This window comes from Halochromatium sp. NSM3, assembly GCF_059621085.1.
The window spans coordinates 56,769-100,978 of sequence record NZ_JCAQIA010000009.1 but is presented as its reverse complement, the minus strand read 5'-3'; the positions used below and the strand labels follow the sequence as shown (position 1 = coordinate 100,978).

At 64.2% G+C, this 44,210-nt stretch carries 40 protein-coding genes and 1 pseudogene (1 of these 41 only partly in view); 12 read left to right on the top strand and 29 right to left on the bottom strand.

The annotated features are described in order from the left end of the window. Positions 1 to 475, top strand: a pseudogene (locus AC54T3_RS06040) (hypothetical protein); the annotation flags it as partial. Between the two features lie 125 nt (positions 476 to 600). Here the strand turns inward: AC54T3_RS06040 and thiE are convergent. The 4 genes from thiE to AC54T3_RS06020 form a co-directional block, all read right to left on the bottom strand. Further along, a complete protein-coding gene (thiE, locus tag AC54T3_RS06035; RefSeq protein ID WP_496623201.1) occupies positions 601 to 1,260 on the bottom strand; it encodes a thiamine phosphate synthase in 660 nt (219 codons plus the stop codon). A gap of 123 nt (positions 1,261 to 1,383) precedes the next feature. Next, positions 1,384 to 2,853, bottom strand: a complete 1,470-nt coding sequence (gene hemN / locus AC54T3_RS06030) for an oxygen-independent coproporphyrinogen III oxidase (RefSeq protein ID WP_496623199.1) — start codon at positions 2,851 to 2,853, stop codon at positions 1,384 to 1,386. 122 nt (positions 2,854 to 2,975) lie between these two features. After that, a complete protein-coding gene (gene prmB, locus AC54T3_RS06025; protein WP_496623197.1) occupies positions 2,976 to 3,905 on the bottom strand; it encodes a 50S ribosomal protein L3 N(5)-glutamine methyltransferase in 930 nt (309 codons plus the stop codon). A 184-nt stretch (positions 3,906 to 4,089) separates the two neighbouring features. Beyond that, entirely contained in the window at positions 4,090 to 4,569 is a 480-nt protein-coding gene (locus tag AC54T3_RS06020; protein WP_496623195.1) for an Rrf2 family transcriptional regulator, read from the bottom strand. Positions 4,570 to 4,699: 130 nt separating this feature from the next. Between AC54T3_RS06020 and AC54T3_RS06015 the strand changes: the two genes are divergently transcribed. From AC54T3_RS06015 to AC54T3_RS06005, 3 genes are all read left to right on the top strand, one after another. Further along, the gene (locus tag AC54T3_RS06015; protein ID WP_496623194.1) at positions 4,700 to 5,320 is read left to right on the top strand and encodes a class I SAM-dependent methyltransferase; all 621 of its coding nucleotides are present in this window, start codon (positions 4,700 to 4,702) and stop codon (positions 5,318 to 5,320) included. 57 nt (positions 5,321 to 5,377) lie between these two features. Beyond that, positions 5,378 to 5,746, top strand: coding sequence for a thioredoxin (trxA, locus tag AC54T3_RS06010; RefSeq protein ID WP_496623192.1), 369 nt, complete (start codon positions 5,378 to 5,380; stop codon positions 5,744 to 5,746). Positions 5,747 to 5,868: 122 nt separating this feature from the next. Beyond that, positions 5,869 to 6,375 carry a DUF1249 domain-containing protein gene (locus AC54T3_RS06005; RefSeq protein WP_496623190.1) on the top strand — a complete coding sequence of 169 codons (507 nt, stop codon included), beginning with the start codon at positions 5,869 to 5,871 and terminating at the stop codon, positions 6,373 to 6,375. Positions 6,376 to 6,453: 78 nt separating this feature from the next. On the opposite strand, the gene AC54T3_RS06000 is transcribed toward AC54T3_RS06005, so the two are convergent. From AC54T3_RS06000 to AC54T3_RS05990, 3 genes are all read right to left on the bottom strand, one after another. Further along, positions 6,454 to 8,232 (bottom strand): RyR domain-containing protein, encoded by a 1,779-nt coding sequence (locus AC54T3_RS06000; protein WP_496623188.1) that lies wholly within the window; start codon positions 8,230 to 8,232, stop codon positions 6,454 to 6,456. 20 nt (positions 8,233 to 8,252) lie between these two features. Then, complete coding sequence (locus AC54T3_RS05995; RefSeq protein WP_496623187.1) at positions 8,253 to 9,197, bottom strand: gamma-glutamylcyclotransferase; 945 nt, start codon at positions 9,195 to 9,197, stop codon at positions 8,253 to 8,255. A gap of 66 nt (positions 9,198 to 9,263) precedes the next feature. Next, positions 9,264 to 10,232 carry an acetyltransferase gene (locus AC54T3_RS05990; RefSeq protein ID WP_496623185.1) on the bottom strand — a complete coding sequence of 323 codons (969 nt, stop codon included), beginning with the start codon at positions 10,230 to 10,232 and terminating at the stop codon, positions 9,264 to 9,266. Between the two features lie 283 nt (positions 10,233 to 10,515). On the opposite strand from AC54T3_RS05990, the gene AC54T3_RS05985 reads away from it, so the two are divergent. Together AC54T3_RS05985 and AC54T3_RS05980 are read left to right on the top strand one after the other, a co-directional pair. Further along, a complete protein-coding gene (locus tag AC54T3_RS05985; RefSeq protein ID WP_496623183.1) occupies positions 10,516 to 11,760 on the top strand; it encodes a S1 RNA-binding domain-containing protein in 1,245 nt (414 codons plus the stop codon). A 127-nt stretch (positions 11,761 to 11,887) separates the two neighbouring features. Next, positions 11,888 to 12,871 carry an aldolase catalytic domain-containing protein gene (locus AC54T3_RS05980; protein ID WP_496623181.1) on the top strand — a complete coding sequence of 328 codons (984 nt, stop codon included), beginning with the start codon at positions 11,888 to 11,890 and terminating at the stop codon, positions 12,869 to 12,871. Between the two features lie 2 nt (positions 12,872 to 12,873). Here the strand turns inward: AC54T3_RS05980 and trhP are convergent, their stop codons facing one another. Then, the gene (gene trhP, locus AC54T3_RS05975) at positions 12,874 to 14,199 is read right to left on the bottom strand and encodes a prephenate-dependent tRNA uridine(34) hydroxylase TrhP (protein ID WP_496623180.1); all 1,326 of its coding nucleotides are present in this window, start codon (positions 14,197 to 14,199) and stop codon (positions 12,874 to 12,876) included. Then, the gene (locus tag AC54T3_RS05970; protein WP_496623178.1) at positions 14,196 to 15,356 is read right to left on the bottom strand and encodes a ChaN family lipoprotein; all 1,161 of its coding nucleotides are present in this window, start codon (positions 15,354 to 15,356) and stop codon (positions 14,196 to 14,198) included. Before AC54T3_RS05970 ends, trhP begins: the two co-directional genes overlap by 4 nt. Positions 15,357 to 15,445: 89 nt before the next feature. Here AC54T3_RS05970 and AC54T3_RS05965 point away from each other — a divergent pair, with 89 nt between their 5' ends. The 3 genes from AC54T3_RS05965 to AC54T3_RS05955 all read left to right on the top strand — a co-directional run bounded on the left by AC54T3_RS05965 (position 15,446) and on the right by AC54T3_RS05955 (position 19,455). Beyond that, positions 15,446 to 17,674 carry a M1 family metallopeptidase gene (locus tag AC54T3_RS05965; RefSeq protein WP_496623176.1) on the top strand — a complete coding sequence of 743 codons (2,229 nt, stop codon included), beginning with the start codon at positions 15,446 to 15,448 and terminating at the stop codon, positions 17,672 to 17,674. 74 nt (positions 17,675 to 17,748) lie between these two features. Beyond that, positions 17,749 to 19,206 (top strand): NAD(P)/FAD-dependent oxidoreductase, encoded by a 1,458-nt coding sequence (locus AC54T3_RS05960; RefSeq protein WP_496623174.1) that lies wholly within the window; start codon positions 17,749 to 17,751, stop codon positions 19,204 to 19,206. A 51-nt stretch (positions 19,207 to 19,257) separates the two neighbouring features. Continuing rightward, positions 19,258 to 19,455, top strand: coding sequence for a hypothetical protein (locus AC54T3_RS05955; protein WP_496623173.1), 198 nt, complete (start codon positions 19,258 to 19,260; stop codon positions 19,453 to 19,455). A 69-nt stretch (positions 19,456 to 19,524) separates the two neighbouring features. On the opposite strand, the gene AC54T3_RS05950 is transcribed toward AC54T3_RS05955, so the two are convergent. The 10 genes from AC54T3_RS05950 to AC54T3_RS05905 form a co-directional block, all read right to left on the bottom strand. Further along, positions 19,525 to 21,039, bottom strand: a complete 1,515-nt coding sequence (locus AC54T3_RS05950; RefSeq protein ID WP_496623171.1) for a zinc ribbon domain-containing protein — start codon at positions 21,037 to 21,039, stop codon at positions 19,525 to 19,527. After that, positions 21,020 to 21,679 (bottom strand): IS607 family transposase, encoded by a 660-nt coding sequence (locus AC54T3_RS05945; RefSeq protein WP_496623170.1) that lies wholly within the window; start codon positions 21,677 to 21,679, stop codon positions 21,020 to 21,022. The genes AC54T3_RS05950 and AC54T3_RS05945 overlap by 20 nt, the downstream gene beginning before the upstream one ends. Positions 21,680 to 21,792: 113 nt before the next feature. Further along, complete coding sequence (gene soeC, locus AC54T3_RS05940) at positions 21,793 to 22,773, bottom strand: sulfite dehydrogenase subunit SoeC (protein ID WP_496623168.1); 981 nt, start codon at positions 22,771 to 22,773, stop codon at positions 21,793 to 21,795. A gap of 42 nt (positions 22,774 to 22,815) precedes the next feature. Continuing rightward, positions 22,816 to 23,538, bottom strand: a complete 723-nt coding sequence (soeB, locus tag AC54T3_RS05935; RefSeq protein WP_496623166.1) for a sulfite dehydrogenase subunit SoeB — start codon at positions 23,536 to 23,538, stop codon at positions 22,816 to 22,818. Positions 23,539 to 23,680: 142 nt separating this feature from the next. Further along, entirely contained in the window at positions 23,681 to 26,587 is a 2,907-nt protein-coding gene (gene soeA / locus AC54T3_RS05930; protein ID WP_496623164.1) for a sulfite dehydrogenase subunit SoeA, read from the bottom strand. Positions 26,588 to 26,936: 349 nt separating this feature from the next. Further along, positions 26,937 to 27,305, bottom strand: a complete 369-nt coding sequence (locus AC54T3_RS05925) for a type I restriction-modification system subunit M N-terminal domain-containing protein (protein ID WP_496623163.1) — start codon at positions 27,303 to 27,305, stop codon at positions 26,937 to 26,939. A gap of 135 nt (positions 27,306 to 27,440) precedes the next feature. After that, positions 27,441 to 29,078: a vWA domain-containing protein gene (locus AC54T3_RS05920; protein ID WP_496623161.1), complete on the bottom strand. Its 1,638-nt coding sequence runs from the start codon at positions 29,076 to 29,078 to the stop codon at positions 27,441 to 27,443. Between the two features lie 21 nt (positions 29,079 to 29,099). Beyond that, complete coding sequence (locus AC54T3_RS05915) at positions 29,100 to 30,191, bottom strand: AAA family ATPase (protein WP_496623159.1); 1,092 nt, start codon at positions 30,189 to 30,191, stop codon at positions 29,100 to 29,102. Continuing rightward, positions 30,188 to 31,312 carry a hypothetical protein gene (locus AC54T3_RS05910; RefSeq protein WP_496623157.1) on the bottom strand — a complete coding sequence of 375 codons (1,125 nt, stop codon included), beginning with the start codon at positions 31,310 to 31,312 and terminating at the stop codon, positions 30,188 to 30,190. The genes AC54T3_RS05915 and AC54T3_RS05910 overlap by 4 nt, the downstream gene beginning before the upstream one ends. 175 nt (positions 31,313 to 31,487) lie before the next feature. Continuing rightward, on the bottom strand, positions 31,488 to 32,510 hold the full coding sequence (locus tag AC54T3_RS05905; protein WP_496623155.1) for a trypsin-like serine protease: 1,023 nt from the start codon (positions 32,508 to 32,510) through the stop codon (positions 31,488 to 31,490). Positions 32,511 to 32,530: 20 nt separating this feature from the next. Here AC54T3_RS05905 and AC54T3_RS05900 point away from each other — a divergent pair, with 20 nt between their 5' ends. Genes AC54T3_RS05900 through AC54T3_RS05890 form a run of 3 tightly spaced genes read left to right on the top strand, consistent with a single transcriptional unit; the run spans position 32,531 to position 36,617 of the window. Next, a complete protein-coding gene (locus tag AC54T3_RS05900; protein WP_496623153.1) occupies positions 32,531 to 32,992 on the top strand; it encodes a hypothetical protein in 462 nt (153 codons plus the stop codon). Positions 32,993 to 32,994: 2 nt separating this feature from the next. Beyond that, on the top strand, positions 32,995 to 34,182 hold the full coding sequence (locus AC54T3_RS05895) for a hypothetical protein (protein ID WP_496623151.1): 1,188 nt from the start codon (positions 32,995 to 32,997) through the stop codon (positions 34,180 to 34,182). A gap of 14 nt (positions 34,183 to 34,196) precedes the next feature. Further along, positions 34,197 to 36,617 carry a bifunctional diguanylate cyclase/phosphodiesterase gene (locus tag AC54T3_RS05890; protein WP_496623149.1) on the top strand — a complete coding sequence of 807 codons (2,421 nt, stop codon included), beginning with the start codon at positions 34,197 to 34,199 and terminating at the stop codon, positions 36,615 to 36,617. Positions 36,618 to 36,631: 14 nt separating this feature from the next. On the opposite strand, the gene AC54T3_RS05885 is transcribed toward AC54T3_RS05890, so the two are convergent. The 10 genes from AC54T3_RS05885 to AC54T3_RS05840 all read right to left on the bottom strand — a co-directional run. Beyond that, a complete protein-coding gene (locus tag AC54T3_RS05885; RefSeq protein ID WP_496623148.1) occupies positions 36,632 to 36,895 on the bottom strand; it encodes an FAD assembly factor SdhE in 264 nt (87 codons plus the stop codon). Beyond that, a complete protein-coding gene (locus tag AC54T3_RS05880; RefSeq protein ID WP_496623212.1) occupies positions 36,892 to 37,611 on the bottom strand; it encodes a succinate dehydrogenase iron-sulfur subunit in 720 nt (239 codons plus the stop codon). Before AC54T3_RS05880 ends, AC54T3_RS05885 begins: the two co-directional genes overlap by 4 nt. Before the next feature lie 81 nt (positions 37,612 to 37,692). Next, positions 37,693 to 39,468 carry a succinate dehydrogenase flavoprotein subunit gene (gene sdhA, locus AC54T3_RS05875; protein ID WP_496623146.1) on the bottom strand — a complete coding sequence of 592 codons (1,776 nt, stop codon included), beginning with the start codon at positions 39,466 to 39,468 and terminating at the stop codon, positions 37,693 to 37,695. Between the two features lie 5 nt (positions 39,469 to 39,473). Next, on the bottom strand, positions 39,474 to 39,815 hold the full coding sequence (gene sdhD, locus AC54T3_RS05870) for a succinate dehydrogenase, hydrophobic membrane anchor protein (RefSeq protein WP_496623145.1): 342 nt from the start codon (positions 39,813 to 39,815) through the stop codon (positions 39,474 to 39,476). Continuing rightward, the gene (gene sdhC, locus AC54T3_RS05865) at positions 39,812 to 40,186 is read right to left on the bottom strand and encodes a succinate dehydrogenase, cytochrome b556 subunit (RefSeq protein ID WP_496623143.1); all 375 of its coding nucleotides are present in this window, start codon (positions 40,184 to 40,186) and stop codon (positions 39,812 to 39,814) included. Before sdhC ends, sdhD begins: the two co-directional genes overlap by 4 nt. 117 nt (positions 40,187 to 40,303) lie before the next feature. Next, the gene (locus AC54T3_RS05860; protein WP_496623141.1) at positions 40,304 to 40,813 is read right to left on the bottom strand and encodes a universal stress protein; all 510 of its coding nucleotides are present in this window, start codon (positions 40,811 to 40,813) and stop codon (positions 40,304 to 40,306) included. Between the two features lies 1 nt (position 40,814). Then, positions 40,815 to 42,215: a TRAP transporter large permease gene (locus AC54T3_RS05855; RefSeq protein ID WP_496623140.1), complete on the bottom strand. Its 1,401-nt coding sequence runs from the start codon at positions 42,213 to 42,215 to the stop codon at positions 40,815 to 40,817. Next, positions 42,212 to 42,772: a TRAP transporter small permease gene (locus tag AC54T3_RS05850; protein ID WP_496623138.1), complete on the bottom strand. Its 561-nt coding sequence runs from the start codon at positions 42,770 to 42,772 to the stop codon at positions 42,212 to 42,214. The genes AC54T3_RS05855 and AC54T3_RS05850 overlap by 4 nt, the downstream gene beginning before the upstream one ends. Positions 42,773 to 42,902: 130 nt before the next feature. Continuing rightward, positions 42,903 to 43,877: a TRAP transporter substrate-binding protein gene (locus tag AC54T3_RS05845; protein ID WP_496623210.1), complete on the bottom strand. Its 975-nt coding sequence runs from the start codon at positions 43,875 to 43,877 to the stop codon at positions 42,903 to 42,905. A gap of 93 nt (positions 43,878 to 43,970) precedes the next feature. Then, positions 43,971 to 44,210, bottom strand: the end of a protein-coding gene (locus tag AC54T3_RS05840; protein ID WP_496623137.1) for a glycosyltransferase. The gene runs 870 nt beyond the window's last position; the window shows 240 of its 1,110 coding nt (coding positions 871–1,110); its start codon lies beyond the right edge, outside the window; the stop codon is at positions 43,971 to 43,973.

Sequence of the window (44,210 nt, the reverse complement as noted above, 5' to 3'; positions counted from 1 at the left end):
CCGGATGTTTGACGGTGTCCTGCAACGCTTTGCCGAGCGCGCGCCCGCGCGCGTGATGGTGCGCGGACTGCTTGAGCGCCTGCTCAACGCCGAGCGGCTCGACGCCTGGTTCGAGTCCACGCGCGAGGAGCAGTACACGCGCCAGATTCTGTTCTCCTCGCTGGTCGGGCTGCTGCTGCAGATCGTCTGTCGGGTGCAGGCCAACGTGCATGCGGCCTATCGGGAGTCGCGCATCGCCGCCTCGGTCGTGGCGGTCTATGACAAGCTCCAGGGCGTCGAGTTGTCGACCTCCCAAGGACTGGTGCGCCTGATCGCGCGCGACGCTGCGCAGCTGATCGACGAACTCGGCGGTGCCCGGGCCGAGCGCCTGCCCGGGTATCGGATTCGTTATCTCGATGGCAACTGTCTGGCCGCCATCGCCCGGTGTCAGGCGGCCTTCGTTCAGAGGGTGCTTCCTGCTTCGATTCGGCGCTGACAACTGCGGGGCATCGCGGATCGGGGGGAATCATCAGCCGTATTTTCGCCGCTGGCTGCGGTTCTCTCTGGACTTTCTCCACAAAGACCAACGAGACTCGGCCCGCCGCTTGAGCTTCGCAGCCGTTAAAGCGAGTTAGCATCAGCATCGGCGCTGCCGAGACGCGCAATCGTAAAAGCCTCGGCGATCTCGCGGGTCGCTTGCTCGGGGTCCGATGCGGCGCAAATCGCCGAGACTACCGCCATACCGGCCCCGCCAGCGGACCAGACCGACGCCGCATGCTCGACACTCAGGCCGCCAATGGCGACCACTGGCAATGGACTTATCGCGCAGATCGCCGCCAGCCCATCAAAACCAAGCGGCGCTGAATGATCGGGCTTGGTCGCCGTCGCAAACACCGGCCCAACGCCAAGGTAGTCGACCAGGCTCAGCTCCGGCGCCTCCAGCTGCTCGCGGGTCTGCGCCGAGAGCCCCAAGATGGCCTCGGCGCCAAGACACTCGCGCGCCTCGGCAACGCTCGCATCGGATTGACCCAAATGTAGGCCGTCGGCGTCGATCGCCGCCGCCACCTCAAGCCGGTCGTTGACGATCAGCGGGACGCTGGTTCCGGTCAACAGGCCTTTCAGCGCCCTGCCCTGCTCGATCAGCTCAGCATCGGTGGCCTGCTTATCGCGCAACTGCACTGCGGTCACGCCGCCGCGCAAGGCCGCCGCAACGGTCTCGACGAGGCCGATACGCGCGCAGAGCGCGGCATCAGTGATCAGGTAGACGGAGAAATCGAGCATTCCAGGCTCCGTATGTGCACAAGCAGAGGCCACTATCCCCCCTCACTGTTGATCATGGACAGTGGGCACACACCGAAGGGCTCGCCACGCGCGCGGCGAGCCCTCGCTACTCAAGGTCGCCGTTCAGATCACCTTCGAGAAACCGCCCTGCCCCTGCTTCGCTTCCATATAGGCGTCGAAGGCCATGCAGATGTTGCGGATCAGCAGCCGGCCCTTGGGCAGCACGCGGATACCGCTGCTGTCGATCTCGAGCAGCCCGTCGGCCTGCATGCCCTCGAGCTTGACCAGATCGCGGCCGAAGTAGTCTTGGAAGTTGAGGTCCCAGGCGCGCTCGACCTCGCTGAAATCGAGTTTGAAGAGACAGATCAGGCGGGTGATCACATCGCGCCGGATCTCGTCATCGCGGGTCAGTTCGATGCCGCGGAACACCGGCAGCTGGCCGGCGTCGATGTCGCTGTAGTATTCGTCCAGCTCGCGCCGGTTCTGGCCATAGGTTGCGCCGACCTTGCCGATCGAGGTCACACCGACCCCGATCAGATCACAATCGGCATGGGTCGAATAGCCCTGGAAGTTGCGATACAGGGTGCCGTTGCGCTGCGCCAGCGCCAGCTCGTCGTCGGGGCGGGCGAAATGGTCCATGCCGATGTAGAGCCAGCCGGCGTCGGTCAGGCGCTCAATGGTCGCCTGCAGGATCTCGAGCTTAACCTGCGGCGGTGGCAGTTCGGCCTCGTCGATGCGCCGCTGCGGCATGAAGCGGCGCGGCAGATGCGCATAGTTGAAGACCGACAGGCGCTCGGGGCCGACGGCGATGATCTTGTCGAGGGTATCCAGGAAGCTCTCGGCGGTCTGATGCGGCAGCCCGTAGATCAGATCGATGCTGATCGAGCGGAAGCCCTCGCTGCGCGCGGCCTCGAGCACGGCGAAGGTTTCGTCCTGACTCTGCACCCGGTTCACCGCCTGCTGCACGCGCGGATCGAAATCCTGCACGCCGAGACTCATGCGATTGAAGCCGATCTCGCGCAGCAGCGCGATGGTATCGCCCTTGGCCTCGCGCGGATCGATCTCGATCGAGTACTCGCCGACCTCGTCGTCGGCGAGCTTGAAGTGCTTGCGCGTCTCGGCCATCAGCTCGCGCATCTGCGCCGCGCTGATGAAGGTTGGCGTGCCGCCGCCCCAGTGCAATTGCTCGACCACGCGGTCGTCGTCGAACAACGCCGATTGCATCGCCAGCTCTTTGTAGACGCGATCCAGATAGGGCTGCACCATGGTGCGGTCCTTGGTCGCGATCTTATTGCAGGCGCAGTAGAAGCAGACCGTGTCGCAGAATGGGATGTGGAAGTAGAGCGACAACGGCCGGCCGCTGGCGTTGGTCTCTTGGCAGACCTGCTTGTAGCGGTTCTCATCAAAGGCCGGATCGAACTCGAGCGCGGTCGGATAGGAGGTGTAGCGCGGACCGCTCTGGTCGTAGCGTTGGATCAGCTCCAGATCGAACACCGTGCGTTGATCGGCAGCGCCCTCGCTGGCCAGCGGGCGCGTGGCGGTTTCGTTTTGGGCACCGGCCTCAGAGGGGATGGTACGGGTCTTGTCAAGCATCGTTATCGTCTACCTCGAGGCGCCGACGGCGGGCCTCGTTGCGTTGTGTGATCAGGTGGTCTCGGTCTTTGCCTGCGCCCTGGTTGCCGTCATCCGCGCGCTGTCGCGGCCCTGCGTGGCGCTCAGGTGCCCGCCACCGACTTGGCGAAGGCCGGGTGTGCATCCACGAGTTCTTGGCGGTGCATCAAGAAGACGCCATCACCGCCGTGCTCGAACTCGAGCCAGGTCCAGTGCAGCTCCGGGAAGCGATCCTGCAGGGTTTCGGCGGCGCTGCCAACCTCGACGATCAACAGGCCATCGTCACTGAGGAAGTCTGGCGCATCGCGCAGGATACGCAAGACCAGATCGAGCCCCGATTCGCCAGCGGCGAAAGCGAGCTGCGGCTCGTGGCGGTATTCGGCGGGCAGGGATTCCAGCTCGGCGGCGGCGACATAGGGCGGGTTGGAGACGATGACATCGTAGACCGCCTCGTCGTCGATGGCGGCGAACAGGTCCGATTCGATGATCCGCACCCGCTCCTCCAGCCCATGCCGCGAACGATTGCGCATCGCCACGCGCAGCGCGGCCGGCGAGATGTCAGCGAGATCGACATCAGCATCGGGCAGATGCATGGCTGCGGCGATGCCGATACAGCCGCTCCCGGTGCAGAGGTCGAGCACTCGGCTAACCTTGGCTGGATCGATCCAGGGCGCGAAGCCATCGCTGATCAGCTCGGCCAGCGGTGAGCGGGGAATCATGACCTGATCGGAGACGTTCATCTCCAGTCCGGCAAACCAGGTGCGACCGGTCAGGTAAGCCGCTGGCCGTCGCTCATCAATGCGCCGCGCGAGGAGTGCGGTGACCGCCTCGCGCTCCGTCCGCGTGACCCGGCATTGGCTATAGTCGGCGGTCAGTGCCGGCGGCATTCCGAGCGCATGCGCCACCAGCCAGGCCGCCTCGTCGAAGGCGTTGTCGGTGCCATGCCCGAAATGCAGCCCGGCCTCGATGAAGCGGCAGGCGCCCCAGCGTACCAAGTCTTGAATCGTCAGAAGCTCGTCGGTTTCAGCCTGCATGGTGACAGGGGCTCTCGCTGATGCCTTAGGCCACTTTGAAGGGGGCTGTTTGGCGGCACGCCAGACGTAAAGTGGACCGAATCGCAAAGGATAGCATCAGAGAGCGTCTGGCTGCCGAGATGAACGACGCTCGACCTGATCCAGGCCAAACTCGGTCAAGCTGGCAGACCAAGGCGCGAGAACGCTAGGCCGCGCGTTGTTTTCCCTCCTCCGGCAGGGGACGACGAGGCGCGACACGCTCGTCCTGGCGCGGTGTCTTTCGTTGCCCGCGCTCGACCAGATCGGCGAGCGAGATCTCGCTCAGGAAGGTGAAGATCTCATCGCTGAGCTGATCCCAGAGACTGTGCGTGAGGCAGCGCTCGCCCCCGCGACAGTTCTCGCGCCCGCCGCAGCGGGTGAATTCGACCCATTCGTCGACCGCGCAGATGATGTCGGCGATCGAGATCTCGTCGGTTCCTTTGCCGAGATAGTAGCCGCCACCCGGCCCCCGAATCCCGCGCACCAACTGTTTGGCGCGCAAGGCAGCGAACAACTGCTCGAGATAGGATAACGAAATGCCCTGGTTAACCGAGATGTCGGCCAGCGTCACCGGTCCTCTGCCCGAGTTCAGGGCAAGATCGAGCATGGCAGTGACAGCATAGCGGCCTTTGGTGGAGAGTCTCATGGTGTTGATGCCTTAGGTTATCGCGGCCAATTCCCAGCTCCTTACTTGGTTTTTATGGGGTCGATTGTCAAGGAAAATCGTCGAACAATTTTTTTATCCTTGGCGCCCAAACCCACCCGAGAACGCTCAGATGCCGCGTGTTGATACCGAGAGCTTCTATCGTCACGCCTTGGCGCGCTACGGCGAGAACGCCGAAGGCGTGCATTGGCGCTCCATCGAGAGTCAGCAGATCCGCTTTGCCGTCCTGCGCGATCTGCTGCCGCCCGATCTCTCCCGGCTCTCGCTGGTGGATGTCGGCTGCGGGCTCGGCGATCTGCACGCCTTCCTGGCCAAGCGCGACGATCTACCGCGCCAGTACATCGGCCTCGATGCCGTGCAGGCGATGGTCGAGCGCGCCCGCGCCCGCACCGGTTGCGCGATCCTGCACTGCGATGTGCTCAGCGACCCGCTGCCCGCCGCCGACTGGTATCTAGCGAGCGGCGCCATGGCCCTGCTCACGCACGAGGAGACCGGCCTGTTCATCGAGCGCTGTCTCGGCGCCGCCCGCTCTGGCCTGGTCTTCAACCTGCTCAGGGGGAGTCATGCGTCGATGACCTTCAACTACCTGATGCCGGAGACCATCGAGGCCTGGGCCGCCGAGAGGAACCTGAGCCTGCGCATCGTCGACGGCTATCTGTCGGGGGATTTCAGCGTCGCGATGACGCACCCACAGCACGAAAGTCCAGGCGCCGAGGGTGGGAACCAGCGGTAGGCCGGAGGATTCTGTTAGACTCCTCGCCACATTTATTCAGCGAAAAAGGAGCCGCTCATGGCCGTCGTCGAACTCAACGAGCAGACCTTCGAGCAGACCATCACCGACAACCCCTTCGTCATCGTCGACTTTTGGGCGACCTGGTGCGGTCCCTGCCGCTCGTTCGCACCGGTGTACGAGAAGGTCTCGAACGACCACGAGGACATCGTCTTCGCCAAGGTCAACACCGAGGAGGCGCAGGGCATCGCGGCCCATTTCCAGATCCGCTCGATCCCGACGCTGATGATCTTCCGCGATCAGGTGATCATCTTCTCGCAGCCCGGCGCACTGCCCGAGGGGTCGTTCCGCGAGCTGATCACCAAGGCCAAGGAGCTGGATATGGACCAGGTCCGCGCCGATATCGCCAAGCAAGAAGGCAGCGCCTGAAACCAGGCGTGAACCGCCCTGGCACATCTGCCTTGGGCACGTCCGCCCATGGCGCCATCCGCCTGGCACAACCACATGGCGCCGCCACGCAAGGCCCTCGTCAACCTCGGAACGCACCCTCGATGCAGGCACCCTCGTTGGTCTTCTCTCGCCTCGACCTGCTGGCGGCGGCGCCCGACGTCGGCGGCCTGATGGCGCTGTGCGAGGAAAACTATGGCGCCCTGATGCGGCTTGCGCCGGCGCTACCACGGTTGCGCGGCCCCCTGCGATCGAAGCCGGACGGGCGCGCCGAGCTGTTGCTGGCGGTGGTCGATCAGTCGCGCTATACTAGCACGCTGCGCCTGACCCACCTGCTCCACGCCGATGGCTCCACTGGGCACCAGCCCTCGGAGCCGGATGCGCTATTGCGCGCCTATCACGACGCCGAGCAGGTCGAGGTGCTGAGCCTGCGTCAAACCGTGCTCCCGGTCCTGAGCCACTACGAGCGTCCCGCGCTAGCGGCCAAATGGCGCGCCAATCTGTTTGTCTCCAAGTGGCTCGGCTACTGCCTGCGCGAGGGGCACGGCTTTCCCGCCAGCGCCAGCCTGACAGCCGTTGGCGGACAACGCGAGTTGCTTACCAGTCCCTAGCCGGCTGCCAAGCGGGCGGCAAAGCGGGCGACCTCCGAGCCAGCGCCTGATCGGCCTGATCGGTGGCGCGCTCGAGCGCTAATACTCGAAGGTCCAACGCAGCCCATGCGCTGGATCGATCCGGAGCCATTTTCGCTCCGGCAGGGCCGCCTCGGTCGGCCGCGCGTCGGCTTCGGCACCGAGGTCGACCAGGATCTCGGCGCGCGTTTCCAACCAGTGTTCGAGGGCGTTGGGCTCCGAGAGCGTGATGCGCCGCTCGGCCTTGGTGAGCAAGGCCAGCGCCTGTCGGCGCGCCCGCGCCTCGAGACCGCCCAGCAGCACCGGCAATGGCTGCCGCAGTAAGACGAAGAAGCTAGCGCCGAACTCATCGGTCGCAAGCTCGGTAAACCGCCTCGCGGCTGGATCATCGAGGGTAGCGCCAACCACGAGCGCGCGATCCGGATAACGCGCAGCCAGTCGTCTCAACGCCTGCCGGAACAACCGATCCAACTCTGGAGGCGGGCGCGCCGAGCGCCGCGAGGCAGGCACCCCCGACACCAGCCCAACCAGCAACATCCTCAAAACCCCGAGCCCGGAGCGTGCCAGCAAGGTCGGCACCAGGCGCACGGCAAAGCGATCCAGATCCTTCATCAGCCCCGAGAGCTGCTGATAAGGAATCAGTTGCGGATGATGCTTGCGAGCATTGTCGCGCGTGGGCGCATGGGACCAGCCATCGAGCCAACGGTCGGCGGCCCAACGCGCATGCTCGATGACCGCGAGCCGCTCGACCTCCATCGGCGCGAACGCGAACGACTCCACCTGATCCTCGGGCACGGCGCGGCAATCCGTGACCGCCAGCTTCGCCCAGAGATGGTCGGCTTGATGGCGATTCGCATCCCGATAGGAAGCCGCCAGCAGCGGCCAAGGCTGCCCCGCCGGTTCGGTCGAGGGATCGCGCCCTTGCGCCTCGGTGGTATCGCGGTAGTGATCATGGATCACCCGCGCCAGCTCGTCGCCGCGACCCTCGAGGAGCACGGCGCGATCCAACGCCAACTGCCGCTGCTCGATCGGGATCAACTGGCCGTCCCAGTCCTCCAGCTCGCCGTCGGCGCGCAGATCGCCGATCTCGACCAGGACCGGCGGCGAGCAACGTTGCGCCTCGGCAAGGTGCAGGATCAGCGCCCGTGCTTGGCTCAGGGCATCCGCCGCCGGCGCGCCGCAGACCACCGCCATGGTGACCGGTGGCGCTGCCGCCAGATCAGGTGCTTGGAGCGACTGGAAACTCAGCTCGGCAATCTGGTGCGCCTGAGGATAGGCGCGAGCGAAACGCTGTTCCCAGGCCGCAGGTTTGTCGCCGAGCATCGTCAAGCACGCGCGCGCATCACCATAACTGCTGACTCGTAACGCATGCACCAGCAGGGCATCGGAGAAACGACTCTCGCCCTGAATCAGCAGATGAACCCGCTGGCCAAAACGCGGGTCGGCGCCCCAGTGCAGTGGCCAGCGCGCGAGCAGTCGTCGCGCTGCCTGCCGCAGGATTGGGACCAGCTCGAGTCGAACCCAGGACGGCTGCTGGGCCGCCGCCTCGGCCAGAGCCCTGGCATCCAGTCGCGCCTCGTCATCGAGCATCAGCACCCGCAAGGGATGCCGGCGGTCGATCTGTGCGAGGCGAGGCGACACCCCAGCCAAGAGTGCATGCGGATCAGCCGCATCGGCGAGGATCAGCACATCGGCCTGTCGAAGTTGCCGGGCATCAACCGCCTTCGGCTCCAGCCACAGCAGCCGCTCCGGCCCCGCTTGCAGCGCCCGCTCACAGGCCTCGGCAACCACCCCTTGGCCAAGTAACAGGATCCGACGCCGTCGTCGCAAACCGATCATGCTGCTGGATATCGACGACGTCAGTCGCTTTGATGCAGCAGGTTACCCGCCTCGTCGAGCACCGAGACAACCAGCGGGATCCCCTGCCTAACACTGGCCGAAACCACGCAGAAATCCTCGAACAGTGTCTTGCAGCGCTCAAAACGCTTGGATTCGACCAGGACCGGCGCAAGGATCATGCGCGCCTCCATGCGTCCGATGCGCAAGCGTTTCTTCTCGTTGCGCACCATCACGCAGGTCACTTCGGTGCGCAGGCCCCGCTCCGGCGGCTCCTCCTTGCCGATGCAGTAGAGCAAGCTGGCCGAGAGGCAGTTACCAACCGCAGCTGCGAGTAGACGCGAGGCATTGGGGCCATTGGTCTCGCCCAGTGGTGGCGGCTCGTCCATCAGCAGATCGGCGGCGCATTTCCAATCAAACGCGACATTGATCGCATACCCCTCGCGTTGCTCGAGCTGGATGGTAAAGCGGCCTTCTTCCGTCGCCTGCGAAGCACGGGTGTCGGTAGTCATCGATGTCTCCGTCGCCATGAGTCGGGACCGTATTTGCTGTCGACGGCCCGGGTTCTTCGAATCACGCTGCCCGCGCACCGCAGCCGCGCGCAGAGGGGTAGCGGCCCGCGAGACCGCCCGCCAATCCCCACTTGGGATTGGTCGCCGATCACGCGCCGAGCCGCGATACAGGTAGGCCCAAGCAGGGCCAAAACGGGTCGCGAGCAGGCGCCGATCGTAGAGTCGAGGATAGTCTTCGAGCCGATCGAGCGCCCCGAGCCCAGCGTTATCGACCCGATACAGTTCGCCCGAGACAGCCGTGTGTCCGCCGTGGATGAGCCCCGGATAGGCGCCGAGCCGCACCAGCGTGAAGCGCGGCTCGGTGCGATGCTCGCCGACGAAGTCGGCGTCCTCGAGCAACCCGTGATTGACCTCGCCGCGTAACAAGGTGCCATAGACAAAGACCAGATGCCGCATACCAAATCTCGACCGACGCCGCCTCCGTGTTCCAGACTCCGAGTTCAGGTCCGGGCTCCGACAAGTTCAGGGCTCGCAAAAGGCCGCGAGAAAGGCCTCGACGAAGCGCGAGTAGTCGCTATCTTCCAACTGGTTGATACCGGCCGCAGCCTGACGCCCGCCGCCCGTCTCGAACTGTCGGCAGAGCGCATCGGCCCCTTGCGGATGCGCGATCGGCGCGCGCACGCTGACCAGGAAACCGCCCTGCTCGCGCTGCGTCAGCAACGCATGCGCCCTCTCCGGGGCCTGCTGCGCCAAGGCATTGGCATAGACGCCGCCGACCCGACGCGCCCAGGCCGCCGCCGGCAGTAACAGCAGCAGATGGGTCGCGCTGCGATGCTCCGGGGTCAGTGCGCGGGCGCGCGCCATATCGTCGGCATAGCCGGCGCGCAGCGCGGCAAAGGACTCATCGCGACGCGCGAACTCGAGCGGGTCGGCGTAAGGCCGCAAGCGCGCGAACAGGGTCGCGGGCGGAAAATACAGATCGGCCAACGTGGCCCCATACCCATTGTAATTGAGCAGAATGCCGAGTTCGCGCAGCAGGTCGAGTTCCTCTTGCGCCAGCCCAAGCGGTTCCGCCGCGCGCACCGCAGAACCATCAAAATTGTCGCCGAAGGTCCCGACCACGGCCCAGGCGCGCTGCCGGCCAGCAAGCAACTCATCGACTAGGAGGCTGGTGCCCCGATCCGCAGTGGTGTCGATATGGGTGGCGAGATTGGGGTGAGAGGGGATCTCACCAGGATAATGATGATCGACGTAGCGCACACTGACACCACGCTCCAGCAACGCGAGCAAGTGATCGCGATTCTTGTCCAGCGAGACATCGAGCACCGTCACCCGATCACCCTCGATCGCTGGCACCTGCTGGACGAGCGCGATATCCCGCTTGGTACCGGAGATCAAGACCGCTCCCTCGGCGTCCGGCTCACTCAAATGGAGCTGCTGGAGTGCACAGAGGCCGTCGGCATCGCCATTGAAGACATCGTAGCGGGTCATCGGTTGCAGTCTCCTGAGTCATGCGTCGTCGCTTCGGTCCGGGCGATTAGCTTAACGCGGGCATGACCACCGAGCCCAGCCATTGGGTGCAGCCATTAGCCCCAGGTCGGGTTGCACGCCCGAAAAATGCGTCAGGTCAGTAGAAAAGTCGCCTCACACTGGCCCCCGACGTTGCCAGCCGAGTAGAATCCCTACTGATTGTGTTGTCCGCGCCCAGTGGCTCACAGCCTGCAACCGTTTATCGCCCCCATTTTCGACCGGCCCGCAGACAGGCCCCCCATCGATGACCGACGACAACGATTTCGAGGCCCTGCTCAAGGAGCTGGAAAAGACCGAGCAGGCGCTGGCCGTACGCCCCAAGGTGGGTGACCGGGTTCAAGGCACCATCATCGAGATTGGCGAGGAGCATGCGTTCGTCGATATCGGTAGCAAGGCCGAGGCCACCATGGAACTCAGCAACCTGCGCGACGCCGATGGCCAGATCAGCAAGGCGGTGGGTGACAGTATCGAGGCTGCGGTTACCGGTGTCGATCCCGACAGCGGCGCCTTGGTGCTCGGCAGCCGCCACGCCCGCCATGCTCAGGGTGCCGATCAGCTGCAAGCGGCGTTTCAGGCCGGCACCCCGGTCGAAGGCCAGATCACCGGTACCACCAAGGGCGGACTCGAGGTGCAGATCGCCGGCCAGCGCGCCTTCTGCCCGGCCTCACAGGCCGATCTGCGTTTCATCGAGGATCTCTCCAGCCTGGTTGGTGAGCGCGCCTCGTTTCGCATCACCAAATTCGAGGGCGGGCGGCGGCTGAACCTGGTGGTCTCGCGGCGCGCCATCCTTGCGGAAGCGCAGGCCGAGCGCGCCGCCGAACTCCGCGCCAAGCTCGAGCCCGGCGCGGTGCTGCCAGGCACGGTCGTCGGCCTGCAGGAGTTCGGCGCCTTCGTCGACCTCGGTGGCGTCGAGGGCATGATCCACATCAGCGAACTCGCGCTCGGCCGCGTGCGGCATCCAGAAGAGGTGCTGAGCATCGGCCAGGAGATCGAGGTCGCGGTGCTGCGCATCGAGCAGACCAACAACCCCAAGCGGCCGGAGCGCATCGCGCTCTCGATGCGCGCCCTGGCCAAGAGTCCCTGGTCCGACGCCGCGCAGCGCTACCGGCCCGGCACCCAGGTGCGCGGGCGCATCGAGCGCCTCGAGCCCTTCGGCGCCTTCGTCGAACTCGAGCCTGGGCTCACCGGCCTGGTGCACGTCAGCGAACTCGGCGCGGGCAGACGGGTCGAGCATCCCAAGGACGTGGTGCAGGTCGACCAGCAGGTCGATGCCGTGGTCGTGCAGGTGGATAGCGAACGCCGTCGCATCGGACTCTCGCTGGCGCCCGAGCGTCTGCAAGAGGCCGAGGCCAGCTCGATGCGGCATGAGGCGTCAGCGCCCTCGGAGGAACGCCGCCGCGCGCAGGACAAGACCAAGGACGAGGATGCCGGCGTCGGCACCCTGGGCGAACTGCTCAAGGCCCAGCTCGGACAGGATGATGCCCGCTGAGCCTCCACTGAGCCTCGCTTGAGCCCAATTGCCCCTCCCTCGGATGCGGGTGATCGTCGACACTATCTATCGCCGCGCGCCGCGCGCCGGCGGAATCCAAGGCTGAGATCAGCCCGGAGAAACAGCCATGACAGACAAGGCCCCGTGGATCACCTACAGGCCAGCACTCAAGGTCTTGGACTGCACGGTCCGCGATGGCGGCCTGGTCAATGGCCATCGCTTCGATGACGCCTTCGTCAGTGCCTGTTACCGGGCCTGTATCGCGGCCGGTGTCGACTACATGGAGATCGGCTACAAGAACTCGCCGCAGACCTTTCCACGCGAAAAGTTCGGCCCCTGGCGCCATTGCGACGAGAGCGACTTACAGCGCGTGGTCGGCGACCACGACCCCGCCGCCACCGGGCTCAAGCTCGCGGCCATGGCCGATGCCGGCAAGAGCGACTGGGAGACCCAGCTCGTGCCGGCCGCTGACAGTCCGCTGAGCATGATCCGGGTCGCCTTCTACGCGCACCAGGTCTCGGAGGCGGTGGACATGATCCGCCACGCCGCCGAGCTGGGCTACGAGACCACCGCCAACCTGATGGCAGTCTCCAACATCACCGAGGAAGAGATCGACACCGTCCTCGAGGCCATCGCCGCAACCCCGGCCAGCACCATGGTGATCGTCGATAGTTTCGGTCACCTCTATCGCGAGCAGATCGACCGGCTCTACCACAAGTACGCCGATGCGCTCGCCGGGACCGGCAAGGAGATCGGCATCCACGCCCACAATAATCTGCAGCTCGCGTTCGCCAACACCATTGAGGCGATCATCCTCGGCTGCAATCGCGTCGATGCCACCATCTTCGGCTTCGGGCGCGGCGCCGGGAACTGCCACACCGAGATGCTGCTCGGCTTTTTGCGCAATCCGAAGTTCGAGGTGCGCCCGATCCTCGAGGTGATCCAAGAACACATCCTGCCGCTGCGCGGCGAGATCGAATGGGGGCCGATGATCCCCTACAACCTCACCGGCCAGCTCAATCTGCACCCGCGCGCGGCGATCGAGTGGCGCGAGGGTCCGACCCCGGACGACTTCCTCGCCTTCTACGACAAGGTTGTCTCCGAGTTCTGAACTCAAAGCACCTTCGCGAGCAACGCCTCCGCCGCAAGCAGGTGATCCGGCAGCGGGATGCGCACTATCCAGCCATCGCCGGGGGCCACCTCAAGAGGTCGGCCATCGGTCGCGCTCAGCTGTTCGAGTCGAAAGCGCCACAGGCCCGCCGGGGTGATCCATTCCAGCTCATCGCCAGGCGCGAAGCGATTACGCACCCGCACCTCGGCCAGACCGCTTGCGGTATCGACCCGCGCTAACTCACCGACGAATTGCCGACGCTCGCTGATCGAGCTGCCGGCTGTGTAGTTTTGCAGCTCCGAGGGTGCATGTCGGCGTAGGAAACCCTCGGTGTAGCCACGATTGGCCAAGCCGTCGAGTTCTTCGAGCAGGCCGCGATCGAAACCACGCCCGGCGGCGGCATCATCGATCGCCCGGCGATAGACCGAGGTCGCGCGCGCCGTGTAGTAGTGCGACTTGGTACGGCCTTCGATCTTGAGCGAATCGACGCCGATGGCACTGAGACGCGCGACATGCTCGACCGCGCGCAGATCACGCGAGTTCATCACATAGCTGCCATGCTCGTCCTCGAACATGGCCATGTATTCGCCGGGCCGCTCGGCCTCTTCCAGCAGCCAGACCTGATCGGCCTCCGGATGGCGCTCGGGCGACGCCACCGGCTGCCCCATCCGATAGGACCAGCGGCAGGCATTGGTGCAGCTGCCCTGATTGGCATCGCGATGGTTCAGATAGCCCGAGAGCAGGCAACGGCCGGAGTAGGCGATGCAGAGCGCACCGTGCACGAAGACCTCGAGTTCCATCTCCGGGCAAGCCTCGCGGATCTCGGCGATCTCATCGAGCGAGAGTTCGCGCGATAGGATCACCCGCCGCAGCCCCTGCTGCTGCCAGAAGCGCACCGCTGCGGCATTGGTGGTATTGGCCTGCACCGAGAGATGGATGGCGACTTCGGGCCACCGCTCACGCACCAGCAGGATCAGCCCCGGATCGGACATGATCAGTGCATCCGGCCCGAGTGCGATGACCGGCTCCAGATCGGCCAGGAAGGTGCCCAGCTTGGCACCGTGCGGCATCAGGTTCGCGGCTAGATAGAACCGCTTGCCGGCGGCGCGCACTGCAGCAATCCCTTCGGACAAGGCGGCGAGCGAGCCGAACTCGTTATTGCGCACTCGCAGGCTGTAGCGTGGGATGCCGGCATAGACGGCGTCGGCGCCATAGGCAAGCGCGTAGCGCAGGTTGCGCAAAGTCCCCGCCGGGGCGAGTAGCTCCGGTGCCCGGCTCGGAGTCAAAGCCAGCGTGGAACCACCCGATCGATCGTGCGCGGACATCATTGCAAAATGATCTCGAAGCGAAGCGGCTTGGCACCGCCGACGAGCGGATCGCGCAGCACGGCGACCGGCATCTGTTGGCCGGGCCGGCTGTCCATCAGCGCAATGCGGATATCGGCATAGGCGTCGATCGGGACATCACCGATCTCGATGATGCGATCCCCCGCCTTGAGGCCGGCCTCACGCGCCCCGCTCTGCTGCGCGAAGCCCTGGACGGCAACGCCCTCGCCCTCCAAGTCGGTATCCAACATCACCCCCATGAGCCCGGTCTGCGGCAGATCGACCGGACGCGGATAGAGCAGGTAATCGGCCATCGCCGGATCGAACGGACGCTGCCGGCCGCTCATCACCACCGACATCGACACCGGCAGGCGCCGCTCGACCCGGTTCGGGATGCCGCGACCGTACTCGACATGACCGGTACCGGTAAGCACGATCAGCTGCGACTCCGGATTGTCCCGCAACCAGCGCACGGCGCGTTCGGCCATGCCCTCGTCCCAGAGCAATTGCACCTCGAGGAAATGATTGAACGAGGCGTCATCGCCCTTCGGATGCAGCTCGAAAACCCGCTTCAGGTGGGCCAGATACTCGGTATCCTCGCGATCGATCTCCGTTGGGATCAGCTCAGCCTCCTCGGCAGCGAGGGAGGCAATACCACCATCGCCGACCTGATCGGTGATCTCGCGCGGCAGGTTGAGCGCGATCAGCGGGATACCCTGCTCGCGCGCATAGCGTAGGATCGGGCGATAGAGTCGGTAATCGAAGCGCCAGCGCTCGAAGTACTCGGTCTCGCGTAGCAGTTGCGTCTCGCTGAGATCGCCCGCAATGTAGGCATCGAGCTGGTCCTGGAACGGTTGTTGGAAGCTCTCCATGCCGATCGCGATCGGGTGGCCGCGCTCGTGCAGACCGCGAATGATCGCAAGCTGATTCAGGTGATCCTCGTAGCGGTCATGCGTCTCGCCGATGAATACCACCCGGTCATCGGCAAGCTGCTCGATGAGGTCATCGAGTTCACCGAGACTGGAGACATCGAGCACCTTGGTCTGCGGATCGGTGTCGTCAGCGGTGGCGACCGACACGCTGCTGATCGCTAACATCAGCACCAGGGCCTTCGGCAGGGAGGTCGGGATTCGAGAGAATAGAGGCGATCGCAGCGTCATTGTCATCTCTTGGGTTGGGCCTGAGGTTCGAGCCGTTCGCACTCGACGCGCTGGGCAACATCGATTCATCTTCTCAAGTAACAGCGACCATGCAAGATTCCAACAGGTTCCGATGGCTGGCAGGCGTCTCGCTCGGCGCCCTCTTGGGCCTCGAGCTGCTCGCGCTGAGAGTGCCCCCGCTTGCGGCGGCCGAGACGAGCGCCTCCACGCCGGTCATCGGACATGCGATCGAGATCACGCTCGATCCGAACACGGGCACCCTGAGCGCCACTGACCACCTGAGCCTCCCGCCCGAGGCGCCAGCGACACTTTTCGTGCAACTGCATCAGGCACTCGAACTCGACATCATCGCTGGCGACGCCCAACTGGAGCCGGTGGCAAGACGTGGCCATCTGCGTCAGTATCGACTCGAGCCCGACCTCGAGCCCGGCAACGCGCAGGAGATCAGGCTGCGCTATCAAGGCCGCATCCGCCACGATCTCGATGCCGTGCGCGAAGGCATGGGCCGAGAGCGGCAGCAGTCGCTCGGCACCATCAGCCCGGAGGGCGTCTTCCTGAGCGGTTACAGCGGCTGGTATCCGCGCGTGCTGGGGACGCTCGAGACCCTCTCGCTCACGGTGAGTCTACCCGCCGATTGGCTCGCGGTCTCGCAGGGCGAAGGTCCCAGCATTGAACACGATGATGAGCGCGTGCGGGTCGGCTGGCGCGAAACGGCACCGCAGGACGGGCTCTATCTGATCGCGGCCCCGTTTGAACTGTATCGCGAGCCCACCGAGGTCGCCGAGGCCCAGGCCTTCCTGCGCCGCGCCGACGATGCGCTTGCCGCGCGCTACCTGGAAGCCACCGCGACCTATCTCGAGCGCTATAGCCGGCTGATCGGTGACTATCCCTATGCCAAGTTCGCGCTCGTTGAGAACTTCTGGGAGACCGGCTATGGCATGCCCTCGTTCACCCTTCTCGGCCCCCGGGTGCTGCGGCTGCCGTTCATCCTGCATTCGTCCTATCCACACGAGATCCTGCACAACTGGTGGGGCAACGGCGTCTATGTCGACCATGCGCAGGGCAACTGGAGCGAGGGGCTGACGGCCTATCTGGCCGATCATCTGAATCAGGCGCTTGCCGGCAAGGGCAGTGACTATCGCCGTGACCAGCTCAAGGCCTATGCGGACTCTGTCCGCAACCACCAGGATCAGCCATTGGGCGCCTTCCACGGCCGCCACGGCGCCGCCTCGCAGGCGATCGGCTACGGCAAGGCGTTGATGCTCTTCCACATGCTGCGCATCCAGCTTGGTGATCAGACCTTTGTGCGGGGCCTTCAGCGCTTCTACCGCGATAACCGCTTCTCCGAGGCCGGCTGGGACGCGATCGAGGCCGCCTTCGAGGCCGAAGCCGAAGCCGATCTCAGCGCCTTCTTCGAGGCCTGGACGACGCGCCCCGGCGCCCCCAGCCTGGCGCTCAAAGCGGTCACCGTGGAGCCGCTCGAAGACGGCCGCTGGCGCCTGAGCGGTCGGCTCGAGCAGACCCAAGCCGCCGCCCCCTTCCCGCTGCCGGTGTCGATCGCGCTGCTCGATGAGACCGGCGCCGCCAGCGAGCTACTGGTGACGATGGACGCGCGCGAGGCGACGTTCTCGACGATGCTGGATGCGCGTCCAGCCCGGATCGCCGTCGACCCGCGCTTCGACAGCTTCCGCACGCTGGCCGAGGGCGAGGCGACCACCACCCTGAGCAACCTGTTTGGTGCCGAGCGTGGGCTGATCCTGGTGCCGAGCGAGGCACCGCCCGAGCTACGCGCCGCCTATCGTCAGCTGGCCGAGGCCTGGCAGCGCGGTCAGGCGGGCTGGTCCATCGCGCTCGACACCGAGCGCGATGACTTACCTTCGGATCGGGCAATTTGGCTGCTGGGCTGGAGCAACCGATGGCTCCCCACGCTGGCCGCGATCGGAGCCGAGCAAGGCTCGTTCGCGCTCGATCCCGCACGGCGCCACATCAGGCTGCTCGATACCGATCACGCGGATCGGATACCGGTGATCAGCACAGGTCGCGGCTCGCGGCCCTTGGGCTGGATCGGCGCCGACAGCGCCGAGGCGGTCATCGGCCTGGCGCGCAAGCTCCCCCACTACGGCAAGTACGGCTATCTGCTCTTCGAGGGATCAGCGCCGACCAACGTCGGCAAAGGCCAATGGCCAGCGGGCGAATCCAGCCTGACGCGCTGGCTCTCCGAGGCGAGGCCGCCACTGGCCTATCCAACCCGCCCCAGCGTGCTCGAAGCCACGCCTGAGCGCCCTGCCGCGAGCAGCGCGGCGCCATCCAATCCTTGACCTAGACCGCTTTCACGAGCCGATTCGCGCTGCTAGGCTCGAATCGAAAAAACCAACCACTGGAGGTTACATCAATGTCACGCATCGTCATCCTTGGCGCGGGCATCTCAGGCCATACCACCGCACGCTGGCTTGGCAAATGGGTCGGCCAGGAGCATGAGATCGTCGTCGTCTCGCCGAACGACACATGGAACTGGATCCCATCGAACATCTGGGTCGGCGTCGGTGAAATGACCGAGAGCCAGGTCACCTTCCCGCTCGCACCGGTCTACGACAAGCTCGGCGTCGTCTTCAAGCAAGCCAAGGCCCTCTCGATCCACCCCGAGGGCGGCGATGCCGCCGATCAGCCCTATGTGACCCTCGAATACACCGAGGCCGCGCGCGCCGGTCAGAGCGAGACCCTCACTTACGATTATCTGGTCAACGCGACCGGCCCCAAGCTCAACTTCGGCGCCACGCCAGGGCTCGGTCCAGACGAGGGCTACACCACCTCGGTCTGCACCCCGGGCCATGCGCTGCATGCCAATGAAGAGCTACAGGCCAACATCGCGGCGATGAAACGCGGCGAGACCCGCACCTTCGTCATCGGCACCGGCCACGGCATGTGCACCTGTCAGGGCGCCGCTTTTGAATACATCTATAACATCGAGCACATGTTCCGGAAGGAGAAGATCCGCGACAAGGCGCGCATGATCTGGATTAGCAACGAGTACGAACTCGGCGACTTCGGCATGGGCGGCGTGCATATCAAGCGCGGCGGCTACATCACCAACGGCAAGGTATTCGCCGAGTCACTGATGGTCGAGCGCGGCATGGAGTGGATCGTGCGTGCTGCGGTCAAGCGCATCGAGCCCGGCAAGATCCACTACGAAATCCTCGACGGCAGCGAGCACACGCTGGAGTTCGACTTCGCGATGCTCATCCCACCCTTCGCCGGCCAACCGATGAAGGCCTATGGCAAGGACGGCGGCGACATCACCAGCGAGCTGTTCGCGCCCAATGGCTTCATGAAGGTCGATGGCGACTACACCCCGAAGCCCTACGAGGAATGGCACAAGGACGATTGGCCAAAGACCTATCAGAACCCGCGCCACAAGAATCTGTTTGCGATCGGCATCGCCTTCGCGCCACCACATTTGATCAGTAAGCCGATGAAGAGCGCGAACGATACCCCGATCAACCCAGCACCACCGCGCACCGGCATGCCCTCGGCGACCATGGGCAAGGCGGTCGCCGAGAGCATTCGCGACATGCTCGGCGGCGCCCCGGAACCCACTCATACCGCCTCGATGGCCGAAACCGGCGCTGCGTGCGTGGCCTCGACCGGCATGGATCTCTTCAAGGGCTCGGCCGCCACCATGACCGTGTTCCCGGTGGTGCCCGACTACGAGACCTATCCCGAGTACGGTCGCGACATGAACCTGACCTTCGGCGAGATCGGCCTCGCCGGACATTGGATGAAGTACATCCTGCATCATGTCTTCATCTATCAGGCGAAGATGAAACCGGGCTGGTCGCTACTGCCGCACTAAGCGCCCTTCCCGGTCCGATATGCCCATCACCATCAACAGCGAGACATCCTGATGAGCAACGAAGCAACCACGAGCGCGGCTTCCGCCTCGGTCAAGCCGAAGAACAAAGAGCCCTATCAGCAGGCCTATTACCCGCCGGTCCCGACGGGCTTCACGCGCTATATGCGCACCAGCCTGCTGTGGCAGTTTTGGCGATTCATCGTCATCAACTTGAAGATGTTCAAATTGATGTTCAGCTCGCACCACTAACCCCTCATTCAGGTCTGCGCTAATCTGCACAGACCTGCGCTTTTTTCGCTCTTGGAGTGACCGTCGAGTTCATGTGGCTTGCGCCTGCTCGTGCGGTATCTCAAGTCCTGCCGCGAGGGGTCCGCTAGGCCCGTGCGTGAGCGCTGGCCCTTCGCTTTCCTGACGGCGATGGAACCGCTCCTCCAGGATCGCCTTGACGCGCTGATAAGGCGTGTACAGCGTGATCTCGTGATCATCGACCCTGGCGAGCAGATTCGTTGCGGCCACCCGGTCTGCATGAGCCGCGAAGCCACAATGGCTGCACTGGAACCGGTCTCGATGGCGGTTGTGCGCATGCACGAAACCGCACCTCGGACACGTTTGACTCGTGTAGGCCGGGTTGACCTGCTGATGACCGGAACATCCGGCCAACACCTTGAATGCGGTGCGCTCTTGCAGAACGCCCCGAACCCATGCGGACAAGCGTCGATTCCAGCGTTTGCCTGCCCCGTAACGGAACGATGCGCTCAGATTCTCGGACACCAGGACATCGGTGTTCTGGGTCACCTCATGGAGCGCGGTGTTGATCTGATGCGCGATCGTCTGCTGTTGGCGTTCGCGCTGCGCGTGCTGTTTCTTGTGGCCCAGGTTGTAGCGGCGAATGCGGCGGGCCTTCGTGCGCTTGCCCTGCGCCTGATACTTCTCGGCCAGCGCTCGGAGCTTGCCGCGTTTGCGGCCCTTGTCATCGCGCTGGTCGGTGGCCGCGCTCATGCGCTCGCCAAATCCCTCGCCATAGTGGCGCCCCTGGTTGTCCACGAACACCTCGGTGTACCCGAAATCCACGGCGAGCCTCTCGCCCGTGGTCGGCTCCGGGCGCTTGACCTGTGCCGTGTAATGCAACTCCAGGTGGTCATCGATCAGGACCACACGCACGTTGGGCATGGCGCGCCTGCGCAGGCCGTCCTTGTCGAGCCGACAGCTGGGGCGACTCAGCTCCGTGAAGCCCTTGAGCGGAATCCAGAGCTTCTGGCCGCAGAGCGCTTTGCTCAGCCACAGCACTTGCTTGCCGTTCACGAGCGCGATCCCGTAGCTGCACTTGTCGAGCGCGAATGAGCGCGCGAGCTTCCCACAAGGTAAGGCGCCCTGTTTGCGCGTGATGATGCGCTTGAGGTAGTAGCGTGCCTGATGGCGTTGCGCCTCGTTCAGCGCCTTGTCGCTGACGTCTTGGTCGGCGAGTAGCGCGGCGAGTGCCCGATACTCATTCAGGATGGTATAGGCGTAGCGCTTCTGCTCGTCGCTAAGGTGGGTGTTCCTCGTGATCAGCCGCCGCACATCGACAAACAGCGCGGACCAATACCGGTCCATTGTCTCGGCGGCGTCTTTGAGCGCCATGGCCCAGACGGTTGAGGGCAGCACGCTCTCATGCTGGTCTTTGCGTGCCTGGTCGCGGACCTTCTCGGGCGCGGCCAGCAAGGTGATGTCCGCCTGGAATACCTCAAGCCAGTGCTGCTTCTCGGCGGCATAGTCGGCTGCAACGCGCTGCAGGATCGCGCGCTTGCCGGTGTTCAGCGCCAACGAGAGGCGCTTAATCGCCCGTGCGGCCATCGCGCACCTCATACAGGCCGTGCTCCTCGGCGAGCGCATCACCCGCGTCTTGGAGCTGCTTGAGCAGTTGCGTGTTCTTGGGGCTGCGGCTGCCGTAGAGCCGGGCCGAGAACACCGTGATCAACTCCAACAGGTCCTGCGCCAGTTCCTCTTCAAAGCGCGCCTCTTGGCCCTTGTTGATGATCACGATCTCGATGTTCTGAATCTCGCAGAGCGCGAAGACCAGCTCCGCTCCGAAACGCAGCAGCCGGTCTTTGTGCAGGAGCACCAGGCGTCGGATTTGGCGCTTGAGGATCATCTCCAGCAAGCGTTGCAGCCCCTTTTTCTGATCGTTCATCCCGGAGCCCAAGTCCGAGATGATCTCGAAGCGCCACCCCTTGGCGTTGCAGTACGCCTCCAACAGCTCGGCTTGGCGCACGAGGTCGTCTTTCTGGTGATGGCTGCTCACACGGGCGTAGCCGATGGTGGGCGCCCCCTCGTTGCTCAGCCCAAGCAGCTCGGCGGTGTTGTAGTAGCGGGTTCCACCCTTGGTCTTGCGAGCCGGCAACAACTCACCCGTCGCCTCCCACTTGCGCAGCTGGGCCGGCGAGGTCCCGAGCAGGCTGGCTGCCTCACCAATTTTGACTAACCGCTTCTCCATAACAGTAGATTAGCGGCGTTAAGTGTAGATTTCAAGCCACAGTTACTAGCTGCCAAAACCCATCAGCCATCGACAAGGCCTGAGCATGGAGTCGCTCAGGCCCCATCGACCCATCAAGAGATGCGCTGGTAGTAGAGATTCTGCGGATGCTCGGCCTCGGCGAAGAAATACCAGCGCTCGGCAAGCAGGCCGACATACTGGATCGCGAAGGCGACGATGGGCAGGGTGGCCGACTCCATCGCATAGGCCAAGATTACCAGCGCCACCGGTATCGGGAACACCAGCACCAGAAAGGCGTTGCGGATCAGCTTCAGGGTCGCTGGATTCCGATGGTGGAAGAACTCTCGGGTATTGAATGAATCGGCCGAGAAGCCTTGCGAGATCTGCTCGATGCGCGGATGCCAAACGCCAATCGCGGTCTGCAAACTGCTCTTATGCTTGAGCGACGCATTGCGCAGCAGCGAGGCCAAGCGCGTTGCCAACCCGAGGAGCGTCGCAATCACGGCCCAAGTGCCAAAGAAGCCAACCAGCTCGTTGTCAAGCAGCGCTGAATAGGCCGCAGCCAGCATGAACCCCGAGGCAGTCCCAAGGAAGATGAAGTTCCCGATCGTATAGGGTGTACTCCACTCCTGCAGAAACTTGACGCTCGCGTAGATCATGCCGGTACTGACGAAGAGCGCCAGCGCCACTAACACGCCAAGCAGGCCGAGCACGAAGGTGGGGTCGAGCGGCAAGGCGCCATCGCCGAGGACGATCAGCGGCTGCGTCCAGCCGGCCCAATGGAACACCCCGTAGAGAAAGACGATCCCCATCATCAGAGGCAGGACGATGACCTCGCGCGAGAGCCAGGAGGTGCGCCACATGGCCGCAGCCCGCCAGGCCCGCTCGGGGCGCCCGAGATGGAAGAACGAGGCCGCGAGACCGCCAATCAGCAACGCCAGCGACAGCGCGCTGCCGAGCGCATAGAACGAGGCCGGCTGGGCTTCAACGAGGTGAATGGTCGAATACAGCTGACCGGTGAACAGGGCGAGGAACAGTCCTTGCCCGGCGCCGATGAGCGTGGTTAGGAAGATAACTGAGAAGGCTGGATGCATGGTTCTGATATCGCGTTTCAGGTTGCGTAAAGCGCGCTCGGCCTACCAAGAGACGTCGTCGAGCGTCTCTTCCCCGGAGTAAACGGTGATGTCTTCCTTGGTGAGCGGGTTATTGGAGCGCTGCAGGTCTTCTTCAGTGACATGCATGTGGTTCTTTTGCCGCGGAAGATAATGATTCGCGGGCTTGGTTCCCCACTCCGGCATCAGCGCATAGCCGCCCCGCTCGCGGATCGCGACCGAGGCCTCCGACTCCGGATCATGCACATCACCGTAGAGCCGCGCGTTGGTCGGGCAGGCGATGACACAGGCCGGCTTCCGCTCGGCCTCGGGCAGGGTCTGATCCGTGATGCGATCGATGCACAGCGTGCATTTCTTCATCACCTTCTGCTGCTCGTCGAGCTCACGTACCCCATAGGGGCAGGCCCAGGAGCAGTATTTGCAGCCGATGCACTTGTCGTAGTCGACCAGCACCACGCCGTTGTCCTGGCGCTTGTAGGACGCCCCTGTGGGGCAGACCGGGACGCAAGGCGGGTCTTCGCAGTGCAGACAGCTCTTCGGGAAATGCACCGTCTCGGTGCTTGGGAAGCTGCCCACCTCATAGGTCTGCACCCGGTTGAAGAAGGTGCCGGTCGGGTTGGCGTCGTAGGCGTTCTCATCCACCATCGGGCCGGCCCAACCAGAGGTGTTCCATTGCTTGCAGGAGGTCACGCAGGCATGGCAGCCAACGCAGACGTTCAAATCGATGACGAGGGCGAGTTGGGTCATGGATCTATCGCGGGTAATTCTGGCCCGGAGGCTTGATGGTCGCCGGTCCGCGCCCGCTCCTGATTCGGAACGGGCGCGCAGCCGGCCTGTCTTGTCGGCGTCGCGCCGGCGCGGCGGTCGAAAGGCCGCGTCGATGCCAACCTCACTTGCGGCCGAACAGGCCAGCGACATAGGCCTGCCAACGCTGCCGGGGGCGGTTGAGCTGACCCGGCAAGGGCTTCATCGGCGCGAACTGGGGCTCGCAGGCCTGCCCCTCCTGCTGCTCGACCTTCTCGATGCGCACGCGCACGTCATACCAGGCCGCCTGGCCGGTGAGCGGGTCGGAATTGGACAGATGTTGCCCGCCGTCGGCCGTGGTCAGCGGCAGCTCTTCGCCGATGAGGTGATTGAGAAGGAAGCCCTTCTGCGATTCGTCGGCCTTCGCGCTCAGCCCCCAGGCGCCGGCACTCTTGCCGATCGCGTTCCAGGTCCACACCGTGCCCGGCTCGACCGCCTCCGAGAAGCGGCACATGCACTTGACGCGGCCGAGATGTGACTCGACCCAGATCCAGTCGCCATCCTCGATGCCATGCACCAGCGCCATCTGTGGATTCACGAACAGATAGTTGTGGCTGTGGATCTGGCGCAGCCAGGCGTTCTGACTGTCCCAGCTGTGATACATCGCCATCGGCCGCTGGGTCAGCGCATTGAGCGGAAAGCGCTTCTTGTCGATGCGCTGGGTCTCCAGCGGCTCGTAGTAGAACGGCAGCGGATCGAAGTAGGTCTCGATACGCTCGCGGTAACGCTCCGGCGGTTGACGCCCGGGCCACTTACCCTGGGCGGCGGCGCGGAAGCGCTGCAAGACCTCGGAGTAGATATGCAGGGTGATCGGCTCGGCCCAGCGCGTCAGTCCATGCGCCCGCGCCCAGTGCAGGTAGCCCTTGTTCCAGTTACGCATGAACTGATAGCTGCGCGGCAGCTCGTGATGGAAGACGCAGCCATTGGCGGCATACTGCTCCCACTGCTGCGGGTTGGGCTCGCCCTTGAGGTACTTGTCGCCGAACTTGCCGCGCCAACCGGCGAGGAAACCGATCCCGGAGCCCGGCGAGGTCTCGTAGTTGACGACGAAGTCGGGATAGTTCTTGTACTTCGCCGTGCCGTCCTGGTTGGTGAACGCCGGTAAGCCGATGCGCGCGCCGAGTTCGATCAGGACATCCTGGAACGGCCGGCTGTCGCCCTTCGGCGGCAGCACCGGCAGGCGCACCGAGTCGACCGGGCCATCGAACTCCGAGATCGGCCGATCCAGCATCGAGAGCACATCATGGCGCTCCAGATAGGTGGTGTCGGGCAGCACCAGATCGGCGAAGGCGACGGTCTCCGAGGCGAAGGTATCGCAGACGACCAGGAACGGGATCTTGTACTCACCGTTCTCGTGCTGATCGGCCAGCATCTCGCGCGTCGCGACCGTGTTCATCGCCGAGTTCCAGGCCATGTTGGCCATGAACAGGAACAGGGTGTCGATCGGATAGGGGTCGCCGCGCCAGGCATTGGTGATGACGTTGTGCATCAGACCATGGGCCGCGAGCGGATATTCCCAGGAGAAGGCCTTGTCGATGCGCACCGGCTCGCCGTCATCGTCGACGAACAGATCCTCGGGCTTCGCCGGCCAGCCCAGCGGCAGACCGTCGAGCGGGGTGTTCGGCTGCACCGCGTCCGGGCTGTTCGGTGGCTTCGGGCAGGGCGGGATCGGCTTCGGGAACGGCGCCTTGTGCCGGAAGCCGCCGGGGCGATCGATGGTGCCGAGCACGGTCATCAGGATGCTCAGCGCGCGGATGGTCTGGAAGCCGTTCGAGTGTGCCGCGAGGCCGCGCATCGCATGGAAGGCGACCGGGTTACCGGTGACCGTGTCGTGCTCCTTGTCCCAGGCGTCGGTCCAGCTGATCGGCAACTCGATCTTATGATCGCGGGCCATCACGCCCATCTCGTGCGCGAGGCGGCGAATGGTCGCGGCCGGGATACCGGTAATGCCCTCGGCCCAACTCGGCGTGTAGGACTCGACCCGCTCCATGAGGAGCTGGAACGAGGTCTTGACCGGCGTGCCGTCCTTCATCGTGAAGCTGCCGAGCATGCGCGGATCGGCGCCCTCGGCGTGGGTCAGCACCTCGCCCTGGTTGCGATCCCACCAGAACTTGTCTTGCGGATCGGTGCAGCCGCGGGTCACCTCGACGCTCTCGTCGCGATAGAACATGCCGTGATCGTCACGCGCCGGGTCGTCGATGACCAGTTCGGCGGCATTGGTGTACTGGATCAGGAAGTCGCGGTCGTAGAGGCCGAGTTTGATGATCTCATGGGTCAGGGCCATGAAGAGCGCGCCATCGGTGCCGGGCTTGATCGGCACCCATTCATCGGCGATGGCACCATAGCCCGAGCGTACCGGGTTGATCGCGATGAAGCGCCCGCCCTCGCGCTTGAACTTGGAGAGCGCGATTTTCAGCGGGTTCGAGTGGTGATCCTCGGCCGTGCCGATCATGATGAAGAGCTTGGCGTGGTCGAGATCCGGCCCGCCGAACTCCCAGAACGAGCCGCCGATCGAGTAGATCATGCCGGTGGCCATGTTGACCGAGCAGAAGCCACCGTGCGCGGCATAGTTCGGGGTGCCAAACTGCTTCGCGAACATCCCGGTGAGAGCCTGCATCTGATCGCGGCCGGTAAACAGCGCGAACTTCTTCGGATCCTCGGCGCGCAGTTTGCCGAGCCGCTCGCTGAGCATGGTCAGCGCCTCGTCCCAGGAGATCTCCTCGAACTTCGACTCGCCGCGCTTGGCATTGGCCTTGCGCTTCAGCGGCTTGGTCAGGCGCGCCGGCGAGACCTGCTTCATGATGCCGGACGAGCCTTTGGCACAGAGCACGCCCTTGTTCAGCGGATGGTTCGGATTGCCCTCGATGTAGCGGACCTGCCCATCGCGCAGATGCACGCGGATACCGCAGCGACAGGCGCACATGTAGCAGGTGGTCTCTTTGACCTCGGTCCGGCCAATCTCGGCATCGTGGTGCACAGCAGGGTCTTTCATGGGCGTGTTGTTCGTCTAGCCTCAGGGGAATGTGGTGACATTCTAATATTAGCGGAGCGCAAAGGGGTAAGCGCTGTTAACAAAAACAACGTTTTATTGATTAAGGTAATCTCCTCTTAAACATCACTGGACGTACTGGGATGGAATTTTTCGCGACTGCCCCCTGCACCCTCAGCCCCGACCAACTTCAGGATCGGATCACCGGGCCAAGACTCGCCGAACTGTGCGACTCGATCGACCGCGTACTGCAGTGGTCCGAAACGCATACGCAGGATGCAGGGGAAATCTATTGCCTGTGGGGGCACCCTGATCCACTGCACCATCAACCGCAGCGAGCAGGATCCGGATTTCATCGAATCGATCGAGGACTTCGTCGCGGACTGGTCACGGGGTCTGCTGCGGGAGTCAGCACAGGAGGGGTGACCTCGATGGCCTCCAGCGCCTTGTTCAGGGTGCTGCCGACGTTCTCCTTGACGTGCTTCAGCGCCGGCTGCGGGACGGTCTTCTTCTCCCCGTTCTCAACGACTTTCTGCCGGACATAGAAGTACTTGCCGGAGTAGTTGTCCGGATCAGTGAGCACGCCTTGGATGTCGGCCTCGCTCATGCCCCGTGCGGCCAGCTCACGGCGCAGTTCATCCTGACGCTGTTCGAACAGATCGCTGGCGCGCTTCAGGAACAGCATGCCGAAGATGTATTCCTTGTACTCACTAGCGTCCATGCTGCCGGCAGATCATCGCAGGCGGTGAGGAGAAGGCTTTCGAGCCGGGCGAGGGTCAGCTTCATCGAACGCGGGTTTCCTGCGCAACATCGACCTCTGGGTGAGAGGCTTGCCCATCACGGGCGGATGCGGAGCTTACTCCAGAACCAGCTTGCGACCGAAGGGGTGGCGGGCATTCGCATTGATCACGGGCACGGCCCAGATCACCGGATAGCTGGGCTTGTACTCGGCGGGGCCGTCGAGATCGGTGAGGAAGACGGCAATGTCGGGGGCGTGTCGCTCAGCCTCGCGCAGCAGCGGGCTGAAGTCGGTGCCGCCACCGCCCTCGAAGGCAAGCTCGCGCAGATTGGAGCGGCCGGGCTCGAACTGGGCGACGCCGCTGACGCGTTCATCACCGGCGACGATGGTCAGATCAGCCTCGAGGCGGCGGCTGATGGCCTCGATTTCACGAGCGAATCGCTCGAGCAGCGGCGGGTCGATCGAGCCGGAGAGGTCGACCATGACCACCAAGCGCGGCACCGCACGCGAAGCGGTGCGGCCTGGCTCCCAGGGGAGCCGCCGACCGCTGGGGGTGCGGCCTTGGTTAGCTAGGTAAGAGCGCGCGGGACGTGACCAGGATTGATCAGGCGTGCGCGCTAGTCCACGGGTGAGCAGCGTGCGCAGTAGATGCTCCCAAGGCGTGCGCACCTTGGGTAGATCGGCGATCAGCTCGCGCAGCATCGAGTGGCCGCCATCGCCGGCATGGGCGCGGATTAGCCGCTCGCGCCATTCGCGCGCCTGCTCGGCCTCTTGCTCTGGGCGCAGGTCATCGTTGGCCGGGAGCAGGTCGCGGGGCGTCTCGGCGCCGAGCCAGCGCGCCCGGCTGGCGCGGGCGCCGTCCTCGCAGGAAGCGTGACGATCGGTCTCGGGCTGCTGCGTTGTTTGTGGTGCTGACGGCTGCGTTGTTTGCCGTCCCCGTTGCTGCATGTCCTGCTGGACCGGCCGCTGCATGGCCTGCTGCGCTGATCCTCGCGCCTTCTGCACGGCATCGCGACCCGCGCGGCTACTGTGCTGCCCGCTGTTGCCGTCTCGCTTTGGATTGGTGCGAGCCTGATCGCCGCTGCCAGCAAGCAAGCGCGGGCGACGGTCATCGATGGCGCGGTAGAGGCGTTCGAGATCCCATTCCAGCAGCGCGGCCGCTGGGCTCTGGTCACGATGCAGGGTGCTGGCGAGCAGGCCTTCCAAGGTCACGGCCGTGCTCGGCAGCTCGAGCCAAGCGAGATGGCCAAGGGTGCTGTTGACGATGGCGTCGGCGCAGAGGTTTAACAGCGCCGGGTCGACCTCGCCGAGCAGGCGCTCGAGCGCCCTCGCCCGCTGCGCGTGCTGTAATGCTACATGCAGTACCTGATGGGCGACCTCGCCGATCTGCTGCGGTAGGGTCAGCGCCTCGAAGGCCGGTGTATAGAAGATGCTGCGACCATCATTGGCGGTGCTTGCCAGCGACCGCGTCCTAGGGTCGCCAAGCTCGCGATCAGACTCGGCTTGAATGGTGGGTAGTGCACTGCCTTCGGGAGGCAGTTGTCTACCATCTGAGGAACTTTCTCGCGAACCAGCTTGAATAGGCTTGGCAGGGTTTGGCCCAACCGCAGCCCGTAGGCCGGCGTGGATCACAAGCCCCGGCAGCGCATCCACATCGTGGTGGCGAATCCAGAGTGCGAGCCCACCGGTCGAGGGCGCGTACTCGACCAGCTTTTGGATCGCGCGCGTGCCGCGATGGGTGTAGAGGGACTGCATCGAGCTGTGTGTGCCGCGACCTCAGCCGAGGCCGGACTCGGCACGCTGTTCGCTGTAGCGCCGATAGGCGGGGCTGTCGAGCACCACGCCTTCGAGGCCCGTTTCAAGCGCCCGCTCCAGCAGCAGCTCCATCGCCAAGGTCTGCGCCTCGCGGATCGGCAGCGGCTCGCGCGCTGGGGCATCGGGCAGTTGCTCGATGATCGCGAGCGCACGCGCCATGCGCTCGCGGTCGCTGGCGGCAGCCAAGAGCGCGTAGATCATGCCGTAGAGCGCATCGAGGTTGGTCGGTAGCAAGGCAGCGGTGGCCTCGCCGGGCTCGGCTGCGAGCAGGGCCATCACATCGACCCCGGCCTGGATCTCCTTGAGCACGCCGAAGAACTCAGCGGCATTGGCGGCACCGATGCGCCCCTGCACGAAGACCCGCTTGGCCTGCTCCGAGAGCCCGGAGCGGATGATGTTGGAGATGTCTTCCCACCCACGCGGGCTGGCGCCGATCAGGTGATCGTTGGCGAGCTGGGTCTGGGTGTCGTCGAGCTTGTCCGGGCGCACCTTGAGATAGGCCATCACCTCGGGCGCGAACCCGCGCGTGACCGCATGGCCGAGGAAGGCATCGATCACGGTCTGGACGTTGAAGTGGAACATCCGGTCTGCGAGCGCCGTGCCCATGTCGTGGCTGACCGCGCCGTGGAAGCTGGCGTTGCCAGCCGCAATCACCTGCCAGCCGTCCGGCAGCCGGTAGTAACCGACACGCCGGTCGAGGATCAGCGAATAGGCCGAGATCTGCAGCCGCTGATCAGCCGCCGTGAGTTCGTCGAGGAACAGGATGCCCTCGGGCTGATCGGTGGTCGGCAGGAACTCGGGCGGGAACCAGACCGTCTTGCCCTGGCTGTCATCGGCGTAGATCGCGCCCCGGATGTCGACCGGCTCGATGGTGGTCAGACGCAAGTCGATCAGCGGTACGCCGAAGTGCGCGGCGACCTGGCGCACGATCGAAGACTTTCCAACGCCACGCGTGCCCCAGAGCATCGAGGCGCGATGCCGCAGGACGGGGTCAGTGTATTGTTCGATCAGTGCCTGCTTGGCGGCGGCGATGGAAACCGGCGGGATATTCATCCGGCCTCGGCGCCCCGCATCGATGGATCGTCGTTCGCGCTGACTCCCGGACCTGAAGCCCCCTGATCTCTGGGGGGTATCGTCGAGTCTGTCGGGTGATCCGATAGAGCGGCACGATGGCCCATGCGCCCTTTGCTCTCATCGACGATCCACTCACGCCCGATGAGGCGTCGCGGCATGGGCGGAATCTCGATCACTGGCAGCTCGCGCATCGCGAAAATGCCGACCATCAGCAGCGGCGGACCCTGAAACATGAACATCCTCACCAAGGACACGTCCATGAGCGAGAACAGTTGGATCAGCGGCGCGGTGCCAAGCAGGCCGAGGCCGATCAACAGCGGGATCGCGCGCTGAAAGGTGACCCGCCAGCGCGCGGATTGCCAGCGGGCATGGAATTCACCCGGGTCGCTGCGCAAGGTCTTGGCGAGATGCGACACCGCCTGAGCCAGCTTGGCCTCGCTATCGCGCGTGCGCTCCGGCTCGTCGGCGGCGATGCGCACGCTGCCGCGCCAAAATCGACCCAGCGCCCGCATCGGGCGCCATTCCCAGTCCAGGACGGCGAACAGATCGGCCGGCACGCGCAGGCGCTGGTCATTCTCGGCGCGCAGCTCGAAATCGGCTGGCATTTTGCGACCGGTCTTGGCGTTCAGGTTCAGGCGCACGCCCTCGACCAGGGCCTCGGCCCTCTCTAGCTGTAAGCGCCAATGCACGGATGGCTGCTCGCTGGCCGGGATCGGCTGTAAGCGGTAATCGCGCGCGATATGGATGCCCTCGACGGCGACGATTTGGCGACCCACCTCGATGGCCTCGATCTGCTCCAGCAGCATGCCGGGATCGCTGCCCTCGATCTCGAGTGTCGAGCTTAGGCCGGTGCCATCGCTGAGGATGCGCCGAAGACGGAAATGCTCGGGCTTGGGGGTATCGAGTGTCAGGGTCTCGGTGATCGACTCGCCAGCGCTTGGCAGATCGGGATGCTGGATCGGCTTGAACCGCAGCCGACGCTGAGCGCGGTCACTGGCGGCGAGGTCGACCTGGCGTCCGCGCTGGCTAAAGGGCGCCACCAGGCCGAGGATGGCGTGATGGGTGAGCGGAACCAGCCCGGAGGACTCGGCCTGGGGCACGGTCGACGTCGATATCGAAGGGTTATGAGCGACACGAACCATAACAGTCAGCTCGATCGTGATGGAGATTACAGGGCGATGACGATACACGGCTTCAACTGCGGCGGCATCCCCGTTTATCCCTGAAGACACTGGGGATTTCCCGAGCCCTTGCGGGGATTTCAAGACATCGCCCTCAAGGCCAAGCCGTCCACTCGGCCAATGGCGCCAGATTCACGGCCATGTTCGAGCGCGCCCCGTGGCGGGCGTTTAGCCCGTAGACGACGCTGTGTACGCCAACCACGCGGCCCTCGTGGAGAACGGGGCCTCCAGAGTCGCCGGGGCAGAGCGAGGGCGCTCGGGCGGCGCGCTGACCCGCTTGGGTGTAGAAATTAACCGCATCGACTCGAATCACGGCCGAGGATGCCGAGCGCCGCACGGCCGGGAATCCAGGGTTGGAACCCGCATTGGAGCCAGCACGGGGGCGGCCCAGAGCGGCACACCCGAAGCCAACCAGCTCAACCTCGGTGCCGGCCTGCAACGGCGTGAAATCCACCGCGCGGGCCGGAATCGACGGGGTCGCCGTTCGCAACCGCAGTATGGCGACATCGGGATAGCGCGCGGCGAAATGATGGCGCATGCGCAGTCCTTGCTCGAGGGTGGCCGCCGGCAGTGCCGTCGCGCTCTCGCCGAGTTCGGCGAGACGCTGCCGCCGATAGTCGACGAACTTCGCCAGCCCCTCGCGGTAGCGCTCGGGCAGCCGGGTCTCCGCGATGACGGCGGTGAGCGCACCGGCGCCGTTCTCCTGCCGGTAGGCATTGTCCAGCTTGACCGAGCCACCCGGTTGGAAGGCCGGCCGCAGTTCGCCGGAGCGGGCATCGACAACACAATGTGCCGCCGTGAGCAGGGTCTGCGGGCCGATCTTCACCGCGCTGCAGCCTGCCATCTGCTCGCCGCGCAGCCACAGCACCTCGGGATAACGCAGCTCGCTGTCCGGCTGACCGCCGCTGAGCGCAAAGGCGCAGGGTGTCACCAGGAACCACGCGAGCGTCATCACGCGCACGATGACTTGCACACAATCGAGGTCAGTCAGGTAGACTGGACGGATAGACGCCTCGTCCTCATCCATGCTCGGAAGGGGATCATCCAGGTTGATCGGATGAACAGAGCCGCTCATGCTGTTGACCATCACCACCTCTTGGGTTTGTGTTGCCCTCATGTGATCTCGCCGTGCGCCTGATGGTTTGCTCAAATACCCACACTCGGACGCGGCGCGCGCGGCTCACCCGATTCGCGCTTTGGGGGCTGATCGCTATCGTTGCCTGGCGATCGGGCATATCCTCGGCTCAGCAGATCATCGTCAATCCTGATGTCGGCGTCGTCGCCATCGATCGCAACCGCGCCCGCCTGATCTTCACCATGCGTGTCAATCAATGGGGCGACAAGCAGCCGGTGACCGTCTTCGTGTTACCCGATGATGCGTCCCTACATCAAGTCTTCGCCAAGAGCGCGCTCGGGGTCTATCCCTACCAGCTCAGGCGCACCTGGGACCGACAGGTCTTCTCCGGCACCGGCCAGGCGCCCGTGCAGGTCGCCAACGAGCAGGAGATGATCGAGCGCGTGCGCAAAACCACGGGCGCCATCGGCTACATCAGCGACCGCCCGGATGCCACCGGGGTCAGGACCGTCAAGGTCGAATAGCCATGGACAGATCGCGCGCCCTGCTCGCCCTCCTCAGCCTCTTGCTGCTCAGCAGTCCCGCTGCCGCAGAGCTGGTGTTGCCGAGCGGGTTGCAGCTCCATGGCTTCGCCAGCCAGGGCGCGGTCCACACCAGTAACAACCGCTTTCATGGCGACAGCCCGGAGACCTCCCTCGATTTTACCGAGATCGGCCTGAACGCCTCGTGGCGCTTGAGCCCAAGGCTGCTGCTTGCCGGACAGGTGCTGTCGCGGCGCGCGGGCGACATGAGCGATGGCTGGCCCAAGGTCGATTTTGCCCTGGCCGATATCAACCTGGTGATGCAAGACAACCATCGGGCCGGCGTGCGCCTCGGGCGGCTGAAGAACCGCCTCGGCCTCTACAACGAGACCCGCGATGTGCCTTTCACCCATCCGGGCATCTTCCTGCCCCAGGTGGTCTATTTCGATAAGGTGCGCAACCTGGTGCTCGCGACCGATGGCATCCAGTTGCACGGCGAACTCTACCAGCCCTTCGGGACGCTGTCGGCGACCCTCGCGACTGGGCGGCCGGTGGTCGATGAGAACGTCGAGGCGACCTTGTTGCGGGGCCAGATCCCAGGGTCTATCGAGCCGCGCGAGAACAGTTGGCTCGCGAGCCTGTGGTTCCATTCACCGGCCGAACGCATCAAATTCGGACTCAGCGGCGCGGCGATCGCGTTGCAGCAGGATTGGACGCTCACCCGCGCGAATCCGCAGATCGATCTGACCTATTGGATCGCCTCGGCCCAGTACAACGCGGAGCACTGGAGCTTCTCGACCGAATACATGGGGCTGCCTTTCAGGGGGCGCGATTTCCAGCCCGTGCGTCCAGATCTCAATCAGACTTCGGAGGGCTATTACGCGCAGCTGACCTATCGCTTGCGCCAGCCGCTCGAGTTGATGCTGCGCTACGAGGAAGGCTTCGCCGACCGTGATGATCGCGATGGCCAAGCACTCGAACGCCTGACCCAGGGCCTGATCCCCAAGCACGCCGGCTCCTCGCGCATCCTGAGCCTCGGGCTGCGCTGGGATCTCTCGCGCCACTGGATGCTGCGCACGGAATATCAGCGGCATATCGGCAGCTTCATCCTCTCCGAGATCGAGAACCCGAACCTGTTCGAGCAGGACAAGCACTGGGATCTCTTCGCCGTCCAAGCCGCCTTTCGCTTCTGAGCGCGGACAGCAGCGTGGCTGATCGGCTCGCTTCCCCACGACCACCGACTCCGCGACCTTTCCTCGGTCTGCGCTGGAAGGTGCTGATCGGTATCAGCCTGCCCCTGGCCGCAGTGATCATCTCCCTGACCTTCTACGCGCATGAGATCCTGATCGGTCAGTTCGAGCGCCATCAAGGCCAGCACCGCCAGCGTCAGGTTGCGCACTTCTCGAGCCTGCTCGCGGATCGCTATCAGCAGATGTCGCGGCTGGCCAGTCTCGTGCCACGTCTGACTCACGACAGCAGCGATCAGCATGTCGAGGATCACCTGCGGCATGTGTTGGAGACCGACGGCGCGACGCTCGATCTGGAATGGGATATTCGCTCGGTGCACTGGATTCCCCCCCACGGCGAGCCCGTCGCACTCTGGCCGCCGGAGGAGCAAGCGCTGCCGACAGGGTTCGTGCAGGAAGTCCAGGAGCAGCCGGAACGGGTGATGGAACGGTTGCTCTGCCAGCAAGAGGCCTGCCTGCAATACTTGGCGTCTCCGGTGTTGTGGCGCGGCCAAACGGCCGGCAGCCTGGTGCTGGGCCGCACCATGGCGAGCCTGCTGCTGGCCTTCAGGGACATCACCCAGGCTGATCTCGTGCTCGCCACCGTCGCCGAGGATGCGCACCTGCAGTTTCTCGGCGCGACTCAGGCTGAGCGGATGCTGCCGTTGCTCGCCTCCGTGCCCGCCGCGTCCTTGCTCGCCAGCAGCTCCAGCGAGCCCCTGTCGGTCGCGTTCGGTCAGGAGTGGTACCAGGCGTTTCGCATCGACCCGAACAGCGACAGGTTGATCGGCTTCATCGTCAACCGCACCACCGATGATCGACGTACCATCGCCACCTTGTCCCAGAACAGCCTGCTCATCGGCCTGCTTGCCCTGTTCGTGGCCGAGATCCTGCTGCTGTTCATCATGCAGGGCCCGGTCATGCGTATCCGCAAGCTCTCGCAACTCCTGCCGCTGCTGGCGGAGAACCGCTTCAACGCGCTGGCCGAGCGCCTGCCCAGATCACGCCACCTGGTTGGATTGCGCGATGAAATCGATGAAACCATTGAGGTCGCCAACACCCTCAACCAGCGCATGGCGCAGATGCAGGCTGAGCGCCAGACGGCACAGGACAGACTGCGCTGGCTCGCCGATCACGATTCCCTGAGCATGCTGCTCAATCGCCGCGGCTTCGATCATGTGCTTACCCAGGCGATCGAGCAGGCACAACGCCAAGGGACCGGTGGGGCGCTGTTGTTCATCGACCTCGACAACTTCAAGGATGTCAACGACACCAGCGGGCATCAGATCGGCGATCGCTTGCTCAAGCGGATCGGCACGCGGCTTGCGTGCGCGCTCGGGGAGCGCGACCAGGTCGGGCGCCTCGGCGGCGACGAGTTCGCCGTGCTGCTCACCGAGACAGAGCCGACGGCCATCATGCGGGTCTCCAACCAGCTCCAGGAGCAGATCAGCACCACCACCGTACGGGCGGGAACGCACCGCCATCAAGTCTCGGCCAGCATCGGCATTGCCCTCTTCCCCGAGCAGGGCACCGACACTGAGGCGCTCATGGCCAATGCGGACCTGGCCATGTACCAAGCCAAGGCGCATCAGCATCGCTGTTATCACTTCTATTCCGAGCAAGACAAGACCCGGGCGCGGGCCAATGCACGGGTGCTGTGGGGGCGCGAGATCACCGAGGCACTGAACGCCAGCCGGCTCCAGCTTTACTATCAGCCGTTGATGGAGCTGTCGACGCGACGCATCTGGCGTGCCGAGGGCCTGTTGCGCATGCAGCTCGTCGATGGGCGTCTGGCGTTGCCGGATGAGTTCATCCCCATCGCCGAACGCAGCGCGTTGATCAATGCCATCGACCGCTGGGTCATCGCCGAGGCTATTCGCCTGCTCGCCGCGAACCCGCACCTGTCGCTCTCCGTGAACCTGTCGGCGAAAGCGTTGGCGGATACCAGCCTCGATGCCGACCTCGCTCGCCTGTTGCAATCGGCGCGGGTCGATCCGCCGCGTTTGACGCTCGAGATCACTGAGACGGTGGCGATCGAGAACATCGGTGGTGCCATTACCCGCATGAAGAGTATTCGCGCGCTTGGCTGCCACTTCGCGCTTGATGATTTCGGCAGCGGTTTTGCGTCTTACGCCTATCTCAAAGAACTGCCCGTGGACGACGTCAAGATCGATGGCAGCATGATCCGCAATCTCGATCAGAGCGTGGAAGATCGGATCTTCGTCAAGGCCGTCGTCGAGATGGCGCACAACATGGGCAAAAAGGTGGTGGCCGAATTCGTCGACTCAGAGGTTATCCTCGAGATCCTGAATGACATTGGTGTCGATTTTGCCCAAGGCTACTTCATCGGGCGTCCGCTGCCGCATCCGCCGGCACCGTTCATCCATGATGAGCCTAGCTAGCGGGCGATGAGCGGTTAAGGAGCAGTGCGGATCGCGGCTCGAATGCGGGCGATCAGCGCACTCAGTTCGGCGTCGGCGGGAACGGCTTGGCCGATGAGCCAGTCCTGCAGGATCTGATCTTGCATACCGAGTAGACGCTCGAAGGCGCGGCGAGCATCGCCATCGAGTTCGGCGTAACCATGATGCAGGAAGTGGTTGAGCAGGAGATCCAGCTCAAGCATTCCGCGCCGGCATTGCCACTGTAGGCGCTTGATCTCGCGCGCATCGCGATCACTCACACCGATTGCTCAAGCATCAGCTCTTTGATCTTGCCGATGGCCTTGGTCGGATTCAGGCCCTTCGGACAGACCTCGACGCAGTTCATAATGCTGTGGCAGCGGAACAGTTTGTACGGGCCTTCCAGCGCATCCAAACGCTCCTCGGTCGCCTGGTCGCGGCTGTCGGCAAGGAAACGCCAAGATTGCAACAGCGCCGCTGGGCCGTGGAACTTGTCCGGGTTCCACCAGAACGACGGGCAGGCGGTCGAGCAGCAACCGCAGAGGATGCACTCATAGAGACCGTCGAGCTTGTCGCGGTCCTCGGGCGATTGGCGGATCTCTTGCTCGGGCAACGGATCTTTGCGGATCAGATAGGGCTCGACCGCGCGATACTGCTCGTAGAACTGGGTCATGTCGACGACCAGATCGCGGATCACTGGCCGCCCCGGCAGCGGGCGCACCTGGATCGGCTGTTTCAGCTCGGCGATCGGCGTGATACAGGCCAGGCAGTTGGTGCCGTTGGCGTTGACCCCATCGGAGCCGCAGACGCCCTCGCCACAGGAATGGCGAAAGGCGAAGGTCTCGTCTTGCTCCTTGATCGCCAGCAGCGCCTCGCGCAGCATCATGCCCGGCTGTGCCTCGACCTCGAAGGTCTGCATATAGGGCTTGGCGTCGGACGCGGCGGGGCTCGACTCGGCGTCACTATCGGGCTGGTAGCGGTAGACGGAAAGGCGTATCGCGGTCATGGGCGTCGATGTTCAGGTTGATGCGGAGTCTAGGCAAGCGCTGAAGGGGCCGGGAAGCCGCTCGATCTTGCTTCAGTACACCCGCGGCTTGGGCGGGAACGAGTCGACCGTCAGCGGTTTGGTCCGTACCGGCTTGTAGTCCATGCGGTCGCCGTCGCGCTGATAAAGACTGTGCTTCATCCAACGCTCGTCGTCGCGCTCCGGATAATCGACACGCGAATGCGCGCCGCGGCTCTCATCGCGATGCAAGGCCGACATCAATGTCGCCATGCCAACGTCGACCAGGTTATCGAGTTCCAGCGCCTCGATGCGGGCGGTGTTGAAGGTCTGGCTGTGATCGCGCAGGCGCACGCCCTCGACGCGCTCGCGCAAGGCTTTCAGCTTCTCGACGCCTTCGGCCATGGTCGCCTGATCGCGGAACACCCCGCAGTGGTCCTCCATCAAGCGACGCAGCTCGGCCTTCACATCGGCGACTCGCTCACCCTCGCCTTGGCGCTCCCAGCGCGCCAAGCGCGCGACCGCCGGCTCGATGTGCGCATCGCGCATCGACCGATGATGGGGGTTCTCGGTGACATAGCTCAGGATGTCGGTGCCGGCGGCACGGCCGAACACCAGGATGTCGAGCAGCGAATTGCCGCCGAGCCGATTGGCGCCGTGCACCGAGACGCAGGCGCACTCGCCGGCCGCGTAGAGCCCAGGCACCACCTCTTCTGGACCATGTCGGGCCGGCGCCACCACGCGCGCATGGCGATCGGTGGGGATGCCGCCCATCGCATAGTGCGCGGTCGGGAACACCGGCATCGGCGCCTTGGCCGGGTCGATGCCCAGGAAGACGCGGCAGATGTCGGTGATGCCGGGCAGACGCTGATGGACCACATCGGTGCCGAGATGATCAACCTTGAGCAGCACGTAATCCTTGTTCGGCCCGCAGCCGCGACCCTCGCGGATCTCGGTGACGATGGAGCGCGAAACCACATCGCGACTGGCCAGATCCAGCGCATTCGGGGCGTAGCGCTCCATGAAGCGCTCACCCTCGCTGTTGATCAGATAGCCGCCCTCGCCGCGTGCCGCCTCGGTGATCAGCATGCCCTTGCCGGCGACGCCGGTGGGGTGGAACTGGTAGAACTCCATGTCCTGCAGCGGCACCCCGACGCGCAGCGCCATGGCCATGCCGTCGCCGGTGTTGATGAAGGCGTTGGTGGAGGTGCGGTAGACCTGACCATGGCCACCGGTGGCCAGCAGCGTGGTCTTGGATTCGATGATCAGCGGCTCACCGCTCTCGATGTCGAGCACCAGGGCGCCGAGGGTCACCCCTTCATCATCGCGGATCAGGTCGACGGCGAAGTGTTCATCGAAGAAGTGGGTCTTGGCGCGCAGATTTTGCTGATAGAGCGTGTGCAGGATGGCGTGGCCGGTACGGTCCGCCGCCGCGCAGGTGCGCGCCGCCTGCTCGCCGCCGAAGTTCTGGCTCTGGCCGCCGAAGGCACGCTGGTAGATGCGTCCGTTGTCGAGCCGCGAGAACGGCACGCCGGCATGTTCGAGTTCATAGACGGTCGGGATCGCCTCGCGGCACATGGTCTCGATCGCGTCCTGATCGCCGAGGTAGTCCGAGCCCTTGACGGTATCGAACATGTGCCAATGCCAATTATCGGGCAGCGCGTTGGCCAGCGCGGCGTTGACGCCACCTTGCGCGGCGACCGTGTGCGAACGGGTCGGGAACACCTTTGAGACCACGGCGACGCGCAGATCGGCGGCGGCCAAGCGCAGAGCGGCATTGAGGCCGGCACCACCGGCGCCGATGATCAGCGCATCGAAGTGGCGATGGGGAAGCGAGCGGGCAGCGGCCATAGCAATCAACCAACCTGTACCAGGATCAAGGCCTGCAGCGCCCAGAGGCCAGAGGCGAGAAACATCAGCGCGAACAGCGACAACAGCCCGACGCGCACTCCGAGCGGCTTGACGTAATCGATCAGCACATCGCGGATACCGACCCAGGCATGGGCCAGCAGCAACGGGATGAAGACCAGCAGGCCGACCGCGACCCAGGGCGAGCCCGCCCAAGCCGCCAGCTGCGCATGGTCCTGCGGCGACGCGAACGCAAAGTAGAGCGCCAGGTAGAGCCCGAACAGAGCCAGATAGACGGCGCTGATGCGCTGCACCAGCCAGGCCTTGAGACCAGAGGCACGCCGGCTCATCGTAGCACCACCGTCCCGATCAGGGTCAGTGCCAGCGCGCTGTAGAGGGTGGTCCAGGCGGTCTTGCGGGCGCTCGGGCGGTCTAATCCCCAGCCGAGATCGAGCGCCAGATAGCGAAGCCCCGCCAGCAGGTGATGGAGCAGCGACCAGCCGAGTACCAGCAGCGCTAGTTGACCGAGTGGACTGCCCGCCAGCGCTGCGGCGGAGGCAAACCCGGCGCTTCCCGACAGGGCCTGCGCGAACAGGGCCGCGAACACCGGAATCGCGAGCACCATCAGCACTCCGCTAACGCGGTGGAGGATCGAAACGACGCCGGGAATCGGTAATCGGATGCGCCAGAGGTCTAGGAAGACGGGACGGGTTTTGACCATGAAGGGCTCGAGGTTCTCGGGATTAGGGCCTACGCTGATTTGTGCAGCGCAGCAAGATTACCGCTTGCGGACAGAAGGAGCAACTCGCTCACAAGCGCTTGCCTGACGGCACAAGTTTCATCGCGCCAATGATTGATGACAATTTGGGACTACCATCACGGGCACTCGGCTGATTTGGATGACGCGGGCAGCCGTCGAGCCGAGCAAGCCGCGCCCGAACAGTCCATGCGAGCAGGTGCCCATCACAATGACATCGACGCCCTTCTGCTCGGCCTGATGCGGAATCTCTTCGCTGGCACGCCCGGAATGAACGACAACATCGGACACCAACGGCGATGAATCCGGCCCCTCGCCGAGTTCGTCCTCGCAGAATTTGGTGATCCGCTCGCGCATGCGCTCGAGGATCTTCTTCATCCCGTCATGCTGCATCTCCTCGCGCTTCTTCGAGGACATGTAAGCGTCGACAATCGCCTGACCCGTGCCAGACAGGGGCTCCATGACGTGCAGCATGATGATGCGCCCCTGGTGGATCTGCGCCAGGTGGATGGCCCGGCGGAACACCGGCCGCATGTGCTTTCCTAGATCGGTCGCATAGAGGATGGTGTTGATTGCCAGCGGATCGGCCATGTCAGTTGTAACCTTGGAGCTTATCAATGTACTCGGGCAGGAACAGCGAGATCTGCGGGATGTAGGTGATCAGGATGAGGAAGAACAGCAACAGCAGCATCCAGGGCAGCACCGCCTTGATCACCCAGCCGATCGATTCGCCGGTGATACCGGCGGTGACGAACAGGTTGAGCCCCACCGGCGGTGTGAGCATGCCGATCTCCATGTTCACCACCATGATGATGCCAAGGTGAATCGGATCGATGCCAAGCTGGGTCGCAATCGGGAACAGGATCGGCGCCATGATCAGCAGGATCGCCGAGGGTTCCATGAAGTTGCCGGCCGCGAGCAGCAGCAGGTTCATCACGATCAGGAACATCCAGGGCTCGAGGCCGTGCGAGACGATGGTCTCGGCGATCTGATGCGGGATGCGCTCGGTGGTCAGCACATGGGCAAACAACATCGCATTGGCGATGATGAACAGCAGCATGATGCTGACCTTGGACGCATCGAGCACGGTCTTGCGCACCTCGGGGTGGGCAACGCTCTGTACCAGCGCCAACGGCACCTGCCAGCTGTTGCGCACCAGCACCGAGCCGAAACCCTCGCCGGAGCGCTGCCAAGGCGTCTCCTTCAGCGGGCCCATATCGCGGTAGCCAATCACCGCGACTAGGAAGGCATAGACCGCAGACACCGCCGCCGCCTCGGTTGGGCTGGCGATGCCGCCATAGATGGAGCCGAGCACGATGACGATGAGCATGATGCCGCCGGAGGCGCTGAAGGCGGCGGCGCCGACCTCGCGGAAGCCAGGCCAGGGCTGCGCCGGCAGCTTTTTGATGCGGGCCACGATGTAGATAGCGATCATCAGCATCAGTCCCATCATGATGCCCGGGATGAAGCCGGCCATGAACATCTTCGCGGCCGAGACCTCGGTCGCGGCCGAATAGACCAGCATCACGATCGAGGGCGGGATCAGGATGCCGAGGGTGCCGGCATTGGTGATGACGCCGGAGGCGAAGGTCTTCGGATAACCGGATTTGACCATGCCGACGATGACGATCGAGCCGATCGCGGCGACCGTCGCAGGCGATGAACCCGAGACCGCAGCGAACAGCATGCAGGCCAGCACCGAGGCCATCGCCAACCCGCCCTTGATGTGCCCGACCATGCCGACGGCAAAGCGGATCAGGCGCTTGGCGACGCCACCCGTCGACAGGAACTGCGACGAGAGGATGAAGAACGGGATCGCCAGCAGCGTGTAATGGGCCGAGAGCGCCTCGAACAGCTTGAGCGCGATCGAGGCCAGTGAATCATTCGAGAACAGCAGGATGGTGACGATGCTGGAGAAGCCGAGTGCGATCGCGATCGGCATGCCGAGCAGCATGCAGCCGAACAGCAGCAGGAACAGGGTTGCGGTAGTCATGCGCGCGTTCCCTCCTCCTTCCCGGCTTCGGCTTGCAGCTCATCGGCGATGCGCATGCTCTCTTCGACCTCGCCAGACTGATGAAAGCTCGTGGCCGAGCCACGCACGACCTGATAGAGCAGCTCGAGCAGGCGAATCGATAGCAACCCGAAGCCAATCATGAGGATACTGTGCGCGACCCAGGCCGGGACAGGGATATCCTCGAGTTCGATGCCGATCAGGTGCATCTTTTCCAGATAGATCCAGGAGCCGTAGAGGAAGAGGCCACAGTAGGCCAAGGCCAAGAGGATCGCGAACGCGGTGATGAGGCGCTGCCCGAGCGGCCGGAACAAGCGCACGAAGGCGTCGACGCCGATGTGCGAGCCAGCCTTGATGCCGTAAGAGGCGCCGAAGAGCACGAACCAGGCGGAGAGATGCAGGGTACCCTCCTGGCCCCAGCTGATGCCGGTGCCGAAGCCGAAACGCAGGATCACTTCATAGAATACCAACAGCGTCATCACCACCAGCAGCAGCGAGATGATGGCCTCCTCGGTCTTGTTGACGAGCCGAAGCAGCATGGGCGGTCTCTCTTGGTCTTTCGAGGAAGGGCGGCTTGCGCGGCACCGAAGCCAGCTCGACTTGGGCGATCGAACGCCACTGTCAGCGCGATTGAAAGCCTCCTATACGGCTTTCAATCGCGGACGCGGGTCAGTTTTGATTCGACTGATAAGCGGCCTCGATCAGCTCGGCACCGATCTCATCCTCGAACTGCTTCCAGACTGGCTGCATCGCCTCGACCCATTGCGTACGCTCTTCCGGGCTCAGCTCGATGATCTCGGTGCGTCCAGACTCTGCGATCTTCTGTTTGTCTTCGATCGCCTTGTCACGCGCGATCTTGTTGCCATAAGCCAGCGCCTCATCGAGCGCCTCCGCAACCTGGGTCCGTTGCTCATCGCCGAGACCAGACCAGAATTCCTTGGAGGTCACCACCATGTAGTCGAGTAGCCCGTGGTTCGACTCGGTGATATAGGGCTGCACCTCGAAGAACTTCTTCGAATAGATGTTCGACCAGGTGTTCTCCTGTCCATCGATGGCCCGCGTCTGCAGCAGCGTGAAGACCTCGGAAAAGGGCTTCTTCAGCGGCGCCGCGTCGACCGCCTTGAACTGAGCCTCGAGCACCTCGGAGGACATGATGCGGAACTTGAGCCCAGCGGCGTCCTCCGGCACTCGCAGCGGCTTGCTCGAGGACAGTTGCTTCATGCCGTTGTGCAGATAACCGAGGCCAATCAATCCCTTTTTCGAGACGCTGTCCAGCATCGACTGACCCTGCTCGCCCTGCTGGAAACGGTCGACCGCATCCAGATCCTCGAACAAGAACGGGAGATCGTAGAGCGCAAGCACATCGGTGTAGCGGCTGAACTTCGACAACGCTGGCGCCGCCATCTGCACATCACCGAGCAGCATGGCTTCCAAGACCTTGTCGTCACCAAAGAGTTGCGAGTTTGGGTAGACCTCGACCACGACCTCGCCATTGGTCTTCTCGGCCACCAGTTCCTTGAAACGCTCGGCCATCAAGCCCTTTGGGGTGTTCTCGGCGACGACGTGCGAGAACTTGATCATCACCGGTTCGTCGGCTGCGGTAACGGCGGAGCTGAACGCGAAGCCGAACAGGGTGACCATCATGACCAAGGCGGTTGGCAGGATACGCATCGTTGGACCTCTCATCAGTGTGTTCAATCATTGTTGCAAGAGAACGCCAAATGTAACACAACTGTATCAGGCCGCCTTCGGCCGTTTCCAGGTATAGACGGCCGTCACCGCGTAGTTCCAGACCACACCGACCAGGATACCGGCCAGCGCGGACAGCACCCAGAACGAATGCGCCTCGAAGAGCCAGCTGGCGACGCCGACATTGGCCAGCGCCCCAATGCTGCAGGCGATGACGAACGATAGCCAGCCGCGCAGCAGATCCCAGCCACGCAAGCGCATGTCTCGGTAGGTAAAGAGGTTGTTGAG

What these genes read in the sequence shown, in the direction of transcription:
- AC54T3_RS05915 (WP_496623159.1), bottom strand. Translation starts at nt 30,191, where the DNA reads ATGAATATCCCGCCGGTTTCCATCGCCGCCGCCAAGCAGGCACTGATC.
- AC54T3_RS05905 (WP_496623155.1), bottom strand. Translation starts at nt 32,510, where the DNA reads ATGAGGGCAACACAAACCCAAGAGGTGGTGATGGTCAACAGCATGAGC.
- AC54T3_RS05895 (WP_496623151.1), top strand. Translation starts at nt 32,995, where the DNA reads ATGGACAGATCGCGCGCCCTGCTCGCCCTCCTCAGCCTCTTGCTGCTC.
- trxA (WP_496623192.1), top strand. Translation starts at nt 5,378, where the DNA reads ATGGCCGTCGTCGAACTCAACGAGCAGACCTTCGAGCAGACCATCACC.
- AC54T3_RS05845 (WP_496623210.1), bottom strand. Translation starts at nt 43,877, where the DNA reads ATGATGGTCACCCTGTTCGGCTTCGCGTTCAGCTCCGCCGTTACCGCA.
- AC54T3_RS05950 (WP_496623171.1), bottom strand. Translation starts at nt 21,039, where the DNA reads ATGGCCGCACGGGCGATTAAGCGCCTCTCGTTGGCGCTGAACACCGGC.
- AC54T3_RS06000 (WP_496623188.1), bottom strand. Translation starts at nt 8,232, where the DNA reads ATGATCGGTTTGCGACGACGGCGTCGGATCCTGTTACTTGGCCAAGGG.
- AC54T3_RS05945 (WP_496623170.1), bottom strand. Translation starts at nt 21,679, where the DNA reads ATGGAGAAGCGGTTAGTCAAAATTGGTGAGGCAGCCAGCCTGCTCGGG.
- AC54T3_RS05955 (WP_496623173.1), top strand. Translation starts at nt 19,258, where the DNA reads ATGAGCAACGAAGCAACCACGAGCGCGGCTTCCGCCTCGGTCAAGCCG.
- AC54T3_RS05960 (WP_496623174.1), top strand. Translation starts at nt 17,749, where the DNA reads ATGTCACGCATCGTCATCCTTGGCGCGGGCATCTCAGGCCATACCACC.
- AC54T3_RS05925 (WP_496623163.1), bottom strand. Translation starts at nt 27,305, where the DNA reads ATGGACGCTAGTGAGTACAAGGAATACATCTTCGGCATGCTGTTCCTG.
- AC54T3_RS05995 (WP_496623187.1), bottom strand. Translation starts at nt 9,197, where the DNA reads ATGCGGCATCTGGTCTTTGTCTATGGCACCTTGTTACGCGGCGAGGTC.
- soeC (WP_496623168.1), bottom strand. Translation starts at nt 22,773, where the DNA reads ATGCATCCAGCCTTCTCAGTTATCTTCCTAACCACGCTCATCGGCGCC.
- AC54T3_RS06020 (WP_496623195.1), bottom strand. Translation starts at nt 4,569, where the DNA reads ATGAGACTCTCCACCAAAGGCCGCTATGCTGTCACTGCCATGCTCGAT.
- AC54T3_RS06015 (WP_496623194.1), top strand. Translation starts at nt 4,700, where the DNA reads ATGCCGCGTGTTGATACCGAGAGCTTCTATCGTCACGCCTTGGCGCGC.
- AC54T3_RS05980 (WP_496623181.1), top strand. Translation starts at nt 11,888, where the DNA reads ATGACAGACAAGGCCCCGTGGATCACCTACAGGCCAGCACTCAAGGTC.
- trhP (WP_496623180.1), bottom strand. Translation starts at nt 14,199, where the DNA reads ATGATGTCCGCGCACGATCGATCGGGTGGTTCCACGCTGGCTTTGACT.
- sdhA (WP_496623146.1), bottom strand. Translation starts at nt 39,468, where the DNA reads ATGGCCGCTGCCCGCTCGCTTCCCCATCGCCACTTCGATGCGCTGATC.
- hemN (WP_496623199.1), bottom strand. Translation starts at nt 2,853, where the DNA reads ATGCTTGACAAGACCCGTACCATCCCCTCTGAGGCCGGTGCCCAAAAC.
- thiE (WP_496623201.1), bottom strand. Translation starts at nt 1,260, where the DNA reads ATGCTCGATTTCTCCGTCTACCTGATCACTGATGCCGCGCTCTGCGCG.
- AC54T3_RS06005 (WP_496623190.1), top strand. Translation starts at nt 5,869, where the DNA reads ATGCAGGCACCCTCGTTGGTCTTCTCTCGCCTCGACCTGCTGGCGGCG.
- AC54T3_RS05860 (WP_496623141.1), bottom strand. Translation starts at nt 40,813, where the DNA reads ATGGCCGATCCGCTGGCAATCAACACCATCCTCTATGCGACCGATCTA.
- AC54T3_RS05990 (WP_496623185.1), bottom strand. Translation starts at nt 10,232, where the DNA reads ATGACCCGCTACGATGTCTTCAATGGCGATGCCGACGGCCTCTGTGCA.
- soeA (WP_496623164.1), bottom strand. Translation starts at nt 26,587, where the DNA reads ATGAAAGACCCTGCTGTGCACCACGATGCCGAGATTGGCCGGACCGAG.
- AC54T3_RS05965 (WP_496623176.1), top strand. Translation starts at nt 15,446, where the DNA reads ATGCAAGATTCCAACAGGTTCCGATGGCTGGCAGGCGTCTCGCTCGGC.
- sdhC (WP_496623143.1), bottom strand. Translation starts at nt 40,186, where the DNA reads ATGGTCAAAACCCGTCCCGTCTTCCTAGACCTCTGGCGCATCCGATTA.
- sdhD (WP_496623145.1), bottom strand. Translation starts at nt 39,815, where the DNA reads ATGAGCCGGCGTGCCTCTGGTCTCAAGGCCTGGCTGGTGCAGCGCATC.
- soeB (WP_496623166.1), bottom strand. Translation starts at nt 23,538, where the DNA reads ATGACCCAACTCGCCCTCGTCATCGATTTGAACGTCTGCGTTGGCTGC.
- AC54T3_RS05850 (WP_496623138.1), bottom strand. Translation starts at nt 42,772, where the DNA reads ATGCTGCTTCGGCTCGTCAACAAGACCGAGGAGGCCATCATCTCGCTG.
- AC54T3_RS05900 (WP_496623153.1), top strand. Translation starts at nt 32,531, where the DNA reads ATGGTTTGCTCAAATACCCACACTCGGACGCGGCGCGCGCGGCTCACC.
- AC54T3_RS05970 (WP_496623178.1), bottom strand. Translation starts at nt 15,356, where the DNA reads ATGACGCTGCGATCGCCTCTATTCTCTCGAATCCCGACCTCCCTGCCG.
- AC54T3_RS05855 (WP_496623140.1), bottom strand. Translation starts at nt 42,215, where the DNA reads ATGACTACCGCAACCCTGTTCCTGCTGCTGTTCGGCTGCATGCTGCTC.
- AC54T3_RS05985 (WP_496623183.1), top strand. Translation starts at nt 10,516, where the DNA reads ATGACCGACGACAACGATTTCGAGGCCCTGCTCAAGGAGCTGGAAAAG.
- prmB (WP_496623197.1), bottom strand. Translation starts at nt 3,905, where the DNA reads ATGCAGGCTGAAACCGACGAGCTTCTGACGATTCAAGACTTGGTACGC.
- AC54T3_RS05920 (WP_496623161.1), bottom strand. Translation starts at nt 29,078, where the DNA reads ATGCAGTCCCTCTACACCCATCGCGGCACGCGCGCGATCCAAAAGCTG.